The sequence below is a fragment of the Nonomuraea sp. NPDC046570 genome (genome assembly GCF_040645915.1).
Taxonomy (GTDB): domain Bacteria; phylum Actinomycetota; class Actinomycetes; order Streptosporangiales; family Streptosporangiaceae; genus Nonomuraea.
The window spans coordinates 112,485-158,219 of the sequence record NZ_JBEYZF010000019.1; the positions used below are offsets into that span (position 1 = coordinate 112,485).

Here is a 45,735-nt window from a genome sequence, read left to right on the forward strand (position 1 = left end):
TGAGCCCCGCGACACGAAAGATCATGGACGCAGTCATAGGTCAGCTCGCTTGCAGTCGGCTTGACGGATCTTCACGCAGCACGGTCGCGGCCCGTTCGCAGGCGGCCAGCGCGGCCTTGGCGTAGGCGGGTGACGCGTCCGCCAGGCCGCAGGCGGGGGTGAGCACGACCCGGGAGGCCAGCTCGTCCGGCGCGAAGCCGAGCCGCCGCCACAGCTCGATCGCGGGCTTGGCGATCACCCCGATGTCGGGCAGCTTGGTGTCGGTGCCCGGCACCACGCCGAGGAAGAAGGTGACCCCGGCCTCCACGGTCTCGCCGATCTGGTCCTCGTCGCGCCTGCTCAGCAGCGAGGCGTCCAGCGCGATGCCCTTGACCCCGGCCTCGCGCAGCACCCTGAGCGGCACCGAGGGCGCGCAGCAGTGCACGATCGGCAGCACCCCGCCGAGGAAGGGCCGCAGCCCTTCGGCCACCTTGTACGGCTCGACCGCGGCCAGCCGCCCGAACCCCGACGCGGTGGGCACGGTACCCGCCAGCACGCCCGGCAGCCCCGGCTCGTCGAGCTGCAGCACGATCTCGGTGACGCCCGGCACCCGCCGCCGCACCTCGGCCACGTGCTCGGCGACGCCCTGGGCCAGCGACGCGGTCAGGTCGCGCACCGCGCCCGGGTCGGCCAGCATCTTGTCGCCGTAGTGCAGCTCGATCGCCCCCGCCAGCGTCCACGGCCCGCAGACCTGCAGCTTGAGCGGCCCCACGTAGCCGTCGGCGACCTCCTCCAGCCCGTCCAGGTCGCGCGCCAGGTGGTCCTTCGCGCGCCGCTGGTCGCGCCCCGGCCGCCCGGCCAGCCGCCAGCCCGACGGCTGCACCTCCACCGGCAGCTCCACCAGGAGCGAGGCCGTCCGGCCCACGAGGTCGGCCCCGACCCCCCGGCCTGGCAGTTCGGGAAGGTATGGCAGGGACGGAACCTCGCCGAACACGACGCGGAGGGTCTCCAGGTGGTCCTCGCCCGGATGGGACCCGATGCCTGTTGCGCTGAACATGTCTCCCAGGTTAGAGCGGCAGGCGAGCGATCACCTCCGTGCCGCCTCCCGGGCGTGGTCCCGCCGTGCACGAGCCGCCCGTCTCGGCGGCCCGCTCGCGCATGGAGGTCAGCCCGACGCCCGCCGAGGGCGAGACGGGCAGGCCGACGCCGTCGTCGGCCACGGTGACCCGCAGCTCGCCGTCCACCCGGGTCAGGCCGATGAGCGCCGAGGCGGCGTGGGCGTGCCTGCGCACGTTCGTCAGCGCCTCCTGGGCGATCCGGTAGGCGGCCACCTCGACGGCGGCGGGCAGGTCGGCCAGCGAGCCGTCCACCCGCACGTCCACCCGGGGGCCGGGGGCCTGGGCGAACACCCGCAGCGCGCCTTCCAGGCCGAGGTCGTCGAGGGCGGGCGGGCGCAGGCCGTAGACCAGCTCGCGGACCGACACGATCGTGTGCGTCATCTCCTCGCGGACCCGCACCAGCAGCTCGGCGACCGCGTCCGGGTCGGCGTCCAGGCGCCTGCGCGCCTCGTCGAGGGTCAGCGTGACGCTGGTCAGCGACGGCCCGAGCCCGTCGTGCAGCTCCCGGCCGAGCCGGCGCCGCTCCTCGTCGCGGGTGACCCTGATCCGCTCCCGCGAACGCCGCAGATCCGAGGTCAGCCGTACGGCGTGCGCCAGCTCCGCCAGGTGCTTGGCCAGCACCGACAGCGGCTCCCTGCCCTGGCGCGCGCCGGCCAGCAGCAGCCGCCCGACCGGCTCGCCGTGCCAGGCCAGCGGCACCGCCTTCGGCTCCTCCCCCAGCTCCCCGTCGACGAAGCTGAGCAGCCGCTCCCCGTGCACCTCGACCCCCGCACCGCGCGCGCCCAGCGCCCACCTGACCATCGAGGTCGCCGTGGCCAGCGCCTCGGACGGGTCACCGGCCTCCTGGACGGTACGGCTGAGCTGGTCGGCCATCCGGTAGGGGTCGCGCTCGACGTTGAGCAGCCGGTCGACGGCCGCCTGCAACAGCGTCCGCAGCGGGTCGAAGAGCACCCCGGCGGCCATCGCCGCGCCCAGTCCGGCCAGGGGCCCGTAGCCGTCCGCCAGAACGCTGCCGAGCCAGATCAGGCCCAGGTACACGGTGCCGACGACCACGGCGAGCAGCACGTAGACGAGAGTGCGGTTGAGGATGACGTCGATGCCGTACAACTGGTGGCGGAGCACCGCGGCGATGATCGCGATCGGGATGGCCGCCGCCATCAGCAGGTGCAGCGTCACCAGCTTCGGGTCCTCGAAGCGGATCGCCCAGGTGGCGATGAACGCGACCATCGTGTAGAAGTACCAGGCGATCTGGCGGCGGGTCTCCGGCGCGGCGGCCTTGTACCTGAACCCGAGCGACAGCACGCCGAGCATGGACAGCACCAGCATCGGCGGGGTGATCCACGACTCCACGACCTCGGGAATGCTGCCGAGCGCCTCGACGCCGAACGGGTTGCGGATCGGCAGGCCGAGCTCGAACGACGGGTCAGGGGAGAGCCCGAGCAGCAGCGAGTGGCCCACCATGAGCACGAGGTTGCCGTACAGCACCGGCCGCCACCGCCTGGACGGCAGCCGCCCGTCGGGGAAGATCAGCGGCATGATGCCGACGAACGGCGGCACCACCCACAGCCACAGCCAGGCCGCGGGCCAGGCCACGTAGGGGATGAGCGGGTTGGGGGCGAAGGCGGTCATCCAGTGGATCGAGGCGAAGCACAGCAGGTAGACCGTCCAGATCACGCCGGTTCCCCAGAGCAGCCACGGGAAGACCAGCCTGGGTCTGCGGGAGATCAGGAAGGCGCCCGCGGCGGGGAACAGCACCCCGATCGGGTCGACGCCCCCGATGGGGACCGTCCACGGAACCTGTCCGGCCGTCCAGTAGGCGAGCAGCACGCCCACCGGCGATATGACGGCCGCGGCCCAGGCCACCGCCACGAGCAGGCGCCGCCTCACGGACTGCCCTTCACCGGGAGCCTGGCCGTCACCTCGGTGCCGCCGCCGGGCCGTACGCTGATCACGCAGGTGCCGCCCACCTCGACCGCCCGCTCGCGCATGGAGTTCAGCCCGACGCCGTTGCGCCGCTGCTCGGGCAGGCCGATGCCGTCGTCGGAGACGGTCAGCCAGAGCTCCTCCTGCCGCTCCAGGCGGACCAGGGCAGTGGTGGCGTGGGCGTGCCTGCGCACGTTCGTCAGCGCCTCCTGCACGATCCGGTAGGCGGCCACCTCGACGGCCGCGGGCAGCCCGTCCAGGTCGCCGTCCACGACCACGTCCACTCTCGGGCCCGGGGCCCCGGCCTGGGTGCGCACGGCGCCTTCGAGGCCGAGGTCGTCGAGAGCGGGCGGGCGCAGGCCGTAGACCAGGTCGCGGACGTCCACGATCGCCTCGGTCATCTGGTCGCGTACCCGGTGCAGCAGCGGGGCCACCGCCTCCGGGTCCCTGGCCAGGCGCACCCTGGCCTCGTCGACGGTCATCGCCAGGCTGGCCAGTGTGGGGCCGAGCCCGTCGTGCAGGTCGCGGCGCAGCCGCCGCCGCTCCTCCTCGCGGGTGGCCAGGATCCGCTCCCGGGAGGACTGCAGGTCCGCGGTCAGCCGTACGGCGTGCGCCACCTCGGCGAGGTGTCTGGCCAGCATGTCCAGCAGCGCGCCGCCCGGCCGCTCGCCGGCCACCAGCAGCCGCCCGACCGGCCTGCCGTGCCACACCAGGGGGGTCACCACCGGGTCGGGGCCCGGTTCGCCGTCGGCGACGGTCCTGATCCGCTGGTCCGGCAGCACCACCTCGACCGCCACCCCCTCGGCCTGCAGCGCCTGCCTGATCGCGGTGGCCGCCGAGGCCAGCGCCTCCACCGGGCCACTGGCCTCCTGGACGCTCTGGCTGAGCCGGTCGGCCACCTTGTACGGGTCGCGCTCGACCTTGAACAGGCGGTCCACGAGGGCCTGCAGGCGCTGCCGTACCGGCTGGAAGAGGGCTCCGGCGGCGAGCGCGGCCACCAGGCCGCCGCCGCTGCCGAATCCGGTGGCGAGGGCGTTGCCGAGGCCGATCAGACCGAAGTAGACCGCGCCGATCACGCCGGTGAGCACGGCGTAGACGAGGGTCCGGTTGAGGATGACGTCGATGTCGTACAGGCGGTGGCGCAGGACGGCGACCGCGATCGCGACCGGCACCGCGAAGACCGCGGCCACCTGGACGTAGGTCGCGAGGGCCGGCCCGGAGAACGCCTCGGCGAGCACCACCACGACCATCGGGTAGGCGAACCAGGCGACCTGCCTGAGCCCGTCGGGCCCGCGCGCGCGGCAGCGGTGGACGAGCGCGCCGATCCCGACCAGCGGCAGCACCCGGAGCGCCAGCAGCGCGGCGTCGAGCACGCCGGACAGGCCGAGCGGCTGGTAGGAGCGCATCGTGTCCGGGTCGATCCCGCCGGGCGCCAGCAGGATCCCGGCCGCGAGAAGCACTGGGATCGCTCCCACCGCCCACAGCACGGGCCGCCACGCCCGCGCGGGCGGCAGCCCGTCCGTGAAGGTGATCGCGATCGGCCCCCAGAGCAGCAGATGCCCGAGAGCCGCCAGCCAGAACCCGGCCCAGTCCGTGTACGGCCGCAGCGCCGCGTGACCGGCCTGCGGGGCCCACACGTCCAGCCCGTGGACCAGCGTGCTGGCCGCCGCGGCCAGTCCGGCGGCGAGCAGCAGCCGCCCGATCGGCAACTCCGGCCTGCGCACCAGCAGGAACGCTCCAACCAGGGGAGAGCTCACCCCCGCGGCGACGCCGGTCCACCAGAAGCCCGCGATCCCGTCCACGCCGACGACGACCCCCGCCACCACCAGCAGGGGCCCCACCGCACCGAGCAGCCAGAGTCCGGAGAACCTACGCATATGTCGCGGATCATAGGTACGGACATGTCCCGGAGTCACGGGACAAGAGCCCTGACTAAAGTGAAAAAATGGAACTCAAGAAATACGGCCACGCCTGCCTCAGACTGGAGAAGAACGGAAAAGTCCTGGTCGTGGACCCGGGCGTCTACTCCGAGGCCGAAGCCCTCGACGGCGCCGACGCCGTGCTCATCACGCACGCGCACGCCGACCACATGAACGTCGAACTGCTCCGCAAGTCCTCACCCGACCTGGAGATCTGGACCTGCGAGGGCGCCGCCGCCGAACTGACCGACGTCCCGGCCACGGTCCGCACCGTACGGCACGGCGACACCTTCCAGGCGGCCGGGTTCGCGGTCGGGGCGTTCGGCGAGTGGCACGCCAGGACCTACCCCGACCTGCCGATCATCCAGAACGTCGGGTTCATGGTCGACTCCTCGGTCTTCTATCCGGGCGACGCGCTCACCGTGCCCGAGGTGGACGTGCACACGCTGATGGTGCCCACCGGGGGGCCTTGGGCGAGGCTCAACGAGGTGATCGAGTACCTGCGGGTGATCCGTCCCCGCCGCGCCTTCTCCACCCACGACGGGCTGTACAACCAGAACGGCCTGGGGCTCGTGGACAACTGGCTAAGGATGGAGTCGGACAAACAGGGCGCCGAAATCCGTCGCCTCGCCCCCGACGAGACCCTCGTCCTGCCGTAGGGGCGCCTGGTCAGGCCGCCTTGGTGATCGTCGCGGAGCCGATCACGGTGTCGCCCGAGTAGAGCACGGCCGCCTGGCCTGCCGCCACGCCGACGGCGGGCCGGTCGAGTTCGACGCGCAGCTCACCCTCGCCGCTCTCCTGCACCCGGCACCCGTAGACCTCGCCGTGCGCCCTGAGCTGCACCGACAGCTCGCCCTCGACCCCGGCGGGCCCGTTCCACACCGGGCGGACGCAGTCGATCGTGGTCACCTGCAGCGCGGCCCTCGGCCCGACGGTCACCGTGTTGGACACCGGCTCGATCGACAGGACGTAACGCGGGCGGCCGTCGGCCGCCGGACGGTCGATGTGCAGGCCCTTGCGCTGGCCCACGGTGAAGCCGTAGGCGCCCTGGTGGCTGCCGACCACCGCGCCGCTCTCGTCGAGGATCGAGCCCTCCTCGGCGCCCAGCCGCCCGGCCAGGAACGCCCGGGTGTCGCCGTCGGCGATGAAGCAGACGTCGTGGCTGTCCGGCTTGTCGGCGACGGTCAGGCCGCGCCTGGCGGCCTCCTCGCGCACCTGGGCCTTCGTCGAGTCCCCGAGGGGGAAGATCGCGTGGCTGAGCTGCTCGCGGGTGAGCACGCCGAGCACATAGGACTGGTCCTTGCCCTGGTCGGGGCTGCGCGACAGGACGCCGTCGACGAGCTTGGCGTGGTGGCCGGTGGCGACCGCGTCGAAGCCCAGGGCCAGCGCCCGGTCCAGCACCGCCGCGAACTTGATCTTCTCGTTGCAGCGCAGGCACGGATTGGGCGTACGGCCCGCGGCGTACTCCGCGACGAAGTCCTCGACCACGTCGCGCTGGAAGCGCTCGGCCATGTCCCACACGTAGAAGGGGATGCCGATCACGTCGGCGGCCCTTCGCGCGTCGCGGGAGTCCTCGATCGTGCAGCAGCCGCGCGCGCCCGTACGATGCGATTGAGGGTTGGCCGACAGGGCCAGATGCACACCAGTGACGTCGTGACCGGCCTCGGCGATCCGAGCGGCGGCCACGGCGGAGTCGACGCCGCCCGACATGGCGGCAAGCACACGCAGTCCCATGACATATCGAGACTACCGTCCGCCAGGGGTTCTGCGGTCTGGGAGGATTTAGGGCTATGCGATTGTTCGGGCGAAAGGACGGGGCGGCCCCCGAGCCCAACGAAGGCGTGGCCGCGTTCTGGTCCTGGTGGCAGGAGACCAGACCACAGATCGACGCCATGCTCGACGCGGCCGAAGCCGAGGCCGAGGCCAACCTCCAAGCCGAGGCCGAACGGCCTGCGGAGCGACCTGTGGAGCGGCCCTCGGAACGGCCCGCGGAACCTCCTGCGGAGCGGATCGACTCGGGCGACGGGATCAGCGCGACCGAGCTGGCCGAGTTCGAGCGGCTGATCCAGGGGTTCGACGCACCCGAGGCCGAGCGCCCGGCCGGGACCGAGCCGACCGAGGGGCCAAATCAGGCTACGGCCGAAGACGCCGGGACTGCCGAAGAAGCCGGAGCCGCCGAAGAAGCCGGTTCCTCTGGTGCCGAGCGGCTGGCCGCGTATCTAGGTCCGGCCGTGGCCGCCATCCATCCCGACCTGGTCGGCGAGATCGTGCCCGGCCGGAACGCCGCCCACGCCCTCGTGGTGACCGCCGCGGGCGACCCCGAGCTGCGCTCGCTCGCGCACCGCTGGGCCAGGGCCGCGCCCCCCGCCGACGCCCAGTGGGAGTACCACCCCTCACGCCAGGCCAACCCCCGGGCGCTGGCTCTGCGGCTGGAGGTGGGCGGCTACGAGTTCGCGCTCGCCGAGCTGCGTCTCGGGCTCCGGGTGCCGCGGGGCACGCCGCGCGTCGACGTGTCCGCCTTCCACCCGGTCTTCGTCATGCTCGACGAGGAGACCAGGCTGGAGGCGACGCTGCTCGCCCTCGACTGGCTGCTCGGCGAGGACGACGTGGCGCGCTGGGTGGGCGAGATCACCCCCACCACGTTCCAGCCGATCGACGCGGTCGAGGCCGTGCACTTCCCCGCCGTGGTCGCCGACCTGGCCTCCGAGTACACCGAGGAGCAGTGGGCGCAGTTGGAGGGGCAGACCGCGGACGGGTCGCGGCTGGTCGCCGTCACCCGCTTCCCGCTGCGGCCGGTCGACCATCCGCTGTTCGACCAGCACATCGCGATCGCCCTGCCCTACGCGCGGGCCGACGACGAGGGTCTGCCGGAGGGCAGGTCGCTGGCGGCGCTGCGCGACTTCGAGGAGCGCCTGTCCCGGCAACTGCTCAAGCTCCGCGGCGGCGCCGTACTGGCCGCGCACGTCAGCGCCGAACGGCACCGGGTGCTGCACATCTACGCCGACCCGGCGAGCGAGGCGGCGGCCAAGCTCAAGGAGCTGGCCACGAGCTGGAAGGAGGGCCACCCGCGGGTCGACGTGGCGCTCGACCCCGCCTGGACCGCGGTGGCCCCTTTCCTGTCCTGACGGCTCAGCTCAGGCCCGCGCGGCGGGCCCGTTCGACGGCGGCGGGGAGGACTTCGACCAGGCGGTCGACGTCCTCCTTCGTCGAGGTGTGGCCGAGGGTGAAACGCAGCGAGCCCCTGGCCCTGGTGGCCTCGGCTCCCATCGCGAGCAGCACGTGCGAGGGCTGGGCGACGCCGGCCGAGCAGGCCGATCCCGTCGAGCACTCCACGCCCTTGGCGTCGAGCAGCATGAGCAGCGCGTCCCCCTCGCAGCCGGGGAAGGAGAAGTGCGCGTTGCCCGGCAGCCGGTCGTCCGGGTCGCCGTTCAGCACCACCCCTGGCACGGCCTCACGCACCCGCGTGATCAGGTCGTCGCGCAGGCCGGTGAGCCTGACGGCCAGCTCCTCCTGGTTCCGCACGGCCGCGTGTACGGCGGCGGCCAGCCCGGCGATCGCGGGCGCGTCGAGCGTCCCGGACCGCACGTCCCGCTCCTGGCCGCCACCGTGCAGCACGGAGACCGGGGTCACCCCTCTGGCCAGCAGCAGCGCCCCTACCCCCATGGGCCCGCCGACCTTGTGCCCCGTCAGGGTGAGCGCTTCGGCGCCCGAGTCGGCGAACGACACCGGCAGCACGCCGACGGCCTGCACGGCGTCGGTGTGGAAGGGCACGCCGTGGTCGTGCGCGATGGCCGACAGCGCCCGCACCGGCTGAACGGTGCCCACCTCGTTGTTCGCCCACATGACGCTGACCAGGGCGACGCTGTCGGGGTCGCGCTCGATGGCGGCGCGCAGCGTGTCGGGGTGGACTCGGCCGAACTCGTCGACGTCGAGCAGTTCCACCTCGCCGCCCTGGTGGTCGGCCAGCCAGTGGGCGGGGTCGAGCGCGGCGTGGTGTTCGACGGAGCTGACCAGGATGCGCCTGCGCGGCTCCCTTGCCCAGTAGAGGCCCTTGATGGCCAGGTTGTCGGCCTCGGTGCCGCCCGAGGTGAAGACGACCTCGCTGGGCCGTGCGCCCATGGACTCGGCGATGGTCTCCCGCGACTCTTCGACCACCCTGCGCACCTGCCGCCCGGCGGCGTGCAACGACGAGGCGTTGCCCACCTTTCCGAGCTGCGCGGTCATGGCCTCGATCGCTTCGGGAAGCATCGGCGTGGTCGCCGCATGATCAAGATAGGCCGGATTCACGCCCGAACTCCCCTCTGTTCACCCGCAACAGGGTATCTCGTTTGCAACTGTACCGTCCGGACGGTACAGTGATCTGCATGAGACGGGATGAGTTGCTGGACGCGGCAGAGGATCTGCTGTGCGACCAGGGCTCGTCGGCCCTCACCCTCGCCGCCGTGGCCGACCGGGCAGGCGTGAGCAAGGGCGGGCTCCTCTATCACTTCAACACCAAAGAAGCCCTGATCAGGGCCATGGTCGAGCGCCTCATCGAAGAATTCGACCAGCTCATCGCCACGCAGGAATACGACACCTACACCAAACGCTATCTAGGTGCGACGCTCGCGGCGGTGCGTTCGGGCCGGCTGCGGCGCTGGGCCGTGGTCACGAGCGCCTCGGGCAACATCTACCTGCTGGCTCCGCTGCGTGAGGCGATGGCCCGCTGGCATCGCGAGGGTCTGGCCGACGAGCCGGACCCGCTCTCGTCACAGATCGTACGGCTGGCCTGTGAGGGCATGTGGGACGTGGCGAGCCACGACCCCGACCTTTACGCCGACGGAGACCTCGACGCCCTCCAGGCGCGTCTCCTCGCCCTGATCTAACTCCCCCTCCCCCCTTTTTTCATCATCCTTCCGGGGCACTTTCGCGTGCCCGCACGACCTTGAGAGGTGTCGACGATGACCCGCAGCCTGAGGACCGCCCGTTTTGGGGCGATCCTCACCTTTGTCCTGGCCGGCTTGATGGTGGGCACGATGACCGTGCGAATCCCCGCCCTGACCGACAAGCTCGGCCTGACCGAGGCGACGGTCGGCGCGCTCCTGCTCGTGTGGGGTCTGGGGGCGCTGGTGACCATGCAGTCCATGCGCGGCATCATGGCCAGGGCGGGCAGCAGAACGGTCCTCCGGTACGGCGGCCCGCTCACCGCGCTCAGCCTGCTCGGCATGGGCCTGGCCCCCAACCTGCCCCTGCTGCTGGTCGCCGCCGCGCTGTTCGGCATGTCCTTCGGCGTGGTGGACATCGCGATGAACGCCCAGGGCTCGACCGTCGAGCGGGCCTACGGCCGGCCGCTGATGAACGGCATGCACGCGGGCTGGTGCGTCGGCGCGATCTCGGCGGGCGCGATCGGCAGCCTGTCGATCGCGGTGGGCCTGTCCTTCACCGCCAACCTCGTCCTCGTCGCCCTCATCGCCCTGCCAGTGATCATCGCCATCGGCCGTACGTACCTGCCCGAGCCCCCGGCGAGCGCCGGGACCGCCGCCAAGGCGCGCAAGCGCATGCCGCCGGTCGTCTACCTGCTGGGCGCGATCATGTTCTTCGCGTTCATGGTCGAGGGCACCGTGGCCGACTGGAACGGCCTGTACATGCGGGACACCCTCGGCGCGCCCGAGGCGATCGCCGCGCTCGGCTACCCGGTGTTCGAGATCGGCATGCTGGTGGCCAGGCTCACCGGCGACCGGCTGCGCGTGCGCTTCGGCGTGCGCGGCGTGATGACCGTCTCGGGAGTGGCCACGGCCGCGTTCTTCACGGTCGTGCTGACCGCGACGACCCCGCTGATGGCCGTGTCCGCGATGTTCTTCGTCGGCCTCGGCGTGGCGACCGTGTCCCCGATGACGCTGTCGCTGGCGGGCACCGCCACGGACAACCCGGGCCCGGCGATCGCCCAGGCGGGCGCCATGGGCTACGCGGGCCTGCTACTCGGACCCGTCGCGATCGGCTTCCTGTCGGACGCGACCTCCCTGCGCACCGCCCTCGGCATCGCGGTGGTGCTCGGCGTGCTGATCGCCGTCTCCGCCCGCTTCCTGCCCGCCTACCGCTCCCTGCCCACGCACACCCCCGAGCGGCTGAGCGAGCCCGAACTCGCCCGAGCGGCCTGACCCGAACGCACGACGGCGCCGCCCCGAAACGGGGCGGCGCCGTACGAACGCGCGGGACTACTTGCGCTTGGCGACCTCTTCGGTCAGCTGCGGTACGACCTGGTGCAGGTCGCCCACGACGCCGAAGTCGGCGAGCTCGAAGATCGGCGCCTCCGGGTCCTTGTTGATCGCGATGATCGTCTTCGCGGTCTGCATGCCGGCCCGGTGCTGGATGGCCCCGGAGATGCCGGCCGCGATGTAGAGCTGCGGCGAGACCGTCTTGCCCGTCTGACCGACCTGGAACTGGTGCGGGTACCACCCGGCGTCGGTGGCGGCGCGCGAGGCGCCGACGGCCGCGCCGAGGGAGTCGGCGAGCCCCTCGATGACCGAGAAGTTCTCCGCCGAGCCCACACCCCGGCCACCGGAGACCACGATCGCGGCCTCGGTCAGCTCCGGACGGGCGCCCTTCTCCTGCTTCACCCGCTCCACGATCTTGGCGGCGCGGGCGGAGTCGGACAGCTCCACCGACACCTCCTCCTCGACGCCGGCGCCCGCGGCGGCCACGGGGGCCGTGGCGTTGGGGCGTACGGCGACGATCGGGGTGCCCTTGGTGACCCGGGAGTGCACGTTGACGCCGCCACCGAAGATGGACTGGTCGGCGATGACGCCCTCCGACACGCCCACGGCGTCGGTGATGACGCCCGAGTCGGTCTTGACCGCCAGGCGTCCGGCGATCTCCTTGCCCTCGGCCGTGGCGGCGACGAGCACCGCGGCGGGCGAGGCGGAGGCCACGAGCTGGGCCAGCAGCTCGGCCTTGGGCGCCACGACGTAGTCGACGACGTCCGCGGAGCCGGCCACGTAGATCTTGTCAGCGCCGTACTCGGCCAGCTTGGCCTTGGCCTCGGCGGCGATGCCAGGGCCCGCCCACACCGCGGCCGGGCTGCCCAGCGTGCGGGCCAGCGTCAGCAGCTCCAGCGTGACCTTCTTGACCTCGCCGTCGACGTGCTCGACGAGAACGAGAATCTCCGACATATCAGCAAAACCCCCGTTCTCAGATGAACTTCTTGGACGCCAGGAAGTCGGCGGCCTTCACGCCACCGTCGCCCTCGTCCTTGACGATCGTGCCGGCCGCGCGCGGCGGGGCCGCGGCGAAGTCGACGACCTCCGACCAGGCGGCGCCGAGCCCGACCTGCGCCGGGTCGATGTCGGCGTCGCCCACGGCGAGCGTCTCGACCGGCTTCTTCTTGGCCGCCATGATGCCCTTGAAGGACGGGTAGCGCGGGTCGTTGATCTTCTCGACCACGGACACCACGGCCGGCAGCGAGGCCTGGACCCGGTCGAAACCGTAGTCCGTGATCCGCTGGATGGCGATCGACGAGCCGTCGATCTCGACCTTGTTGGCCAGCGTGAGCTGGGCCGTGCCGAGGCGCTCGGCCAGCATCGCGGCCAGCACGCCGGTGCGCGCGTCGGTGGACTCGGAGCCGAGGATGACCAGGTCGAACCCGATCTTCTTCAGCGTCTGGGCCATCGCGTAGGAGGTCGACAGGGCGTCCGAACCGTGCAGCGCGTCGTCGCTCAGGTGGACCGCCTTGTCGGCGCCCATGGCCAGGGCCTTGCGGATGGTCTCGGTGGCCTTGGCCGGACCCATGGTGAGGACGGTCACCTCACCGCCGTGGGCCTCCTTCAGCCGCAGGGCCTCCTCGACCGCATACTCGTCAAGCTCGTTCACCACGCCGTCGGCGGCGTCGCGGTCGAGCGTCTTGTCATCGGACCTGAGCTTGCGCTCGGTCGCCGTGTCGGGGACCTGCTTCACGCAGACGACGATGTTCATGGCCGGTGGCCGACCTCCCGTGTTCGCGTGCGCCACCGCCGTGCAGCGGGCGCCGGATGCTCGGTTCGTACTCGCGGGGCCACGAGCACGTGCTGTCCAGACTGCCAGGTGCCCTCGTAGGGTTGTGACAGCGGGTGGCCCGGACGACTCGCGGCCGTCCTGGTCCCCCTGAGCGTCATGTTACCCACGAGTAGTTTGCTGGCAAACCCGCAGGTTGTACGGCTCCCGCCGGCAAACGCACCGAGCCCACCATACCGAGCTTTGTTCCGTTACCCGCCCGCACCCCCCACCCGGCCGCACGATCAGGCACTGAGCAGGAAGATCACACCCGCCACCAGCACCGTCCCCGCGAACAACGCCAGCGTGAACGGGCTGAGCATCGTGCTGAGCACCAGCCAGAGCGCCACCACGCCCGCCCCGGCCGCCGCGTCGGTGATCAGACGGCCGCGCCGGACCAGGCTGCGCGAGTAGACGGCCACGCCCGCGTCGGACAGCAGCCCGATCCCATAGCCGACGAGCAGAAGTAACGAGACCTCCGGCAGCGGCGCCCTCGCGGCGGCGGCCAGCAGCGCCACGAACACCCCGGACCCGATGATCCAGCGCCTGCGGATCTTCTCCCGGTGCCGCGCCCGCACCTCCTCCAGCGTCCCAGGTCGGCGCCCCCTGCCGAGCCGCCACTCCCGCGTCGCCAGGTCGTGCACCCCGCCTCCCGGCGGCTCCACCACACCCCGCGCGGCCCCGACCACCGGCTCGTCCACACCCCGGTAGGAACCCGCCGGAACCTCGTCACCCCCCCGAAGGGAGCTCACCGGCAACTCGTCCACGCCACGGCCGGGTCCCGCGACCGACTCGTCCACGCCACGGCCGGGATGTGCGGAGTGTGCGCTCCTGCCGCGGCCGAATCTCCGGCGCGGGGAACTCACCGGAACCACCCCGGAGCCGACGGCCGCGGGAGCCGTACCCGAGGGAGGGGCCGTGTCGAGGGTGGTGCGGATCTGGGCGGCCGTGGGGCGCGCGGACGGGTCGCGGCGCATGCAGGCGCGCAACAGCGGCTCCAGCCACTCGGGCACACCGTCCAGGTCCGGCTCGTGGTGGACCACCCGATAGGCGACCGCCGACAGCGGCCCCCTGCCGTACGGCTGCCGCCCGGTCGCCGCGTAGGCGAGCGTGGTGGCGAAGGAGAAGACGTCGGCCTCCACCCCGGCCGCGTGCCCTTCCAGCACCTCGGGCGCCAGATAGCCGGGCGTGCCGATCACCGCCCCCGAGGCGGTGACGGACAGCGAGTCGAACGCGGAGGCGATGCCGAAGTCGATGACGACCGGCTCCCCCTCGGCCATCATCACGTTGGCCGGTTTGAGGTCCCGGTGCACCACGCCCGCCGCGTGCATGGCCAGCAGCGCCTCGGCCAGCCCCCTGGCCAGCCTGAGCAGGTCGTCCACCGGCACCGGCAGCACGCTCAGCGGCCTGCCCTGGACGTACCGGGTCACGACGTAGGGTCTGGGCCCGTCGAGGGAGGCGTCGAGCACCTCGGCGACGTGCGCCCCCTCGACCCTGCGCATCGTCTCGACCTCGCGGGCGAGCCGGGTCAGCGCTCCGGCGTCGGCGGCGACGTGCGGGTGCAGCACCTTGACCGCGACCGTGCGGCCCTCGTGGTCGAGCGCCAGGTGCACCTCGCCGAAACCGCCTGAGCCGAGCGGGGAGAGCAGCCGGTAGGGGCCGAGAGGCTCACCGTCAGACGATGCCATATGCCTCCTTCCTGCCCGTCGCTCACCATCCTGCCCCCTACGGGGGCGGGAAACACGTCAGGACCAAGGCGACAGGAAGCCCAGCCCCATCTTGTCCAGCAGGTCGTTGACGAGCCCGGTGATCAGCCCCATCGCACTGTCCTGCGCCGACTTGCTGAGCCTGTCGATCACGTCTTCCGGCGGCTGCCACGGATCCCACATCGGGTTGTGCCTGAGCGCGTACATGACCGCCAGCGCCGCCAGGGTGCCGACCACGAGCGCCACCACCAGGGCGGCTCCTGGTGAGCGGATCACGCCGGTGAGCGTGCGGGCGACCGCCTTGCGCGGCGCGCCGCCGCCCGGCAGCACGAACAGCCCGGCCGTGAAGGCTCCGGCCGCGTACGCCGCCGCCTCGTTGACCTCCATCCCGCCCGCGAAACGCAGCGCGCCCCACACGCACACGCCGAACATGATCGACAAAGGCACGTGCACGACCGTGACCAGCGCCGCCTTGATCAGCGCCCACGGTGTGCCCAGCAGGGCCAGCAGCGGGTCGGCGGCGCTGCTGCCCCGCGCCTGACGGCGCTGCACCATGTCGCCGAAGAGGTACTCGCCGACCCGCAGCACCAGCGCGAGCACGATCGCCAGCGCGCTCACCATGACCGGCAGCACGCAGGCCGCCGCGACCAGCGCGACCAGCAGCAGCGCCGAGATGAGAGTGTGCCCCGCCCGGTAGGGCGGCCGGTTGTCGCGCGGCTGCGGCGGCGGGGTGAACTGCCGGGGCGGCTGGGTGGGCGGCGCGTACGGCCGCACCTCGCCCCGGGGCTGCTGCGGCGCCGGGAATCCGGCGACCCGCTGGTCCGCGTAGGGCGCGGGAACGTAGGGCGGCGGGTTGGAGGGGATGTACGGCGGCGGCTGCTGCCCGCGTGCCGGCTTCTGCTCGCGTGGCGGCTTCTGCTCGCGTGGCGGCTTCTGCTCGCGCTGCCTGCGGGGCGGCTGGGTGTAGTCGACCGGCGGCAGCAGGTCGGAGAAGCTGTCGTCGCGGCCCAGCGAACGGGTCTGGCCGGGCGGCGGCGCGGCCGGCTGCTCCAGCACGCGGGTGCCGCTCGGGTGCGGCGTGCCCTCGGGCGGGGTCTCGTGGAAGGTCGTGACCGACGGGTCCAGCGCGCGCGAGAGCCGCAGCAGCTCCTGCGCGCTCGGCCGGGTCTCGGCCTCGACCGCCAGCGCCCGCGACAGCCAGTGGCGCAGCCACGCCGGCGCCTTGTCGACCTGGGCGCGGCCTTCCATGATGTTGAAGCAGACGACCTCGAACGAGCCCGTGCCGAACGGCGGCCCGCCGGTCGCGGCGAAGAACACCGTCGAGGCCAGCGCGTGCACGTCGGCCGCCTGGGTGATCTCCGAGTCGCGGATGATCTCGGGCGCCAGATAGCCGGGCGTGCCGACGAACATGCCGGTCTGGGTCAGCCTGGTCGCGTTGACCAGGTGCGCGATGCCGAAGTCGATGACCAGCGGCCGACCGTCGACCAGCATCACGTTCGACGGCTTGAAGTCACGGTGGATCACGTCCGCGGCGTGGATGGCGACCAGCGCGGCGCACAGTCCCTGCGCCAGGCTGATGATCTCCTCGGCGGACAGCGGCCCATCGGACAGGACCGTCTCCTCCAGCGTCCGCCCGGGCGCGAACCTGGTCACGACATACGGCTGGCCCCCCGCCAGCTCCGCGTCGAGCACGTCGGCGACGTACGGGCTGCGCACCCGCCGCATCGTCTCGACCTCGCGGGTCAGCCGGTCGCGCGCCTTCAGGTCGGCCGCCACGTGCGGGTGCAGCACCTTGATGGCGACCTCGCGGCCCTCGTCGTCGATCCCCAGGTGGACAACCCCCATGCCACCCTCGCCGATCTTCCTGACCAGCCGGTAGGGACCAAGCCGCTCGGGCGCCTGGGTGTTGCCGGAGCTCATCGCCTCATTCCCCTCGGTTCTCGCCGCCCCCCTGGCGTCATCTCCCCGCCTTCCCCCTCAACAGATCGTCCAGCAGGTTCTCCACGGGGACCACCGAGACCGGTGACCACACCGAGTGCGTGCCGATCGCGACCGCCAGCGTCAGCGCGGCCACCACTCCCAGCACACCCGCCACCACCATTGCCACGGTACGCGACGGCATCAGCGACGACAGGGATCTGCGCATCTGGCGGCCGGGGCCCTCGACTCCGGGACCGGCGCAGATGGTCAGCAGCGACACCGCCGCGCCCCAGGCCAGCGCGTTGGCCGTGGGCATGCCCTTGACCAGCACGATGAGCAGTAACGTCACCGGCAGGCCGAGGATCAGCGCGTACAGGACCAGGGCGAGCGTGACGCCGACCGACTTGACCAGTGCCCCCGGCAGCGCGAACACGCGCACCACGTCGAGGGCCGCCGCGCCCGTGGACCGGCGGGCGTTGAGCTGCGGCTGGGCCAGGTCGGCGGCGCGCAGCAGGATCGCGAACGGGATCGCCACCGCGGCCATCACCACGGGCGCGAGGACCGCCAGGGCGGTCATGATGATCAGCAGCATGGCCCCCGCGACGCCGTACGCCTTGGAGCGCTGCAACGCCAGCCCCGGCCGGGCGCCCGGGATGTACGGCTCGCGCTTGGTCGACGGCTCGGGGGCGGGCTGGAACGGCGGCTGCGACTGCTGGTAGGACGGGTGGCCCTGGGTGTCGGGGCGCACCCGGCGGGTCGGCATGTCGGCCTCGCGGCGCTGCGGCGTCACCTGCTCGCCGGACGGCGGGTACCCCTGCTGGGCCGGACCGCCCGGACGGGCCGCCGCCCCGAACGCCCCGGCGTGGGCGGAACCGGCGGGTGGCTGCGCGGGAGCCTGCCCGGAGTGCGGCGGCTGCGTGGGGTACGGCCAGGGGCGGCTGGATCGGGGGTCGGGGGCGATGTTGGTGGGGACGTCCCACGGGGTGGCCGGCGCGCCCGCCTCCTCGCGGATCTGGCGCAGCTCTTCGGGAGACACCCTCCTGGTCGGCCACGGGTCGCCGCCCTGCTGCTGCCCCTCCTGGCCGAGCAGCGAGACGAACTCGCCCGACGGCGGGCGGCCGTACTGGCCGGAGCCCTGCTGGGTGGACGGTGGCGCCGCGGCGTGGGGCGTGGCGGCGGGCGGCCCCACGGCGTGCGGCGTGGCCGCGGGCGGCGCCGAGGGGTGCGACGCCGAGCCGTAGGGGCCGGGCACCGCGTGGGGGGCCGAGGGCCGCGCGGGCGGGATCGCCGGGGTCGGCACGTCGGCGGGGTCGGGCAGCGGGTGCGGCGCCGAGCGGTCGGCGCGCGGCACGGTCGAGATCTCCTCGGGCCGGCCGGGCAGGCTCGGCAGCAGCCGCGCGGTCTGCTCGGCCAGGTCGGCGGCGTTCGGCCGCTTGGCCGGGTTGCGCTGGAAGGCGGCCTTCAGCAGCGGCTGCAACTCCTTGGGCGCGGAGGCGACGTCGGCCTTGCCCGCGGTGATGTTGTAGAAGATCATCTCCAGCGTGCCCTTGCCGAAGGGCGGCTGGCCGGTGGCGCCGAACAGCAGCGTGCCCGCCCACGCGTGCACGTCCACCTCGGGCCCGGCCTCGTGGCCCTCGATGATCTCGGGGGCGAGGTAGCCGGGCGTGCCGATGAACATGCCGGTCTGGGTGAGCCTGGTGGCGTCGACCGCCTGCGCGATGCCGAAGTCGATGAGCACGGGGTCGCCGTCGAGGATGAGGACGTTGCCCGGCTTGAGGTCGCGGTGGATCACGCCGACCGCGTGCACGGCCGCCAGCGCGGAGGCCACGCCGTGCGCGACCCTGATCAGCGCGGGCAGGTCGAAGGGCCCGTCCTGCTTGATGATCTCGTCGAGCGGCCGGCCCGGCACGTAGCGCGTGACGATGTACGGCCGGTGGCCGGTCACGTCGGCGTCGAGCACCTCGGCGATGTACCGGCTGCGGACCCGGCGCATGGTCTCGACCTCACGCGAAAGCCGCCGCCTGGCGACATCGTCACCGGCGACCTCCGAGCGCAGGACCTTGACCGCCACCTGCCGTCCCTGAGGGTCGACAGCGAGGTGGACAACGCCCATTCCGCCTTCACCGAGCCGCCTGAGCAGCCGGTAAGGGCCTAGTCGGTCGTCCTGATTCATGGCATGTAGCACCATACCGGCTTAAACCCCGCCCACGAGATGAACCATGAGGCCACATTCCCACTCGTACAACGTCCAGGGTGGGCCCAACGGTTTCCCCAATAACGGCTTTGATCTATCTCAAATTGGCCTCAGTTCGTGAGGGCGAGCACCTCCGCGGTCTTCAGTTCCGCTAGGGCGGCCCCGGGCAGGGCGAGTTTGGAGTGGCGCACCCCGCTGCCGATGATCACCCGGGGATGCTCGGCCACCCGGGTGTCGACCAGGACCGGCCAGCTCTCCGGCAGACCCAGCGGCGTGATGCCGCCGTAGGCCATCCCGGTGAGGGTGACGGCCTCGTCCATGGAGGCGAAGCTCGCCTTGCGGCCGTCTAGGTGCCTGCGCACGATGCCGTTCACGTCCACCCGCATGGTGGCCAGGATCATGCAGGCGGCGTAGCGGATCTCGCCGCCGCGCTTGGCCGCGACGATCACGCAGTTGGCGGACTCGTCGAGCGACACGCCGTACCTCGCGCAGAACTCGGCCGTGTCGGCCAGCTCCGGGTCGATCTCGGCCACTTCGACGCCGTCGAGTTGCCCGACGGCTCTGGCCACCGGCTCGGCGAGCAGGTCCGCGCGCTGCGCGGCCGGCACCCAGTGCAGGCTCATGCGTTCCTCTCCTCGATCGCTCCCCCAGGACCCTACGCCCGCACCTCGCCTTTCGCGCGACGGTCAGGCGGACTGCAGGGCTCTTTCGTGCAGGCCGGTCACCGCTGTCCGGGCCGACTCCATGGCACCGGCCTTCCAGGCGACCAGGTGCGTGAGCCAGTCTCCCGCGAAGTACACCCGGCCCGCTGGACGCCGCAGGAGGGTGAAGCCCGCGTCGTAGGAGGGCCAGCGGGCCCAGCCGCCCTCGATGTGCGCCTGCCGCTCCCAGGCGATGGACACACTCGACAGCACCTCGGAGCGGTACTTCTCGCCGTGGATCTTCTTGCCCTGGGTGAGCGCGCGGCGCAGGCGGTCCTCGGGGACGAGCGCGCCGTACAGCTCGGCTTCCTTCTCGGTGTTGTAGTAGCCGACGAGCAGGCCGCGGTCGCCGTGGTAGTCGTGGCTGGGGTACCAGATGTGGGTGATGTCGAGGTCGGTCTCGGTGACGCCGCCGTAGATGTGGTCGTCTGTCTCCCACCAGCGCCTGCCGTACTCCAGGCCGATCTTGCCCGCGGCCACCGGGACCGGGGTCCGCAGGGCGGCGGTGATCTGCGGGCCGAGGTTGTGCGGGACGCGGGCGAGCAGGTGCGGGGGGAGGGTGGCGATGCAGTAGTCGGCCTTGAGGGAGCCGTCCTTCCAGGCGACCTCGACGCCGTCGGGCCGGTCGGTGATCCGGGTGACCTGGACGCCGGTGCGGACCCGGTTCTCGCCGACGGCCTCGCCGAGCGCGCGGACGATCATGTCCATGCCGCCGACCGGCTGGAACATGGGGGTGGCCTGGTCGTGGCCGAAGTCGTTGGTGATCGCCCGGCCGACCCCGGCGGCCAGCACGTCGGACACCGGGGCGGGCGCGCCGAGACCGGTGCCCGCGCCGACGCCCGGCCAGTCCTGGAAGCCCCGGCGCGGCGAGCCGTCGTAGTCGAGGGCGGGGCCGAGGTCGCCGAACCGGCGCAGGAACTCCAGCAGGCGTTCCTTGTCGTCGGCGGTGAGTTTGCGGTCGAGCACGCCGGTGTCGGTGGCTTTGGCGAGGAGTTCGGCGACATAGCCGTACATGTCGGCGCGGGCTGTCCGGGCGCGGACCGTCCTGCCGTCGATGTGCACGTACGCCGAGGCGTTGTTGTTGACGAACGTCTCCAGGCGGACGCCCAGCTCGCGGCAGTAGTCCATGGTGACCATCCACGGCGCGATCCGGCCGGGGCCCGCGTTGAAGTAGACGCCCTCGCCGAAGCGGACCTCCTGGGTCGGACCGTTCAGCTCGCTCAGCCGGTCGCCGGAGCGCAGGGTGATGCTCCGCCCGCCGATCCGGTCGCGCGCCTCCAGCACCGTGACGTCGTAGCCCGCCTTGCCCAGCTCGTAGGCGGCGGTCAGGCCCGCCACCCCGGCCCCGAGGACCACGACCGAGGCCGCGCTCCTGCCGCGCAACGTGAAGTCGCCGGGCCGGGGCGGGGCGAACGCCGTCTCCTGCGAGGAGGGGGCCAGCCCGAGCGCGCCCATCGCCGCGTACATGGCCCCGGCGCCGCCCGCCGCGCCGATGCCGACGAGCAGCCCCCTGCGGCTCAGCCCATCACCCATACGGGCCGCTGCCGCAGGCGATCTGCCCGCCGATCGTGGAGAAGAGCCCGAACAGGGCCATGATCTGGGAGAAGTCGTCGGTGCTGAACTCGATGTGCCTCGGCCCCACGGACTTCACCCCGGGAATGAGCGAACACCCGGCCGCGATAGCCGTGGAGTTCCACTCCACCCCCAAGGTGTACGGCGGAGCCAGGCTGTAGGGCGTGAAGTCGGTCAACCGGTCAAGCGCCCGGCTCGTCGCCTCACGAATCCTTGCCTGCGCCACACTCGGCGGCAGCAGCTCGGCGGAGAACTTGTCGATCCCCTTCTTCACCGCCACGGTCTCCACGTCGCCGAGCAGCTCCCTGGCCTCCTCGCCGACCGCCTCGTCCCCCGCGACCAGCACGACGGGCACGCCGTGGAACCCGGCGCAGGCCGCCACCAGCCGGGTCTCGCCGCACACCTCGCCGTTGAGGTAGACGTTCTGGATCTCCTTGCCCATCCAGGTGTGGTTGAGCACGCCGTGCTGCACGCCCGCCCGCGCGTGGTAGCCGACGAAGCAGGCCGCCTGGAAGGACGGGTCCAGCCCGTGGGCCATGCGCTGCGGCTTGCCGGGGCCCCGGATCAGCGTGGCGCGCGGGTCGATCAGGTCGATCCTGAGCTTCTTGGTCGAGCCGTGCGCGTCGTTGACCAGCACGCTGGACGCGCCCGCCTCGAACGCGCCCTCGATCGCGGCGTTGGCGTCGCCGGTCATCAGCTCGCAGCCGCGCTCGTAGCCCCGGCCGCCCGCGTGCATCTCCTCGGGGTCGGTCAGACCGGTGACGCCCTCCATGTCCACGGACAGGTAGACCTTCATGAACCCCACTCCTCCACTCGGCGCGCCTCGTCGGCGCTCATGAACCCGACCTCGGCCGCCAGGTACCGCTCGATCTGTCCCCGCCACGCCTCGGGGATCTCCTCCAGCGCCTTCGGGTAGCAGTGGTCGAGCCAGCGGGTGGACTCCTCGGTGGCGCCGAGGTGGCGGGCGGCGGCGCCGAAGACGGTGTCCTCGATGCCGGGGACCCGGGCGCAGCCGTACTCGATCATCTCCTGGCCGCCGTAGGGCGGTGGCTTCTGCCACTTGCGGGCCACCGGCCGGTCGGGGGTGATCGGGGTGTCCAGCGGGCGGCCCTCGACCGCGGCCTGGATGAGCTCCTTGTACAGGCACTTCCCGCAGGTACGGCAGGGCCCGCCGGTGCCGCGCAGGCACCAGCGGAGCTGGTCCTTGAGGTCGGAGTTCAGCGCGATGCGCATGGTCACCGCCTCGCTCACCCCGCCCACCGGCAGCACGATGTGCACGCCCGCCGCGGCGAACAGCCTGCCCCACCGGCCGTGCGGCGACCACATGGGGTTGTCGGGGGTGTAGCGCAGCAGGTACCGGCCGCCGCCGAGCCAGCGTGAGCCCAGCTCGTAGCCGAAGGCCAGGCCGCCCAGGTCCAGCCGGTCGGCGTTCAGCAGCGCGCCCGCGGCGACCGCGTGGTGCTCGGGGTAGCCGGGGCGCGGCTCGGCGAGGGTGTACTCCAGGTCGGAGGTGACGGTGGTGAGCTCGCGGCCGGTCTGCGCGGCGAGCTTGGCCAGGATGTCGGAGCGGTAGTGCGACCAGCGGTTCGGCACCCGCGGGTGCGGAACGCGCCGCAGATGGACGACCGGCGCCTCGGGCAGCATCGTGGCGGCGGCCACCGAGTCGGCGCCGCCGCTGTAGGAGATCGCGAGGGTACGGCCCGCGCTCCTGGGCGGCCCGGCCACCGGCCCCGCCTCGATCCCCCAGCCGTCGGCCAGGGCGCCGGCCAGCTCGGCGGAGACCGGCCGGTCGAAGGTGATCCGGCGGCGGGTCCAAGGGGCGACGACCGTCCAGGCGGCGACCGCGTACAGGTCGGGGTGCGCGTCGCCGGGGATGCCGCCGATCGTGCAGGAGTTGGTGCGCAGCTTGATCGGGTGGCCGTCGGAGGCGTGACCGGTGAGCTCGTCCTCGGGGTCGAGCCTGAAGGTCAGTTCGCCGCCCGACCAGCTCGCTCTCACGCCCGCCGCCCCTCGGCTAGGTTTCCGCTCCTGAGGTCGTCGATCGCCTGCCAGACCAGGACCTCGTTCTGCAGCACCCGGTCGAGCGACTGGGCGGCCTCGGTGGCCAGGCGGTGGGCCTCGTCGAGCCGCGCCTTGTCCGCTCCCGCCCTGGCGGCGGCGGGCGGGACCGGGGCCTTGGCCGCACGCAGCCCGGCCACCTCGCCCTGCAGCGCCACGACCTCCCGGCGCAGCGTCTGGACCTCCCACAACGCGTCCCTGATGTCCTGGCGATGGTCGGCGACCGAGATGTAGCGGGAGTCGAACCAGGTGCGCACGGCTTTACGCATCCGTGCGGGTATGAGGGCGCGCATCATGACATGTCACGATAGCGAGATCTCGGGCTGGGTTTGCCCGGTTCAGCGGCCGAGGAACTTGGGCTTGGCCTTCTCGGTGAACGCGTGCATGCCGATCTTGGCGTCCTCGGTGGCGAACAGTCCGGAGAACTGCAGCCGCTCGATCTCGAGACCGGTGTCCAGATCGACCTCGAGCCCCTGGTCGATGGCCTGCTTGGCGGCCCGCAGCGCGATCGCGGGCCCGCCCGTGAAGCTCGCCGCCCACGACAGCGCCTCGGAGTACACGTCCACGTCCGGCACCACGCGGTCCACCAACCCGATCGCCAGCGCCTCCGGCGCGCTCACATGCCGCCCGCTGAAGATCAGGTCCTTCGCCCGCGCGGGCCCGACCAGGCGCGACAGCCGCTGGGTGCCTCCGGCGCCGGGGATGATGCCGAGCTGGATCTCCGGCTGGCCGAGCTTGGCGCCCTCTCCCGCCACCCGGAAGTCGGCGCACAGCGCCAGCTCGCAGCCGCCGCCGAGGGCGTAACCGGTGATCGCGGCGATGACCGGCTTGCCGATGCGCGCGACCGCGGTGAAGCAGTCCTGAAGGGTACGGGAGTGCGCGACCATGTCGGCGTACGACATGTCGGCCATCTCCTTGATGTCCGCTCCGGCGGCGAACACCCGCTCCCCGCCGTACACGATGACCGCCTGCACGCCGGTGTCGGCGTCGACCTGCCGGGCGGCCTCGCCGATCTCCTGTTGGACCTGCCCGTTCAGCGCGTTCATCTTCGGACGATCGAGCCTGATCGTCGCAACCTGGTCAGCCACCTCGACACGTACGAACTCACCCATGGGCCGACCTTATCCGGCCGAAGGGTAGAAGAGCACGGCCCCCTCGACCGAGACGCCCACCCGATCGCCCTGCCGGTGCGGCGCCCCGGCCCTGGTGCGGGCCCTGACCACGACACCGTCGTCGAGCGCGACCGTCACCGCCGCGTCATGGCCGAAGAACTCCACCCGCTCGACCACCCCGGGCGAACCGGACGCCGACAGCACGAGCTGTTCGGGCCGCAGCGCCACCGTGCCCCGCCCGGCCACGCCGTTGGCGCGCTGGGCGAGCCTGCCGAGCGCGCACGAGACCATCCCCTGGACCGAGACCGCCTCCAGCACGACCGCCTCGCCGACGAACGTGGCCACCCCCAGGTCGAGGGGGTCCTCGTACACCGAGGCCGGGGTGCCCTCCTGCACGATCAGCCCGTCCCGCATGACCGCGACCCGGTCGGCCATGGACAGCGCCTCCTCCTGGTCGTGGGTGACCAGCACGGCGGTCGCCCCCGCCCGTTTCAGCGCGGCCCTGACGTCGTCGCGCACCGTCCCGCGCAGCGACCGGTCCAGCGCGTTGAACGGCTCGTCGAGCAGCACCACCCGGGGACGCGGCGCGAGCGCGCGGGCCAGCGCCACCCGCTGCTGCTGCCCACCCGACAGCTCGTACGGCATGCGCGGGCCGTACCCGCCGAGGCCGACCAGCTCCAGGCACTCGGCGACGCGTTCGGCGCCGCCCCGGGCGAGGCCGAAGCCGACGTTGCGGGCCACGGACAGGTGCGGGAACAGGGCGGCCTCCTGCGGCACGATGCCCACCCGCCGTTTCTCCGGCGGCAGCCCGGTGACCTCCCACTCGCCGAGCCGTACCGAGCCCGAGTCGGCGTGCTCGAATCCGGCGACGACGCGGAGCAAGGTCGTCTTGCCGCAGCCGGAGGGGCCGAGCACGGCGGTCAGGTCGCCCTCGGCGACGGTCAGCGAGGCGCCGCGCAGCACCGGTGGCCCGTCGAACGCCTTGGTGATCTCCGAGACGGTCAGCCCTGTCACCTATCTCACCTCGCGCATGCCGAGCAGGAATCCCGGGACGGCCGCCAGCAGCATCAGCAGGGCGGCGTAGGGGGCGGCGGCGCCGTAGGAGCCGGAGCCGGTCTCCGTCCACAGCTGGGTGGCCAGGGTGTCCAGGCCGGTCGGGCGGAGCAGCAGCGTGGCCGGGAGCTCCTTCATCGCGGTCAGGAACACCAGGGCGGTGCCCGCGAGCACGCCGGGCAGCGCCAGCGGCAGCGTGACCTGGCGGATCGCGCCGAGCGGGCTGCGGCCGAGCGAGCGGGCCACCTCCTCCAGCACCGGCGGCGACTGCAGCACCGAGGCGCGCACCGCGCCGACGGCGGCGGGCAGGAACAGCACCGCGTAGGCCAGCACCAGCAGCGGCCAGCGCTGGTAGAGCGGGTAGGCGTAGCGGACGGCGAAGAAGACCAGGGAGAGCGCGATCACGATGCCGGGCAGCGCGTGCCCGACATAGGCGGCCTGCTCCACGAACCGCGCGGTCCGCGACCCGTGCCGCGCCGCGATGATCCCCACAGGTACGGCCAGCGCCCCCGTGACCAGCGCCCCCGCCGCCGAGACGCCGAGCGTGGCCCCCACCGCCGCCCCCAGCTCGGCCGCGGCGACGCCCCGGGAGGACCCCTCGACCAGCCAGAAGGCGATGCTCCCGAGCGGAAACCCGACCGCCGGGACGGCCACCGCCGCCGCCCACGCCAGGGCGGGCGTCCGCGCGGGCCCGAGCCGGACCACGCTCGCCCGCCGCGGCGTGCTGCCGCCCAGCGCGTAGGCCGCCCGGCCCCTGCTGCGCGCCTCGGCGAGCACGATGAGGAAGGTGACGAGCACCAGCAGCAGGCCGAGCACGGCGGCGGGGGTGCGGTTGAAGCCCGCCCGGTAGGAGGTGTAGATCTGCGTGGTGAAGACGTCGAACCGCATGATCGAGACGGCGCCGAACTCGGCGAGCGCGTACATCGCCACCAGCAGCGATCCGGCCGCCGCGGCGGGCCTGAGCTGGCGCAGCACCACGCTCGCGCGGCTCCTGCCGAGCGACAGGGCGACCTCCTCCATGGCCGGGTCCATGCGCCTGAGCGCGGCGGCCACCGGCAGGTACACGAGGGGGTAGGTGCAGAGGGTGAGCACCAGTGCCGAACCCCAGAAGCCCGAGATCGCGGGGAAGGCGGCCACCCAGGTGTAGGCGGCGACGTACGACGGCACCGCCAGCGGCAGCGCGGCCAGCACGCCGAACACCCGGCGGCCCGGCAGGTCGGTCCTGATGACCAGCCAGGCCAGCGAGATCCCCACCACGGCGCAGGCCGCGGTCACCGTCGCGGCCAGGCCGAGGCTGCGGACGGCCAGCTCGGCCGTACGGGCGCGGGCCAGCACGTCCGCGAACGCCCGCGGGCCGCCCTCGGCCGCCCTGACGGCCAGGTAGGCGACGGGCGCGAGCGACAGCGCCGCCGCCACCAGCGCGGGGGCCAGCAGCCCGGCGGGGATCCGGCGTGACCGGAAGGGCCGCACCTAGACCAGACCCACGTCCTGGAGCAGCTTCAGGGTCTGCTCCAGCGAGTCGAGCCGCCCCAGGTCGATCTCGGGGCCGTTGAGCGTGTCCAGGCCGGGCAGTCCCGCCTCGGGCTGGACGCCGGCGATCAGCGGGTACTCCTTGGTCTTCTGGGCGAAGTACTTCTGCGCCTCCGGGCCGAGCAGGAAGTCCATCGCCTTCTGTGCCGCCTGCGGGTGCCTGGCCGCCTTGAGCGCGCCCACGCCCGCGACGTTGACCAGCGCGCCGGGGTCGCCGCCCGGCAGGAAGGCCAGCTTGGAGGGCACGCCGTTCGGGCCCTTCTCGGCGACCTTCTCGTACCAGTAGTAGTGGTTGATGAGGCCGAGCCGCAGCGTGCCCGCGTCCACGGCGTTGAGGATGTCCACGTTGTTCGGGTAGGTCTGGGTGCCGTTGGCCTTCATGTCGGTGAGCCATCGCCTGGTTCTGTCCTCGCCGGACACCACCCGCATCGCGGTGACGAACGCCTGGAAGGAGGCGTTCGTCGGCGCCCAGCCGACCTTGCCCTTCCACTCGGGTCCGGTCAGCTCGAACACGCTCTTCGGCGGCGCGGTCACCGTGCGCGGATCGTAGACGATCACCCGGGAGCGGCCGGAGACGCCGACCCAGGTGCCTTCGGCACTGCGGTACCGCTGCGGGACCCGGTTCAGCAGCGCCGCCGGCACCGGGGCGAGCAGGCCCTGCTTGGACAGCGCGCCGAGTGCCCCCGCGTCCTGGGAGAAGAACAGGTCGGCGCGGGTGCGGTCGCCCTCCTCCAGGAGCTGGGCGGCCAACTCGGCGCTGTCGCCGTAGCGGACCTGCACGTCCAGGCCGGTGCTCGCGCTGAGCCGGTCCAGCAGCGGGCCGACCAGGTTCTTGTTGCGCCCCGAGTAGATGACCAGCGCGTCGTCGTCGAAGCCCTCCCCGCCGCCCCCGCCCTCGCCCTCGGCGCCGCAGGCGGCGGTGACCAGGACCAGGAGGACGGCGAGCAGCCGGATGGCGGTGTTCCTCATGTGGATCTCCTGTGGATGGACCTCCGGAAGGTGTGCGCGGGGCGGCTCCGGCACAGGCGCTCCGCGACGTTGTCGCGGTGGCGTCGCCAGGCGATGTCGGGCGACCGGTCGCGTACCCCCCGGGCGGCCGGCCAGGTGGTAGACCGCGTCGGCGCTCTCCAGGGCGGCGCGGACCAGGTCGTCGCCGTCGAGCAGGTCGGCGGTCAGCACGGTGAGACCATGCCGGTACGGCTGCGGCCTGCGGTCGATCCCGACGACCCGCTCGCCTCGCGCGAGCAACGCCTCGGTCAGCACCCGGCCGATGAACCCGGCGGAACCGGTCACCACGCATGCCACCGCGATCCCCGCCTTCCCGGCTGGACCCAGTAAAGGTAGCCTAACCTCACTCCACCCAGCCATCAAACGTGCCGTGGTGACGAAAGCCGCGAAGCGTCCCCTCGCGCTCGTCCTCCTCGGGCGGCTTCGGCTCCTACGAGGCTGCCGCGACGGCCGCGCTCACTGACAGCCCGCCCACGGCGGAGGCCCGTTCGAGTACGGTCACCGAGAGGCCGAGCCGCGCCGCCCTCCAGGCCGCGGCCAGGCCGGCGGGGCCCGCGCCCAGGATCACGAGATCCATGGCCGCGACCCTATCCGGTCACACCCTGAAAAAATTCTTCTCAAGACTCTCCCCGGAGAAGGAAAATGTTGAGACGCTGACTGCAGCCGAAGACCCCCCAGTCAAGGAGCGGTTCATGCGCAGAACGTTGGCGACCACCGCCATCGTCTTGTTACCTCTGCTGATCACCCCCACCGCCGCCTCCGCCGCCCAGGAGCCCGACGAAAGGCAGCAGGCGTTCGCCTCGGCCGCCGAGCGGTACCAGGTGCCGGAGAGCGTCCTGCTCGGCGTCTCCTATCTGCAGTCCCGCTGGGACGCGCACGCCGGGCAGCCCAGCAACGACGCCGGATTCGGCCCCATGCACCTCACCGACGCGGCCTCCTTCACCGGGAGCAACCACCACGGCGAGGGCGAGGAGGACCCGCGCGGCGACGAGACCCGTCCGCTGGCCGTACCGAAGGTCGCGCCCGTGACGCAGGAGATCCCGGCGTCGCTGCGGACGCTGGAGAAGGCGGCGGAGCTGACCGGCGAGTCGCGGGAGGCGCTGCGCGCCGACCCCGCGGCCAACATCCGCGGCGGCGCCGCGCTGCTGGCCGACTACCAGAAGTCGCTGGGCGCGCCGCTCAGCCAGGACCCCGGGCAGTGGTACGGCGCGGTCGCCAAGTACTCGGGCGCGACCGAGGCCGACGCGGCGAAGTTCTTCGCCGAGGAGGTCTACGCCACCATCCAGGAAGGCGCCGAGCGGGTCACCGACGACGGGCAGAAGGTCAGCCTGAAGCCGGTCCCGGGCGTCGGCAAGATCGTGAAGTGGCTGGAGGGCCTCGGCCTGCTGCACCCGCGCCGCGACGGCGTCGAGTGCCCGCCCACGATCTCCTGCGAGTGGATCCCCGCAGCCTACGCCGAACTGCCAGGCGACGACTACGGCCACTACGACCTGTCGGACCGGCCGCGCAACCAGAAGATCGACTACATCATCATCCACGACATGGAGGGCTACTGGGCGCCCTCGGTCGCGCTGAACCAGGACCCGACGTGGCCGGGAAGCTGGCACTACTCGATCAGGTCCAAGGACGGGCACATCGCCCAGCAGATCAAGACCAAGGACGTCGGCTGGCAGGCCGGGAACTGGTACGTCAACGCCAAGTCCATCGGCCTGGAGCACGAGGGCTTCCTCGCCGAGGGCAGCACCTGGTACACCGAGGCGATGTACCGCACCTCCGCCAAACTGGTGCGCTACCTGGCCTTCAGGCACGGGGTGCCGCTCGACCGGGCGCACATCCTGGGCCACGACAACGTCCCCGGCACGCTGCCGACCACCGTCCGGCAGATGCACGAGGACCCCGGCCCCTTCTGGGACTGGGAGCGCTACTTCGAGCTGCTCGGCGCGCCGCTCCACGGCTTCGGCGGCCCGAACACCGCGTCCGTCATGATCAAGCCGGACTTCGCCGTCAACAAGCCGTACTTCTACGGCTGTGACCGCAAGAACCCGTCGGCGGCCTGCCCGCCGCTGCCCGCCTCGACCGTGTGGCTGCGCACCGAGCCGCGCGCCGACGCGCCGCTGGTCAAGGACATCGGCAAGCACCCGACCGGCGAATCGCTCTACAGCGTCTACGACCACAGCGCCCGCGCCACCACCGGCCAGCGCTACGCGGTCGCCGACCGGCAGGGCGAGTGGACGGCCATCTGGTACCTCGGCCAGAAGGCCTGGTTCCACAACCCGCAGTCCCAGCCCACCGCCGTGCCGTCCCTGGGCCTGGTCGTGACACCGAAACCGGGCCTCACGACCGTCCCGGTGTACGGCAGGGCCTACCCGGAGCAGGAGGCCTACCCGGCCGGGATCCCGTACCAGGCGGTCACCCCGCTGCAGTACACCTTCGCCGCCGGGCAGAAGTACACGCTGGCCGGTCCCGCCGCCACCGAGTACTACCGGGCCGTGACGTTCGACCCCGCCTCGCACACCGTGGTGCGCGGCAAGACGAAGTACTACGAGATCCAGTTCGGCCATCGCGTGATGTTCGTGAAGGCCGACGACGTGCGGGTGTCGATCTCCTAGCGCTTCCGGTTGAACCGTTCGACGGCGCGCCTGGTGCGCTGCACGGCGTCCTGTGAGGCGTCGAAGGTGCGCTGGGCGACGCCGACGAACACGCAGTCCACGACGAGGAGCTGGCTGATCCTGCTGGCCAGGGCGCCGGGCCGGAACTCGGTCTCGCGCCCGGCCGAGATCAGCACGTGCTCGGCCAGCTCCGCCAGCGACGAGCGGGGGTTGTTGGTGATCGCGACGGTGGTCGCGCCCGCCTCCCCCGCGTGCCGCAGCGGCTCCAGCACGTCGGGGGTCTCCCCCGAGGTGCTGATGCCGATCGCCACGTCGCCCTTCCTGAGCAGCGCCGCGCTGGTGAGCGCCAGGTGGGCGTCCTGGAAGGCGTGGCTGGACATGCCGATGCGCATCAGCTTCTGCGCGACGTCCTCGGCGACCAGGCCGGAGGCGCCCACGCCGTACGCGTCGATCCGGCGCGCCGACGCGATCGCGTCCACGACCAGCCCGAGCCGCTCCGAGGTGAGCTGGGCGACCGTGTCGTTGATCGCCTCGGACTCCGCCCTGGCGACCTTGAGGATCACCTCCGACAGCGGGTCGTCGGGGGCCAGGTCGCCGGGAACCAGCCGGTCGGGCTGGGCCGCGGCGGCCGCCAGGGCGAGGCGAAGCTGCGGATACCCGGCGAAGCCGAGCAGCCGCGCCGTCCGCACGATGGTCGCCTCGCTGGTGCCCGAGGCGGCCGACAGCTCGGTGATGGTGCTCCGCGCCACCGTCGCGGGATCCTCCAGGATCAGGCGGGCCACGGTCTGGGCGGCGGGCGTCAGAGACGGAAGGACGCCGCGGACCGAGGCCACCAGAGTGTCGGCCCTGAGACCGTTGTCGTCCACGAAACTGATTATGCGGCCTGTGTCCGCATGGTTCACCTCCTGGCCGTCACCGCAGGGTGCCGTTCGTCATGCCCACGGGCTCCTCCGGCACGGTGATGAGGCCCAGCTCGGCCGGCGCGGCCATCAGCGGGTGGTGCGGCACCACCCGGACGGTGTAGCCGAACGCGCCGGTACGGTCGAGCGGCACCGCCCCGCTGAAGTGCGCCTTCCCGTCATCCCCGAAACCGTCGACGGTCAGCGTCAGGTAGCTCGGGTGGACCAGCTCGTCGTGCGGGCCCACCCGGCCGTAGGCCGCCTGGACGCTGACGTCGGACGGGTCGAGTTCGCCCAGCGCGACGGTCGCCCGCAGCTCCAGCGACGAGCCCACCTCGGGCGTGTCCCCCACCCCCGACGCCTCCACGTGCTCCACCCGGACCCCGGGCCAGGCCTTGGTGACCCGCAGCCGCCAGGCGGCGAACGCCTTGGCCTGCGTGTGGGAGTCGGCCGACAGCTCGCGCGCCGCGACGGCGGCCGGCGTGTACAGGCCGACCACGTAGTCGTGCAGCATCCGCCCGGCCAGCACCTTGGGCCCCAGGGTGGTGAGGGTGTGCCTGACCATCTCCAGCCAGCGGCGGGGCAGCCCGTCGGCGGCCCGGTCGTAGAAGCGGTCGGAGACCTCGTGGTCGATCAGGTCGTAGAGCGCCGCCGCCTCCAGCTCGTCGCGGCGGTCGGGGTCGGCGACGCCGTCGGCGGTGGGGATCGCCCAGCCGTTGGTGCCGTCGTACCACTCCTCCCACCAGCCGTCGCGGATCGACAGGTTGAGCCCGCCGTTCAGCGCCGACTTCATGCCGGAGGTGCCGCTGGCCTCCAGCGGGCGCAGCGGGTTGTTCAGCCAGACGTCGCAGCCCTGGACCAGCAGGCGGCCCAGCGCCATGTCGTAGTCGGGCAGGAAGACGATGCGGTGCCGCACGTCCTCGGAGTCGGCGAACGTGACGATCTGCTGGATGAGCTTCTTGCCGCCCTCGTCGGCCGGGTGCGCCTTCCCCGCGATCAGGATCTGCACTGGCTTGTCCGGGTTCAGCAGCAGGCTCTTGAGCCGGGCCGGGTCGCTGAGCATCAGCGTGAGGCGCTTGTAGGACGGCACCCGGCGGGCGAAGCCGATGGTCAGCACGTCGGGGTCGAGCGCGTCGTCGATCCAGCCGAGCTCGGCGTCGGAGGCGCCCCGGTTCCGCCAGGAGCTGCGCAGCCGGACCCGCGCCTGCTCGACCAGGTGCCGGCGCAGCCGTCCCCTGATGCCCCAGATGTCGGCGTCGGAGAGCTTCTGCACGCCCTCCCAGCCGCGCGACGTCTCGATCAGCGAGGGCAGCTCCCGTCCGGCCAGCTCCATGATCTCGCGGCCCACCCAGGTGGGCGCGTGCACGCCGTTGGTGATCGAGCCGATCGGCACCTCGTCCACGTCGAAGCCGGGCCAGAGGCCGCTGAACATCTCCCGGCTGACCGCGCCGTGCAGCACCGAGACGCCGTTGACGCGCTGCGCCAGCCGCATCCCCATCAGGGCCATGTTGAACGTGCCCGGCACGTCCTCGGCGCCGAGCGCCAGGATCCGCTCCAGCGGGACGGTCGGCCAGGCGCTGTCGCCGCCGAAGTGCCGCTCGATCATCTGCGAGGGGAAGCGGTCGATGCCGGCGGGCACGGGGGTGTGCGTGGTGAAGACCGTCCCCGCGCGTACGGCTTCCAGCGCCTCGTCGAAGCTGAGCCTGGCCTCGGTGAGCTCGCGGATGCGCTCCACGCCGAGGAAGCCCGCATGGCCCTCGTTGGTGTGGAAGACCTCGGGGTCGGCGTGCCCGGTGACGCGGCAGTAGGCGCGGATGGCCCGCACGCCGCCCACGCCGAGCAGCAGTTCCTGCATGAGGCGGTGGTCGCCGCCGCCGCCGTACAGCCGGTCGGTGACGTCGCGGGCGGCGTTGTCGTTGTCGGCCACGTCGGAGTCGAGCAGCAGCAGCGGCACCCGGCCCACCTGCATGACCCAGACCTGGGCGTGCAGCGCGCGCCCGGCGGGCAGGCCGATGCGGATCTTGACCGGGGTGCCGTCGGTGTCCTTCAGCAGGGTCAGCGGCAGCCCGCCCGGATCGAGCGAGGGGTAGTGCTCCAGCTGCCAGCCCTCGGGGGACAGCGACTGGGTGAAGTAGCCGTGCCGGTAGAGCAGCCCGACCGCCAGGATCGGCACGCCCAGGTCGCTGGCGGCCTTCAGGTGGTCTCCGGCGAGGATGCCGAGGCCGCCGGAGTACTGCGGGAGGGCGGCGGCGATGCCGTACTCGGGGGAGAAGTAGGCGATGGCGCGGGCCGCGTCGGGCAGCGTCTGGTACCAGCGGGGGGCGGTGACGTACTCGTGCAGGTCGTCGGCCGCGTCGGCCAGCCTGCGGAGGAATCGGCGGTCGGCGGCCAGTTCGCGCAGCCGGGCGGGATCCACCGCGCCGAGCAGCGCGACGGGGTCGTGCCCCACCCGCTCCCAGGTCGCGGGGTCGACCTCGGCGAACAGATCCATGGTCTCTGGATGCCATGACCAGCGGAGATTGTGCACAAGTTCGCCCAGCGCGGTCAGCTCCGCGGGCAGGACTGTGCGGACGGTGAACCTGCGGATTGCTCTCACGTTTAGACCCTAGGCGGTTCGACGGCGTGGGACAGGCGGTATTCGACGCTCCTGTCCCACCCTCACCAACGACATACCCCTTCAAACGCTCAGGCGGGTATGACTCCACCTCCTTCCGTGTTGACGCATGAATCATGACTATTGGGGCACCTCCCACCATGTGCCCTAGACCTGTCCCGGAATCGTCCGGGGCGGTGTCCGGTGCTGCCCACCTGAAGATGCAAGGATCGTTCCTGCCACGGAAGCCTCCGGCGGCACCGGGCGTGCCGCCGCTACCTCGAGATGCGATGATCGGACGAATTCCCATCACGGACATCCACCCCGTCGTCGACTGCGGGCAGTGGCCCGCCAAGGCTGTCGCGGGTGAAACCTTCGAGATCGCCGCGACCGTGTTCCGCGAGGGACACGACGCGGTCGCCGCGGGAGTGGTTCTCACCTCTCCCGACGGTGGGCGGGAACAGCTGAAACCCATGCGGGAGGTGGCCCCCGGCACCGACCGCTGGACTTTGCGGGTCTGCCTGCCCACCGAGGGCGAATGGCAGTTCAGGGTGGAGGCGTGGGGGGACCCCATCGCCACCTGGCTGCACGACGCGGAGATCAAGATCCCGCGCGGGATGGACGTCGAGCTGATGTGCGAGGAGGGGGCGCGGCTGTTCGAGCGGGCGGCGAAGGCCGTACGGCCGGCGGACTGCCCCACTCCCAGCCCGGCACCGAACGGCGGGGCGAGCGCCGCTCCCGTGAACGGCGGGTCCTCGTGCGGGCACCGGGCCGCGCTGCTCGGCGTGGCGGCGACGCTGCGGGACGAGAACCTCGACCCCCGGGCGCGGCTGGCGATCGCGCAGTTGCCCGACACGGCCGCGCTGCTGGCCGCGCATCCGCTGCGGGACATGCTGACCAGGGCGAAGGCGCAGCGGATCAGGGTGGACCGGCGGCGGGCGCTGTTCGGCTCGTGGTACGAGTTCTTCCCCCGCTCGGAGGGGGCGATCGTCGACGGCGGCGGCATCACCAAGTCCGGAAATTTCCAGACTGCGGCCGGGCGGTTGCCCGCCGTCGCCAGGATGGGCTTCGACGTCGTCTACCTGCCGCCGATCCACCCGATCGGCACCACCTTCCGCAAGGGCCGCAACAACACGCTCCACCCGGACCAGCAGGATCCCGGCTCGCCGTGGGCGATCGGCTCCGAGGACGGCGGGCACGACGCGATCCATCCCGACCTGGGGACCATCGAGGACTTCGACGCCTTCGTCGGCCGCGCCCGCGAGCTGGGCATGGAGATCGCGCTCGACTTCGCGCTGCAGTGCTCCCCCGACCACCCGTGGGTCAGGGAGCACCCGGAGTGGTTCAACATCCGCGCCGACGGCTCGATCGCCTACGCGGAGAACCCGCCCAAGAAGTACCAGGACATCTATCCGCTGAACTTCGACAAGGACCCCGAGGGGATCTACGCGGAGATCAGGCGGGTGCTGCGGCACTGGATGGACCACGGCGTGCGGGTGTTCCGGGTGGACAACCCGCACACCAAGCCGGTGGCGTTCTGGGAGCGGCTGCTGGAGGACATCAGGAGCACCGACCCGGACGTGATCTTCCTGGCCGAGGCGTTCACCAGGCCGCCGATGCTGCAGACGCTGGCCAAGATCGGGTACCACCAGTCGTACACGTACTTCACCTGGAAGAACTCCAAGCAGGACGTCGAGTCGTACCTGTCGGAGCTGGCCCAGCAGACGTCCTACTTCCTGCGCCCGAACCTGTTCGTCAACACGCCGGACATCCTGCACGAGTACCTGCAGCACGGCGGGATCCCGGCGTTCAAGATCCGGGCCATCCTGGCGGCGCTGGCGTCACCGACCTGGGGTGTGTACTCGGGTTATGAGCTCGGTGAGAGTGTAGCGGTTCGTCCGGGAAGCGAAGAGTACCTGGATAGCGAGAAATACCAGTACAGACCTCGCGATTGGGAGCTAGCCGCACGTGAAGGGCGCACTCTCGCCCCGTTCATCACCCAGCTGAATTTGTTCCGAAGAGCCCGCCCGGCACTTCAGGAATTGCGTAATCTACGATTCCATAGAGTCGACCAACCGGACATGGTCTGCTTCTCCAAGCGACTCCCCGGCGCCTATGACACGGCCACACGACGGCACGGGCTGGGCGACGTCGTTCTGGCGGTCGTCAACCTAGATCCACACAACACCCACGAGGCGACGGTCGACCTGGACCTGCCCGCTCTCGGTCTCGACTGGAACGCCGAGTTCGTCGTCGAAGACGAGCTGTCGGGCGAGTCGTACCGCTGGCGGCAGAACAACTACGTCCGCCTCGACCCCCACATTCAGCCCGGCCACGTGTTCACCGTGCGCGCGGGTCACCGGTAGCGATCCAGTACAGCGGGGAGTCTGAACCGTGTGTGAAGGCACCTTCACGAAGGAGGCTTCGTGAGCTCCACACCCATCCCGAACACCTTCGACGACGAGCAGCGCCGCGACCCCCAGTGGTACAAACGCGCCGTCTTCTACGAGGTGCTCATTCGTGGCTTCGCCGACTCCAACGGCGACGGCACCGGTGACATCAAGGGCCTGATCAGCAGGCTGGACTACCTCCAGTGGCTCGGCGTCGACTGCCTGTGGCTGCTGCCGCTGTACGAGTCGCCGCTGCGCGACGGCGGCTATGACATCGCCGACTTCATGAAGATCCTCCCGGAGTTCGGCGACCTCGGAGACTTCGTCAAACTCGTCGACGAGGCGCACAAGCGCGGCATGCGGGTGGTCGCCGACCTGGTGATGAACCACACCAGCGACGCCCACCCGTGGTTCCAGGCCTCCCGGCACGACCCCGAGGGCCCGTTCGGCGACTTCTACGTCTGGTCCGACAGCGACCAGCGCTACAAGGACGCCCGGATCATCTTCATCGACACCGAGTCCTCCAACTGGACCTACGACCCGGTCCGGGGGCAGTACTACTGGCACCGCTTCTTCCACCACCAGCCGGACCTCAACTACGAGAACCCGGACGTGCAGGACGCGATGCTCGAAGTGCTGCGCTTCTGGCTCGACCTCGGCATCGACGGATTCCGCATGGACGCCATCCCCTACCTGTTCGAGGAGGACGGCACCAACTGCGAGAACCTGCCGAAGACCCACGAGTACCTGAAGCGGGTCAGGGCCGAGGTGGACCGCCTCTACCCCGACCGGGTGCTGCTGGCCGAGGCCAACCAGTGGCCCTCGGACGTGGTCGAGTACTTCGGCGACCCGGTGGGCGGCGGCGACGAGTGCCACATGGCCTTCCACTTCCCGCTGATGCCGCGCATCTTCATGGCCGTGCGACGGGAGTCCCGCTACCCGATCTCGGAGATCATGGCCCAGACGCCGAAGATCCCCGAGAACTGCCAGTGGGGCATCTTCCTGCGCAACCACGACGAGCTGACGCTCGAGATGGTGACCGACGAAGAGCGCGACTACATGTACTCCGAGTACGCCAAGGACCCGCGCATGCGCGCCAACGTCGGCATCCGCCGGCGCCTCGCGCCCCTGCTGGAGAACGACCGCAACCAGATCGAGCTGTTCACCGCGCTGCTGCTGTCGCTGCCGGGCTCGCCGGTGCTCTACTACGGCGACGAGATCGGCATGGGCGACAACATCTGGCTCGGCGACCGCGACGGCGTGCGCACCCCCATGCAGTGGACGCCCGACCGCAACGCCGGATTCTCCGAGTGCGACCCCGGCCGCCTCTACCTGCCGACGATCATGGACCCGATCTACGGCTACCAGGCGATCAACGTCGAGGCGCAGCAGAAGAACGGCGGCTCGCTGCTGCACTGGACCAAACGCATGATCGAGATCCGCAAGCGGCACCCGGTGTTCGGGCTGGGCGAGTTCATCGAACTCAACTCGTCCAATCCCAGCGTCCTCGCCTTCGTCCGCGAACTGGGCGATGATCGCATGCTGTGCGTGAACAATCTCTCGCGCTTCCCCCAACCCGTGGAACTCGACCTGCGGAGATTCGTCGGCGTCTCACCGGTCGAGACGATGGGTGGAGTACCTTTCCCACCGATTGGCGAGCTTCCGTATCTTTTGACGCTTCCTGGGCATGGGTTCTACTGGTTCACCCTGCCACCGGCGACCCGCCCGGACGTCCAGGAGGAGTAAGTCGTGCTTGAGGAGCTCCTTGCCCGATGGATCACCCATCAGCGCTGGTTCGCGGGCAAGGGGCGCCCACTCGACGCGCTCGCCATCGAATCCGACGTCGTCCTCGTCGCCGGAGAGCCCGGCCTGCGGCACCTGATCCTGTCCATCCGGCAGAACCACTCCGTCGACCGCTACCAACTCCTGCTCGGCATGCGCGAGGAACTGCCCGACCGGCTCAAACACGCCATGATCGGCACCTGCGGGCCGTACGGCTTCGAGAACGGCCCGCACCACCACGAGTGGTACGTCTACGACGCCGCGCACGACCCGTCGCTCACCGGCCACCTGCTCGAAGACACCGACCACGGCCCGATCCGCTTCCGCCGGATCCCCGGCGTCACCATCGACACCTCCCTGCGCAGCCTGGTGCTCGGCGCCGAGCAGTCCAACACCTCGCTGGTGTACGGCGACGCCTACATCTGCAAGCTGTTCCGCCGCCTCATCCCCGGGGTCAACCCCGAACTCGAGATCGTCACCGCGCTGGCCGCCCGCGACGCCAAGCACATCGCCCAGCCGTACGGCTGGATCGAGACCGACCTCGACGGCACCGTGACCACGCTCGCGATCACCCAGGAGTTCCTCTCCAACGCCAACGACGGCTGGGACCTCGCCCTCGCCAGCGTCCGCGACCTGTACGGCACGCCCGCCGAAGCCGGAAACCTCACCGCGGCCGACGCCGGAGGCGACTTCGCGGCCGAAGCACACCGCCTCGGCACCGCCACCGCGCAGATCCACCGGGAACTCGCCGAAGCGTTCCCCACCGGCGTGGTGGAACGGCCCGAGGTGAAACGGATGGTCGAGGACTTCCGGCGGCGCCTCGGGCGGGCCATCGCCGAGGTTCCCGAACTCGCCGAGCACCGGGAGGCCATCGAGACGGTCTACCACCAGGTGGAGCGCCTGCCGGGCGAGGTGCGCGTGCAGCGGGTGCACGGCGACTACCACCTCGGGCAGGTCATGCGGACGCCGGTGGACTGGATCGTGCTCGACTTCGAGGGCGAGCCCGGGCAGCCGCTGCCCGAGCGGCGGGCGCAGTCGTCCCCGCTGAAGGACGTGGCGGGCATGCTCCGCTCCTTCGACTACGCCGCCCGCCACCTCCTCGCCGACAACCCCGACGCCGAATCCCTGGAGGCCCGCTCCCACGACTGGGCCGCACGCAACCGCAAGTCCTTCCTGACCGGGTACGCCGAGGCGGGCGGCCACATCAGCGGCGCGGACGCGGCCCTGCTCAAGGCCCTGGAGTACAGCAAGGCCGTCTACGAGGTCGTCTACGAGGCCCGCAACCGCCCCACCTGGGTCTCCATCCCCCTGGCCGCCTTCCGCTGAGCCCCGCCGCCCCGTCTCCGCCACCTGCGGCGAGGTTGAGGTCAACCGGGTCAGCCGCCCTGGGTGTAGACGGTCTTCCAGCGGGAGCACTTGTTGACGGGGCGCTTGGCGGTGCCGCGGCAGACCTGGACCTTGATCTGCAGGGGTCCGCCGACGTCCTTGCGGAAGGTGCCGGTGCCGGTGACGCAGTTGTAGAAGCCGTCCGTGCGCCAGCGGCCGTTTCGCGCGTTCTGGTGGCGGATGAGGGCCCAGGAGCAGCCCTTGCCGTAGGAGTCGTCGAGCTTGCCGTGCACGACGAGACCGGACTGGCCGACGGTGACCTTGCCCCAGGCGGTGGCCCAGCCGTCGGTGGAGTGGATGCCGCCCCACTTCCAGGTGGTGGTGGGGTCGGCCGCGGCGGGGCCGGCGAGGTTGAGTGCGGCGGCGGCGACCGTCAGGCCGATCAGCACGCGGACACCGGTGCGCATGGGAGGTCTCCAGGGTTTTCGCGGACGGTCACGACACGCACAGAGGTATCCCTTCGCGCTTGTGGCCGACTTGGAGACGGGTGGGAGGCTGGACGAGGCTTCGCCGGTAGCGAAGAGCCCGAGCTTGATCCGGACGCGGGTTAGAGTGGCGGGAGGGCAGAGCGCCTGCCCGTGTCCAGTGCGGCCGCCCACGCCGGTGCGCGCGATGAGGCCAAGAGGCTCCGACTCAGCGCCGACGATCTCCGCTGCTCCGGCGCCTGTCGCGCCGCCCGACCGGCGGGTGCGTGGGCCTCGCCCGGGGACCGACATGGCCGACAACACGCACGACCGAGCCCGCCGCCGCGCGATCCGCGCCCTGGCCACCCGTGAAGGCGTCCCGTACTCCGTCGCGGCTCGCCGCCTCTCCGGGCTCGAAGACCGGGCCGAGGAGGCGGGCGACTACTGGAAGGCGTCGTTCGGGGTGTGGCTGCCTCGCTCGGAGACGCCCGCGCGGGTGGGGATGGTGGCGCGGCACGGCCGGACGGTCTACCCGGACAACGGGGACGCCTACCGGCGGGCGCTGATCGAGGCGCGGGGCCGGTGGACGCTCGCGGAGCGGGTCGCCGACACCCGGAGGGCCGCCGACCTGCCCGTCGGGCGGGCCCGGCACCTGGCCGGGCGCTTTCCCCCGACCCGGGGGGAGGCGGGGACGGGCGTCGGGCCGCTCTACAACGCCGACGGGTTGGAGGAGGCGCTCGCGCTGGCGTACCTGGTGGCGGCGCACGAGGCGCCCGAGTTCGTGCCGTCGCTCGGAGAGCTGGCCTGGGCGGCCGAGATGGGCGAGGAGACGGCGGTCGACACCGTCTGCGGCGACCTCGACCGCAAGGCGCGCGGCGCACTGGACCTCGAACGCCTCCCCGCCCTGCCCCCCCGGGCGTCGGCCGCCCTGGCCGCCGCCCTCCGGCACACCGGCACGCGCGTCCGCGACACCGCCGCCCGCCTGGCCGCCTGGCACACCGGCGAGCACGGCCCGCACCCGTTCACCGGGGCCGGGCAGGTGCTCGACGCGCTGCTGGTGGTGGCCGAGGACGGGCATGCGCCGGGGACCAGGGTGGAGACGAGGGCGGGGCGGCGCAAGGGGACGATCGTGGGGGCGCTGTGGGGGGCTGAGGGGCCGCCGTCCGGCTATCTGGTGCAGGTGGACGGGAGTGAGCGGGTGGTGGCGACGGAGCCCGACGATCTAACCCTGGCGTGAGCCCGCAGACGCGTGATCCGTTCGGCAATCTTGTTTCCGGAATGCTGCAAAAAGTGCATCTCCTCGGGAGGGGCATGGTGAAAGCGGACGTGGGCATGGGTTCGAGTGGCGTTGTAGGGCAGGGTTAGGAAGCATGCCGTTGACCTCCTCCCCACAACGCGCGATGCCTACGCCGCCCCAGGGCGGAACTCTCCACGCTCTAGGAGATTCGATGAGGACCGAGCTCGACCGTCTCGCCGGTGGCGCGCACCACGATCCGCATTCCATCCTCGGCGCGCATCTAGGGCCCGGCGGGGTCACCTTCCGGGTGTTGCGCCCGCTGGCCGAGCGCGTGCAGGTGCTCTTCGACGATCGGTCCGTCGATCTGGAACACGTGGCCCACGGCGTCTTCGAGGCGACGGTCCCGAGCCTGGACAAGATCCCGGACTACACGCTCAGCGTGCTGTACGGCGGCGCGGAGCCGTACCGGACGCTGGATCCCTACCGGCACTGGCCGACGCTCGGTGAGGTGGATCTGCACCTCATCGGCGAGGGGCGGCACGAGCGGTTGTGGGAGGTGCTGGGCGCACGGGTGATGAGGCACGAGGACGTGGACGGCACCGCGTTCGCCGTGTGGGCACCCAACGCGCGCGGTGTGCGGGTCGTCGGCGACTTCAACCACTGGGACGGCGTCGGCCATCCGATGCGCTCGCTCGGCAGGTCGGGGGTGTGGGAGCTGTTCGTGCCCGGCATCGCCGAAGGCATGCGGTACAAGTTCCAGATCCTCGGCGCGGACGGGGTGTGGCGCGACAAGGCGGACCCGATGGCCCGGCGCACCGAGGTGCCGCCGCAGACGGCCTCGGTGGTGGACCGCTCGGACTACGCGTGGGCGGATGAGCCGTGGATGGCCGAGCGGGTGATGCGGCTGTCGCAGAAGGAGCCGATGAGCACCTACGAGGTGCACCTGGGGTCGTGGCGTCCCGGCCTGTCCTATCTGGAGCTGGCCGACCAGCTCGCGGAGTACGTCACCGACCTGGGGTTCACCCATGTGGAGTTCCTGCCGGTGGCCGAGCACCCGTTCGGCGGGTCGTGGGGCTACCAGGTCACCTCCTACTACGCGCCGACGGCGCGGTTCGGCTCGCCCGACGAGTTCCGGCACCTGGTGGACCGGCTGCACCAGGCGGGCGTCGGGGTGGTGCTCGACTGGGTTCCGGCGCACTTCCCGATGGACGAGTGGGCGCTGGCCCGCTTCGACGGCACCCCGCTGTACGAGCACGCGGACCCGGCGCGCGGCGAGCATCCCGACTGGGGCACCTACGTGTTCGACTTCGGCCGCAAGGAGGTGCGCAACTTCCTGGTCGCCAACGCGCTGTACTGGCTGAAGGAGTTCCACATCGACGGCCTGCGGGTGGACGCGGTGGCCTCGATGCTGTACCTCGACTACTCCAGGCGTGAAGGCGAGTGGACGCCGAACATCTACGGCGGCCGGGAGAACCTGGACGCGGTGGAGTTCCTGAAGGAGATGAACGCGGTCTGCTACCGGGAGGCGCCGGGCATCTCGACGATCGCGGAGGAGTCGACGGCCTGGCCCGGGGTGTCGCGGCCGGTGCATCTGGGCGGGCTCGGCTTCGGCTTCAAATGGAACATGGGCTGGATGCACGACACCCTCGCCTACCTCCGACACGAACCGATCTTCCGCCAGTACCACCACCATCAGATGACGTTCTCGCTGATGTACGCCTACAGCGAGAACTTCGTGCTGCCCCTCTCCCATGACGAGGTCGTGCACGGCAAGGGCTCGCTGCTGGGCAAGATGCCGGGCGACGAATGGCAGCGCTTCGCCAACCTGCGGGCGCTGTACGCCTTCATGTGGGCGCATCCGGGCAAGCAACTGCTCTTCATGGGCGGGGAGTTCGGACAGGGCTCGGAGTGGTCGGAGGAGCGCGGGCTCGACTGGTGGGTGCTCGACTTCGACGGGCACAAGGGCGTGCAGAAACTGGTGCGCGACCTGAACCGGATCTACCGCGACACCCCGGCGCTGTGGGAGCTGGACGTGACGCCCGAGGGGTTCCGCTGGATCGACGCCGACGACGCCCCGGGCAACGCCTTCTCCTTCCTGCGGTACGCCGACGACGGGTCCGCGCTGGCGTGCGTGGTCAACTTCAGCGGGGGGCCGCACGAGGAGTACCGGCTCGGCCTGCCGTACGGCGGGCGGTGGGAGGAGGCGCTGAACACCGACGCTTATGACTACGCGGGGAGCGGGGTGGGGAACCTCGGTGGGGTCGAGGCGGTGAAGGAGTCGTGGCACGGCCTGCCGTACTCGACCACGCTGAGGGTGCCGCCGCTTGGTGCGGTGTGGCTCAAATCGGAGCGTCGGCCCTCTGGTAGCGACTGACTTATCACCTTAAACTCCGAGATCATTACTTCTCGGAGGAAGCGTGCGATTTCGACGGCTGATCGTGTGCTCGATCCTGCTGGTGTTAGTGCCTGCCGTACCGGCTCAGGCCGAGGATCCGCCCTCGGACAAGCTTGAGGCGGGGCTGGCGGTGGACACGGGGCTGGTGCGCGCGATCGTGGAGGTCGCCACGCCGGTGCCGGTGGAGGATCCTGACGTGCAGGTGGTGCTGCAGCCGCCCGCGCAGCCGTTCATGGTGGTGGAGGCGAGCGCCGACTCGCTGGACGAGCTGGCCGACGACCCGCGCGTCCTCTCCATCCGCCGCGACCGCGCCTACCCGCCGTCGCTCGTCTCCAGCGTGAAGGTGATCGGCGCCGACCGCGCCCATGCCGCCGGTACAACGGGCGCGGGCCAGGCGGTCGCCATCCTGGACACCGGCATCGACCGCGACCACCCGTTCTTCGGCGGCCGGATCGTCGCCGAAGCCTGCTTCTCCGCCGTGGACCAGGGCGTCCAGTCGCTCTGCCCGAACGGGCAGGGCACCCAGATCGGCGCCGGCGCGGCCGACGCGGAGACGCCCGCCTGCCAGCACGACGGGGTCAACCTGTGCGAGCACGGCACCCACGTGGCCGGGATCGCGGCCGGAAACGGCGGCGTGGCGCCCGGCGCGAACATCATCGCGGTGCAGGTCTTCAGCCGGGTCGACGACCCGGAGACCTGCGGCGAGCCCACCTGCCTGCTGGCCTTCGAGTCCTCGCTGCTGCTGGCCATGGACCACGTCGCCGCGCTGGCCGCCGCGCAGCCCATCGCCGCGCTGAACCTCAGCCTGGGCGGCCAGCCGTCGGCCACCTCCTGCGACGACAGCGAGGAGGGCCGCTCGCTGAAGCCGAAGATCGACGATCTGCTGGCCAAGGGCGTGCCCACCGTGGTGGCGGCCGGCAACGAGCAGGAGGAGGGCGCCTCGTTCCCGGCCTGCCTGTCCTCGGCCGTCGCCGTGGGCGCGACCGACGACGCGGACGCCATCGCCGACTTCTCCAACCGCGGGCCGCTGCTGGACCTGTTCGCGCCGGGGGTGGACGTCGAGTCGTCCGTGCCGGACGACCAGACGGCCGTGCACAGCGGCACCTCCATGGCGGCCCCGCACGTCGCGGGCTCGCTGGCGCTGCTGAAGTCGGCCTTCCCCGGCACCTCCGGCGCTGACCTGGTGGAGAAGCTGAAGGCCAAGGGCCGCCCTGTCACCTACCAGGCGGGCGGCGCGCAGGTGAGCACGCCGCGCGTCGACGTGTACGCGGCGCTGACCGACGCCCCCCAGCAGCCCCCGGTCGCCGAGCCCGGCCCGGCGCCCGAACCCGCGCCGGAGAGCCCCCCCACCGACCAGCCGACTCAGCAGCACACACCGATCCCGCTCCCCACGGTCACCGTGACGGTGACCGTCACAGTGGCCCCGCCCGCCGCTCCCGCGTCCGTGTGCACGAGGGGTACGGCGAGCAACGCGCTGACCACCGCGCAGTGGGCCGTGGAGATCACCCGGGGCAAGGGCGAGATCCCCGACGAGACGCTGAACTGCTACCTCAAACTGGTGCAGAAGGCGAGCAAGGTGTTCCCGGAGGTCACCAAGGCGTCGTCGCTGGGCCGGGCCTACCGGGTGCTCAAGGCGTCCGTGGGAGACCGGGCACGGCTGGACGGCGCGCTGCTCGCCGCATGGCTGAACTGGGCGTCCGGCGCCTACGACTCCGCTTCGGCCTTCGCGGGGACCTCGACGTTCAAGGCGACGGTGGGGGCGGCGGAGAAGGCGCGGCTGAGCCCGAAGTCGACGTCGGCGCAGCTCAGGAAATGGCACACCAAAGTCGGATAACCGACATATCCAGATGTGGTCTCCGCCGGTTCGCTGACCAAGGCGTACAAGCTGCACGCGCCGAAGAGCAAGAGCGCCAAGGCGCTGCTCGACCGTGAGCTGCTGGCCGCCTGCCTGAACTACTCGCACGGCGTGTACAACACCTCCGCCAAGGTCCACGGCAGCACCACGCTGAAGACGGCCATCGGCATCGCCGAGAAGTACCGCACGGGCAAGGCCACCACGGCCCAGCTCAAGAAGACGGCCGTCTACCTGTACAAGCACTTGACTTCCTCCCGGCGCTAAAGGACCGGGATTCCCCGTGCCGCTGACGCGGCATGCTGCCGCGCTCGTGGCCGGGGTGGTTGACGCTTCACAGACCGCCCGACGGCGAGGTCTCCACGTCCTGAGACCGCTAATCCGGCGGCCT

36 protein-coding genes (1 of these 36 cut by a window edge) are annotated in these 45,735 nt (G+C 71.7%); 12 read left to right on the plus strand and 24 right to left on the minus strand.

The genetic code is table 11. The annotated features are described in order from the left end of the window. The 4 genes in view from ABZ911_RS27230 to ABZ911_RS27245 are tightly spaced (at most 15 nt apart) and all read right to left on the minus strand, a layout consistent with a single transcriptional unit that may run on beyond the window. Window positions 1-25, minus strand: the 5' end (the start) of a protein-coding gene (locus ABZ911_RS27230; protein WP_358061619.1) for a hypothetical protein. The gene continues 386 nt to the left of window position 1, outside the view; only the first 25 of its 411 coding nucleotides appear in the window; its start codon is at window positions 23-25; its stop codon lies beyond the left edge, outside the window. 15 nt (window positions 26-40) lie between these two features. Further along, a complete protein-coding gene (locus tag ABZ911_RS27235; protein ID WP_358061622.1) occupies window positions 41-1,036 on the minus strand; it encodes a methionine synthase in 996 nt (331 codons plus the stop codon). A gap of 10 nt (window positions 1,037-1,046) precedes the next feature. Then, on the minus strand, window positions 1,047-2,984 hold the full coding sequence (locus ABZ911_RS27240) for a sensor histidine kinase (RefSeq protein WP_358061625.1): 1,938 nt from the start codon (window positions 2,982-2,984) through the stop codon (window positions 1,047-1,049). After that, complete coding sequence (locus ABZ911_RS27245; protein ID WP_358061628.1) at window positions 2,981-4,897, minus strand: sensor histidine kinase; 1,917 nt, start codon at window positions 4,895-4,897, stop codon at window positions 2,981-2,983. The genes ABZ911_RS27240 and ABZ911_RS27245 overlap by 4 nt, the downstream gene beginning before the upstream one ends. 68 nt (window positions 4,898-4,965) lie before the next feature. On the opposite strand from ABZ911_RS27245, the gene ABZ911_RS27250 reads away from it, so the two are divergent. Beyond that, window positions 4,966-5,598, plus strand: coding sequence for an MBL fold metallo-hydrolase (locus ABZ911_RS27250; protein WP_358061631.1), 633 nt, complete (start codon window positions 4,966-4,968; stop codon window positions 5,596-5,598). A gap of 10 nt (window positions 5,599-5,608) precedes the next feature. Here the strand turns inward: ABZ911_RS27250 and mnmA are convergent, their stop codons facing one another. Further along, complete coding sequence (mnmA, locus tag ABZ911_RS27255; protein WP_358061634.1) at window positions 5,609-6,673, minus strand: tRNA 2-thiouridine(34) synthase MnmA; 1,065 nt, start codon at window positions 6,671-6,673, stop codon at window positions 5,609-5,611. A 56-nt stretch (window positions 6,674-6,729) separates the two neighbouring features. Here mnmA and ABZ911_RS27260 point away from each other — a divergent pair, with 56 nt between their 5' ends. After that, entirely contained in the window at window positions 6,730-8,064 is a 1,335-nt protein-coding gene (locus ABZ911_RS27260) for a DUF695 domain-containing protein (protein ID WP_358061637.1), read from the plus strand. A gap of 4 nt (window positions 8,065-8,068) precedes the next feature. Here the strand turns inward: ABZ911_RS27260 and ABZ911_RS27265 are convergent, their stop codons facing one another. Next, window positions 8,069-9,226 carry a cysteine desulfurase family protein gene (locus ABZ911_RS27265; protein ID WP_358061640.1) on the minus strand — a complete coding sequence of 386 codons (1,158 nt, stop codon included), beginning with the start codon at window positions 9,224-9,226 and terminating at the stop codon, window positions 8,069-8,071. A gap of 77 nt (window positions 9,227-9,303) precedes the next feature. Between ABZ911_RS27265 and ABZ911_RS27270 the strand changes: the two genes are divergently transcribed. Both ABZ911_RS27270 and ABZ911_RS27275 read left to right on the plus strand, forming a co-directional pair. Next, window positions 9,304-9,804, plus strand: coding sequence for a TetR/AcrR family transcriptional regulator (locus tag ABZ911_RS27270; protein WP_358061643.1), 501 nt, complete (start codon window positions 9,304-9,306; stop codon window positions 9,802-9,804). Window positions 9,805-9,879: 75 nt separating this feature from the next. Beyond that, window positions 9,880-11,076: an MFS transporter gene (locus tag ABZ911_RS27275; RefSeq protein WP_358061646.1), complete on the plus strand. Its 1,197-nt coding sequence runs from the start codon at window positions 9,880-9,882 to the stop codon at window positions 11,074-11,076. A gap of 57 nt (window positions 11,077-11,133) precedes the next feature. Here ABZ911_RS27275 and ABZ911_RS27280 read toward each other — a convergent pair whose 3' ends face one another. The 15 genes from ABZ911_RS27280 to ABZ911_RS27350 all read right to left on the minus strand — a co-directional run bounded on the left by ABZ911_RS27280 (window position 11,134) and on the right by ABZ911_RS27350 (window position 28,374). Next, window positions 11,134-12,087, minus strand: a complete 954-nt coding sequence (locus tag ABZ911_RS27280) for an electron transfer flavoprotein subunit alpha/FixB family protein (protein ID WP_358061649.1) — start codon at window positions 12,085-12,087, stop codon at window positions 11,134-11,136. Between the two features lie 19 nt (window positions 12,088-12,106). Next, window positions 12,107-12,886 (minus strand): electron transfer flavoprotein subunit beta/FixA family protein, encoded by a 780-nt coding sequence (locus tag ABZ911_RS27285; protein WP_358061652.1) that lies wholly within the window; start codon window positions 12,884-12,886, stop codon window positions 12,107-12,109. A gap of 302 nt (window positions 12,887-13,188) precedes the next feature. After that, window positions 13,189-14,631 carry a serine/threonine-protein kinase gene (locus tag ABZ911_RS27290; RefSeq protein ID WP_358061655.1) on the minus strand — a complete coding sequence of 481 codons (1,443 nt, stop codon included), beginning with the start codon at window positions 14,629-14,631 and terminating at the stop codon, window positions 13,189-13,191. Window positions 14,632-14,688: 57 nt separating this feature from the next. Further along, the gene (locus ABZ911_RS27295; protein WP_358061658.1) at window positions 14,689-16,569 is read right to left on the minus strand and encodes a protein kinase; all 1,881 of its coding nucleotides are present in this window, start codon (window positions 16,567-16,569) and stop codon (window positions 14,689-14,691) included. Between the two features lie 37 nt (window positions 16,570-16,606). Then, a complete protein-coding gene (locus ABZ911_RS27300) occupies window positions 16,607-18,757 on the minus strand; it encodes a protein kinase (protein ID WP_358061661.1) in 2,151 nt (716 codons plus the stop codon). 116 nt (window positions 18,758-18,873) lie between these two features. Continuing rightward, window positions 18,874-19,386 (minus strand): YbaK/EbsC family protein, encoded by a 513-nt coding sequence (locus ABZ911_RS27305; RefSeq protein ID WP_358061664.1) that lies wholly within the window; start codon window positions 19,384-19,386, stop codon window positions 18,874-18,876. A gap of 63 nt (window positions 19,387-19,449) precedes the next feature. After that, window positions 19,450-20,997: an FAD-dependent oxidoreductase gene (locus tag ABZ911_RS27310; protein ID WP_358061667.1), complete on the minus strand. Its 1,548-nt coding sequence runs from the start codon at window positions 20,995-20,997 to the stop codon at window positions 19,450-19,452. Beyond that, a complete protein-coding gene (locus tag ABZ911_RS27315) occupies window positions 20,990-21,832 on the minus strand; it encodes a M55 family metallopeptidase (protein ID WP_358061670.1) in 843 nt (280 codons plus the stop codon). The genes ABZ911_RS27310 and ABZ911_RS27315 overlap by 8 nt, the downstream gene beginning before the upstream one ends. Further along, window positions 21,829-23,034, minus strand: coding sequence for a DUF6395 domain-containing protein (locus tag ABZ911_RS27320; protein ID WP_358061673.1), 1,206 nt, complete (start codon window positions 23,032-23,034; stop codon window positions 21,829-21,831). Before ABZ911_RS27320 ends, ABZ911_RS27315 begins: the two co-directional genes overlap by 4 nt. Beyond that, window positions 23,031-23,363 carry a hypothetical protein gene (locus ABZ911_RS27325; protein WP_358061675.1) on the minus strand — a complete coding sequence of 111 codons (333 nt, stop codon included), beginning with the start codon at window positions 23,361-23,363 and terminating at the stop codon, window positions 23,031-23,033. The genes ABZ911_RS27320 and ABZ911_RS27325 overlap by 4 nt, the downstream gene beginning before the upstream one ends. Window positions 23,364-23,432: 69 nt before the next feature. Continuing rightward, complete coding sequence (locus tag ABZ911_RS27330) at window positions 23,433-24,206, minus strand: enoyl-CoA hydratase-related protein (protein ID WP_358061678.1); 774 nt, start codon at window positions 24,204-24,206, stop codon at window positions 23,433-23,435. A 9-nt stretch (window positions 24,207-24,215) separates the two neighbouring features. Further along, entirely contained in the window at window positions 24,216-25,220 is a 1,005-nt protein-coding gene (locus tag ABZ911_RS27335) for an ABC transporter ATP-binding protein (RefSeq protein ID WP_358061681.1), read from the minus strand. Beyond that, complete coding sequence (locus tag ABZ911_RS27340) at window positions 25,221-26,729, minus strand: iron ABC transporter permease (protein WP_358061684.1); 1,509 nt, start codon at window positions 26,727-26,729, stop codon at window positions 25,221-25,223. It abuts the gene before it with no gap. Beyond that, on the minus strand, window positions 26,730-28,085 hold the full coding sequence (locus ABZ911_RS27345) for an extracellular solute-binding protein (RefSeq protein WP_358061687.1): 1,356 nt from the start codon (window positions 28,083-28,085) through the stop codon (window positions 26,730-26,732). Between the two features lie 142 nt (window positions 28,086-28,227). Continuing rightward, window positions 28,228-28,374: an FAD-dependent oxidoreductase gene (locus tag ABZ911_RS27350; RefSeq protein WP_358061690.1), complete on the minus strand. Its 147-nt coding sequence runs from the start codon at window positions 28,372-28,374 to the stop codon at window positions 28,228-28,230. A 115-nt stretch (window positions 28,375-28,489) separates the two neighbouring features. On the opposite strand from ABZ911_RS27350, the gene ABZ911_RS27355 reads away from it, so the two are divergent. Further along, entirely contained in the window at window positions 28,490-30,406 is a 1,917-nt protein-coding gene (locus tag ABZ911_RS27355; RefSeq protein ID WP_358061693.1) for a peptidoglycan recognition family protein, read from the plus strand. Here ABZ911_RS27355 and ABZ911_RS27360 read toward each other — a convergent pair. Both ABZ911_RS27360 and glgP read right to left on the minus strand, forming a co-directional pair. Then, window positions 30,403-31,272 (minus strand): MurR/RpiR family transcriptional regulator, encoded by an 870-nt coding sequence (locus tag ABZ911_RS27360; protein ID WP_358061696.1) that lies wholly within the window; start codon window positions 31,270-31,272, stop codon window positions 30,403-30,405. The genes ABZ911_RS27355 and ABZ911_RS27360 overlap by 4 nt on opposite strands. A gap of 46 nt (window positions 31,273-31,318) precedes the next feature. Then, entirely contained in the window at window positions 31,319-33,901 is a 2,583-nt protein-coding gene (gene glgP, locus ABZ911_RS27365; RefSeq protein WP_358061699.1) for an alpha-glucan family phosphorylase, read from the minus strand. A 287-nt stretch (window positions 33,902-34,188) separates the two neighbouring features. On the opposite strand from glgP, the gene ABZ911_RS27370 reads away from it, so the two are divergent. From ABZ911_RS27370 to ABZ911_RS27380, 3 genes are read left to right on the plus strand one after another with little or no spacing between them, the layout of a single operon-like run. Beyond that, window positions 34,189-36,264, plus strand: coding sequence for an alpha-1,4-glucan--maltose-1-phosphate maltosyltransferase (locus ABZ911_RS27370; protein WP_358061702.1), 2,076 nt, complete (start codon window positions 34,189-34,191; stop codon window positions 36,262-36,264). A 60-nt stretch (window positions 36,265-36,324) separates the two neighbouring features. After that, window positions 36,325-38,034 carry a maltose alpha-D-glucosyltransferase gene (gene treS, locus ABZ911_RS27375; RefSeq protein ID WP_358061705.1) on the plus strand — a complete coding sequence of 570 codons (1,710 nt, stop codon included), beginning with the start codon at window positions 36,325-36,327 and terminating at the stop codon, window positions 38,032-38,034. A gap of 3 nt (window positions 38,035-38,037) precedes the next feature. After that, window positions 38,038-39,396 (plus strand): phosphotransferase, encoded by a 1,359-nt coding sequence (locus ABZ911_RS27380; RefSeq protein ID WP_358061708.1) that lies wholly within the window; start codon window positions 38,038-38,040, stop codon window positions 39,394-39,396. A gap of 50 nt (window positions 39,397-39,446) precedes the next feature. Here the strand turns inward: ABZ911_RS27380 and ABZ911_RS27385 are convergent, their stop codons facing one another. Next, a complete protein-coding gene (locus tag ABZ911_RS27385; RefSeq protein ID WP_358061711.1) occupies window positions 39,447-39,863 on the minus strand; it encodes a hypothetical protein in 417 nt (138 codons plus the stop codon). A gap of 307 nt (window positions 39,864-40,170) precedes the next feature. Between ABZ911_RS27385 and ABZ911_RS27390 the strand changes: the two genes are divergently transcribed. From ABZ911_RS27390 to ABZ911_RS27405, 4 genes are all read left to right on the plus strand, one after another. Further along, window positions 40,171-41,097 carry a hypothetical protein gene (locus tag ABZ911_RS27390; RefSeq protein ID WP_358061714.1) on the plus strand — a complete coding sequence of 309 codons (927 nt, stop codon included), beginning with the start codon at window positions 40,171-40,173 and terminating at the stop codon, window positions 41,095-41,097. A 211-nt stretch (window positions 41,098-41,308) separates the two neighbouring features. Then, complete coding sequence (glgB, locus tag ABZ911_RS27395; RefSeq protein ID WP_358061717.1) at window positions 41,309-43,471, plus strand: 1,4-alpha-glucan branching protein GlgB; 2,163 nt, start codon at window positions 41,309-41,311, stop codon at window positions 43,469-43,471. A 43-nt stretch (window positions 43,472-43,514) separates the two neighbouring features. Continuing rightward, complete coding sequence (locus tag ABZ911_RS27400) at window positions 43,515-45,326, plus strand: S8 family serine peptidase (RefSeq protein WP_358061720.1); 1,812 nt, start codon at window positions 43,515-43,517, stop codon at window positions 45,324-45,326. Window positions 45,327-45,341: 15 nt separating this feature from the next. Further along, entirely contained in the window at window positions 45,342-45,611 is a 270-nt protein-coding gene (locus tag ABZ911_RS27405; RefSeq protein WP_358061723.1) for a hypothetical protein, read from the plus strand. Window positions 45,612-45,735: the final 124 nt, after the last annotated feature.

Excerpts from the sequence above, each read along its gene's own strand:
- ABZ911_RS27235 (WP_358061622.1), bottom strand. The coding sequence starts at position 1,036 with ATGTTCAGCGCAACAGGCATCGGGTCCCATCCGGGCGAGGACCACCTG.
- ABZ911_RS27245 (WP_358061628.1), bottom strand. The coding sequence starts at position 4,897 with ATGCGTAGGTTCTCCGGACTCTGGCTGCTCGGTGCGGTGGGGCCCCTG.
- ABZ911_RS27250 (WP_358061631.1), top strand. The coding sequence starts at position 4,966 with ATGGAACTCAAGAAATACGGCCACGCCTGCCTCAGACTGGAGAAGAAC.
- mnmA (WP_358061634.1), bottom strand. The coding sequence starts at position 6,673 with ATGGGACTGCGTGTGCTTGCCGCCATGTCGGGCGGCGTCGACTCCGCC.
- ABZ911_RS27260 (WP_358061637.1), top strand. The coding sequence starts at position 6,730 with ATGCGATTGTTCGGGCGAAAGGACGGGGCGGCCCCCGAGCCCAACGAA.
- ABZ911_RS27270 (WP_358061643.1), top strand. The coding sequence starts at position 9,304 with ATGAGACGGGATGAGTTGCTGGACGCGGCAGAGGATCTGCTGTGCGAC.
- ABZ911_RS27275 (WP_358061646.1), top strand. The coding sequence starts at position 9,880 with ATGACCCGCAGCCTGAGGACCGCCCGTTTTGGGGCGATCCTCACCTTT.
- ABZ911_RS27280 (WP_358061649.1), bottom strand. The coding sequence starts at position 12,087 with ATGTCGGAGATTCTCGTTCTCGTCGAGCACGTCGACGGCGAGGTCAAG.
- ABZ911_RS27285 (WP_358061652.1), bottom strand. The coding sequence starts at position 12,886 with ATGAACATCGTCGTCTGCGTGAAGCAGGTCCCCGACACGGCGACCGAG.
- ABZ911_RS27290 (WP_358061655.1), bottom strand. The coding sequence starts at position 14,631 with ATGGCATCGTCTGACGGTGAGCCTCTCGGCCCCTACCGGCTGCTCTCC.
- ABZ911_RS27295 (WP_358061658.1), bottom strand. The coding sequence starts at position 16,569 with ATGAGCTCCGGCAACACCCAGGCGCCCGAGCGGCTTGGTCCCTACCGG.
- ABZ911_RS27300 (WP_358061661.1), bottom strand. The coding sequence starts at position 18,757 with ATGGTGCTACATGCCATGAATCAGGACGACCGACTAGGCCCTTACCGG.
- ABZ911_RS27305 (WP_358061664.1), bottom strand. The coding sequence starts at position 19,386 with ATGAGCCTGCACTGGGTGCCGGCCGCGCAGCGCGCGGACCTGCTCGCC.
- ABZ911_RS27310 (WP_358061667.1), bottom strand. The coding sequence starts at position 20,997 with ATGGGTGATGGGCTGAGCCGCAGGGGGCTGCTCGTCGGCATCGGCGCG.
- ABZ911_RS27315 (WP_358061670.1), bottom strand. The coding sequence starts at position 21,832 with ATGAAGGTCTACCTGTCCGTGGACATGGAGGGCGTCACCGGTCTGACC.
- ABZ911_RS27325 (WP_358061675.1), bottom strand. The coding sequence starts at position 23,363 with ATGCGTAAAGCCGTGCGCACCTGGTTCGACTCCCGCTACATCTCGGTC.
- ABZ911_RS27330 (WP_358061678.1), bottom strand. The coding sequence starts at position 24,206 with ATGGGTGAGTTCGTACGTGTCGAGGTGGCTGACCAGGTTGCGACGATC.
- ABZ911_RS27350 (WP_358061690.1), bottom strand. The coding sequence starts at position 28,374 with ATGGATCTCGTGATCCTGGGCGCGGGCCCCGCCGGCCTGGCCGCGGCC.
- ABZ911_RS27355 (WP_358061693.1), top strand. The coding sequence starts at position 28,490 with ATGCGCAGAACGTTGGCGACCACCGCCATCGTCTTGTTACCTCTGCTG.
- ABZ911_RS27370 (WP_358061702.1), top strand. The coding sequence starts at position 34,189 with ATGATCGGACGAATTCCCATCACGGACATCCACCCCGTCGTCGACTGC.
- ABZ911_RS27385 (WP_358061711.1), bottom strand. The coding sequence starts at position 39,863 with ATGCGCACCGGTGTCCGCGTGCTGATCGGCCTGACGGTCGCCGCCGCC.
- ABZ911_RS27390 (WP_358061714.1), top strand. The coding sequence starts at position 40,171 with ATGGCCGACAACACGCACGACCGAGCCCGCCGCCGCGCGATCCGCGCC.
- glgB (WP_358061717.1), top strand. The coding sequence starts at position 41,309 with ATGAGGACCGAGCTCGACCGTCTCGCCGGTGGCGCGCACCACGATCCG.